Source organism: Streptomyces sp. cg35, assembly GCF_050410835.1.
Taxonomy (GTDB): domain Bacteria; phylum Actinomycetota; class Actinomycetes; order Streptomycetales; family Streptomycetaceae; genus Streptomyces.
Genome location: NZ_CP191268.1, coordinates 223,446 through 276,877, shown reverse-complemented (window position 1 = coordinate 276,877; position 53,432 = coordinate 223,446). Strand labels below are relative to the sequence as shown.

At 70.2% G+C, this 53,432-nt stretch carries 60 protein-coding genes and 2 pseudogenes (2 of these 62 cut by a window edge); 34 read left to right on the top strand and 28 right to left on the bottom strand.

Features of this window, described 5'->3' with window-relative positions:
- Window positions 1–256, bottom strand: partial view of a hypothetical protein gene (locus ACQUQD_RS01425; RefSeq protein WP_428950037.1) — the 5' portion only. Its footprint begins 32 nt before the window's first position; 256 of the gene's 288 nt are visible here — the first part of the coding sequence; its start codon is at window positions 254–256; its stop codon lies beyond the left edge, outside the window.
- Entirely contained in the window at window positions 253–654 is a 402-nt protein-coding gene (locus ACQUQD_RS01420) for a MerR family transcriptional regulator (protein ID WP_428950036.1), read from the bottom strand. The genes ACQUQD_RS01425 and ACQUQD_RS01420 overlap by 4 nt, the downstream gene beginning before the upstream one ends.
- A 523-nt stretch (window positions 655–1,177) precedes the next feature.
- Here ACQUQD_RS01420 and ACQUQD_RS01415 point away from each other — a divergent pair.
- Entirely contained in the window at window positions 1,178–1,861 is a 684-nt protein-coding gene (locus tag ACQUQD_RS01415) for a GOLPH3/VPS74 family protein (RefSeq protein ID WP_428950035.1), read from the top strand.
- A 77-nt stretch (window positions 1,862–1,938) separates the two neighbouring features.
- Here the strand turns inward: ACQUQD_RS01415 and ACQUQD_RS01410 are convergent, their stop codons facing one another.
- Complete coding sequence (locus ACQUQD_RS01410) at window positions 1,939–3,477, bottom strand: alpha/beta hydrolase (protein WP_428950034.1); 1,539 nt, start codon at window positions 3,475–3,477, stop codon at window positions 1,939–1,941.
- A gap of 94 nt (window positions 3,478–3,571) precedes the next feature.
- On the opposite strand from ACQUQD_RS01410, the gene ACQUQD_RS01405 reads away from it, so the two are divergent.
- Window positions 3,572–4,525: a MerR family transcriptional regulator gene (locus ACQUQD_RS01405; RefSeq protein ID WP_428950033.1), complete on the top strand. Its 954-nt coding sequence runs from the start codon at window positions 3,572–3,574 to the stop codon at window positions 4,523–4,525.
- Between the two features lie 31 nt (window positions 4,526–4,556).
- Here the strand turns inward: ACQUQD_RS01405 and ACQUQD_RS01400 are convergent, their stop codons facing one another.
- The 4 genes from ACQUQD_RS01400 to ACQUQD_RS01385 form a co-directional block, all read right to left on the bottom strand.
- Window positions 4,557–4,943: a hypothetical protein gene (locus ACQUQD_RS01400; protein ID WP_428950032.1), complete on the bottom strand. Its 387-nt coding sequence runs from the start codon at window positions 4,941–4,943 to the stop codon at window positions 4,557–4,559.
- Window positions 4,944–4,953: 10 nt separating this feature from the next.
- Window positions 4,954–5,832, bottom strand: a complete 879-nt coding sequence (locus tag ACQUQD_RS01395; RefSeq protein ID WP_428950031.1) for an ATP-grasp domain-containing protein — start codon at window positions 5,830–5,832, stop codon at window positions 4,954–4,956.
- Window positions 5,833–5,943: 111 nt separating this feature from the next.
- Complete coding sequence (locus ACQUQD_RS01390; protein WP_428950030.1) at window positions 5,944–6,372, bottom strand: DinB family protein; 429 nt, start codon at window positions 6,370–6,372, stop codon at window positions 5,944–5,946.
- Window positions 6,373–6,638: 266 nt separating this feature from the next.
- The gene (locus tag ACQUQD_RS01385; protein ID WP_428950029.1) at window positions 6,639–7,469 is read right to left on the bottom strand and encodes a hypothetical protein; all 831 of its coding nucleotides are present in this window, start codon (window positions 7,467–7,469) and stop codon (window positions 6,639–6,641) included.
- A 778-nt stretch (window positions 7,470–8,247) separates the two neighbouring features.
- On the opposite strand from ACQUQD_RS01385, the pseudogene ACQUQD_RS01380 reads away from it, so the two are divergent.
- Window positions 8,248–8,481: pseudogene (locus ACQUQD_RS01380) on the top strand (NADAR family protein); the annotation flags it as partial.
- An 82-nt stretch (window positions 8,482–8,563) separates the two neighbouring features.
- Here the strand turns inward: ACQUQD_RS01380 and ACQUQD_RS01375 are convergent.
- Window positions 8,564–9,157, bottom strand: a complete 594-nt coding sequence (locus ACQUQD_RS01375; protein WP_428950028.1) for a TetR/AcrR family transcriptional regulator — start codon at window positions 9,155–9,157, stop codon at window positions 8,564–8,566.
- Between the two features lie 159 nt (window positions 9,158–9,316).
- Here ACQUQD_RS01375 and ACQUQD_RS01370 point away from each other — a divergent pair, with 159 nt between their 5' ends.
- Window positions 9,317–10,267: an alpha/beta hydrolase family protein gene (locus ACQUQD_RS01370; RefSeq protein WP_428950027.1), complete on the top strand. Its 951-nt coding sequence runs from the start codon at window positions 9,317–9,319 to the stop codon at window positions 10,265–10,267.
- A gap of 151 nt (window positions 10,268–10,418) precedes the next feature.
- On the opposite strand, the gene ACQUQD_RS01365 is transcribed toward ACQUQD_RS01370, so the two are convergent.
- The 4 genes from ACQUQD_RS01365 to ACQUQD_RS01350 form a co-directional block, all read right to left on the bottom strand.
- The gene (locus ACQUQD_RS01365) at window positions 10,419–10,763 is read right to left on the bottom strand and encodes a hypothetical protein (protein ID WP_428950026.1); all 345 of its coding nucleotides are present in this window, start codon (window positions 10,761–10,763) and stop codon (window positions 10,419–10,421) included.
- A 193-nt stretch (window positions 10,764–10,956) separates the two neighbouring features.
- Window positions 10,957–11,580, bottom strand: a complete 624-nt coding sequence (locus ACQUQD_RS01360; RefSeq protein ID WP_428950025.1) for an HAD family hydrolase — start codon at window positions 11,578–11,580, stop codon at window positions 10,957–10,959.
- A 33-nt stretch (window positions 11,581–11,613) separates the two neighbouring features.
- Window positions 11,614–12,612 carry an LLM class flavin-dependent oxidoreductase gene (locus ACQUQD_RS01355; RefSeq protein ID WP_428950024.1) on the bottom strand — a complete coding sequence of 333 codons (999 nt, stop codon included), beginning with the start codon at window positions 12,610–12,612 and terminating at the stop codon, window positions 11,614–11,616.
- Window positions 12,613–12,715: 103 nt separating this feature from the next.
- Window positions 12,716–13,915, bottom strand: coding sequence for an MFS transporter (locus ACQUQD_RS01350; protein ID WP_428950023.1), 1,200 nt, complete (start codon window positions 13,913–13,915; stop codon window positions 12,716–12,718).
- A gap of 89 nt (window positions 13,916–14,004) precedes the next feature.
- Here ACQUQD_RS01350 and ACQUQD_RS01345 point away from each other — a divergent pair, with 89 nt between their 5' ends.
- From ACQUQD_RS01345 to ACQUQD_RS01325, 5 genes are all read left to right on the top strand, one after another.
- Entirely contained in the window at window positions 14,005–14,766 is a 762-nt protein-coding gene (locus ACQUQD_RS01345; protein WP_428950022.1) for a DeoR/GlpR family DNA-binding transcription regulator, read from the top strand.
- 165 nt (window positions 14,767–14,931) lie between these two features.
- Window positions 14,932–15,777 (top strand): PP2C family protein-serine/threonine phosphatase, encoded by an 846-nt coding sequence (locus ACQUQD_RS01340; RefSeq protein WP_428950021.1) that lies wholly within the window; start codon window positions 14,932–14,934, stop codon window positions 15,775–15,777.
- A 173-nt stretch (window positions 15,778–15,950) separates the two neighbouring features.
- Window positions 15,951–16,952 carry an MASE1 domain-containing protein gene (locus ACQUQD_RS01335; protein WP_428957420.1) on the top strand — a complete coding sequence of 334 codons (1,002 nt, stop codon included), beginning with the start codon at window positions 15,951–15,953 and terminating at the stop codon, window positions 16,950–16,952.
- A 230-nt stretch (window positions 16,953–17,182) separates the two neighbouring features.
- On the top strand, window positions 17,183–18,778 hold the full coding sequence (locus ACQUQD_RS01330; protein WP_428950020.1) for a DUF4041 domain-containing protein: 1,596 nt from the start codon (window positions 17,183–17,185) through the stop codon (window positions 18,776–18,778).
- A gap of 139 nt (window positions 18,779–18,917) precedes the next feature.
- On the top strand, window positions 18,918–19,496 hold the full coding sequence (locus tag ACQUQD_RS01325; RefSeq protein WP_428950019.1) for a hypothetical protein: 579 nt from the start codon (window positions 18,918–18,920) through the stop codon (window positions 19,494–19,496).
- 67 nt (window positions 19,497–19,563) lie between these two features.
- Here the strand turns inward: ACQUQD_RS01325 and ACQUQD_RS01320 are convergent, their stop codons facing one another.
- Window positions 19,564–20,046 (bottom strand): MarR family winged helix-turn-helix transcriptional regulator, encoded by a 483-nt coding sequence (locus ACQUQD_RS01320; RefSeq protein WP_428950018.1) that lies wholly within the window; start codon window positions 20,044–20,046, stop codon window positions 19,564–19,566.
- 111 nt (window positions 20,047–20,157) lie between these two features.
- On the opposite strand from ACQUQD_RS01320, the gene ACQUQD_RS01315 reads away from it, so the two are divergent.
- Window positions 20,158–20,907 (top strand): dienelactone hydrolase family protein, encoded by a 750-nt coding sequence (locus ACQUQD_RS01315; RefSeq protein WP_428957419.1) that lies wholly within the window; start codon window positions 20,158–20,160, stop codon window positions 20,905–20,907.
- Window positions 20,908–21,017: 110 nt separating this feature from the next.
- On the opposite strand, the gene ACQUQD_RS01310 is transcribed toward ACQUQD_RS01315, so the two are convergent.
- Both ACQUQD_RS01310 and ACQUQD_RS01305 read right to left on the bottom strand, forming a co-directional pair.
- Complete coding sequence (locus ACQUQD_RS01310) at window positions 21,018–22,166, bottom strand: RNA polymerase sigma factor (RefSeq protein ID WP_428957418.1); 1,149 nt, start codon at window positions 22,164–22,166, stop codon at window positions 21,018–21,020.
- Between the two features lie 16 nt (window positions 22,167–22,182).
- Complete coding sequence (locus ACQUQD_RS01305) at window positions 22,183–22,590, bottom strand: YciI family protein (RefSeq protein WP_428950017.1); 408 nt, start codon at window positions 22,588–22,590, stop codon at window positions 22,183–22,185.
- Between the two features lie 406 nt (window positions 22,591–22,996).
- On the opposite strand from ACQUQD_RS01305, the gene ACQUQD_RS01300 reads away from it, so the two are divergent.
- On the top strand, window positions 22,997–23,650 hold the full coding sequence (locus ACQUQD_RS01300; RefSeq protein ID WP_428950016.1) for a DUF4232 domain-containing protein: 654 nt from the start codon (window positions 22,997–22,999) through the stop codon (window positions 23,648–23,650).
- Window positions 23,651–23,677: 27 nt separating this feature from the next.
- Here ACQUQD_RS01300 and ACQUQD_RS01295 read toward each other — a convergent pair whose 3' ends face one another.
- Window positions 23,678–24,400 (bottom strand): TetR/AcrR family transcriptional regulator, encoded by a 723-nt coding sequence (locus tag ACQUQD_RS01295; RefSeq protein WP_428957417.1) that lies wholly within the window; start codon window positions 24,398–24,400, stop codon window positions 23,678–23,680.
- A 133-nt stretch (window positions 24,401–24,533) separates the two neighbouring features.
- On the opposite strand from ACQUQD_RS01295, the gene ACQUQD_RS01290 reads away from it, so the two are divergent.
- Both ACQUQD_RS01290 and ACQUQD_RS01285 read left to right on the top strand, forming a co-directional pair.
- Window positions 24,534–25,496, top strand: coding sequence for an NAD(P)-dependent alcohol dehydrogenase (locus ACQUQD_RS01290; RefSeq protein ID WP_428950015.1), 963 nt, complete (start codon window positions 24,534–24,536; stop codon window positions 25,494–25,496).
- The gene (locus ACQUQD_RS01285; RefSeq protein WP_428950014.1) at window positions 25,477–25,692 is read left to right on the top strand and encodes a S1 RNA-binding domain-containing protein; all 216 of its coding nucleotides are present in this window, start codon (window positions 25,477–25,479) and stop codon (window positions 25,690–25,692) included. Before ACQUQD_RS01290 ends, ACQUQD_RS01285 begins: the two co-directional genes overlap by 20 nt.
- Here ACQUQD_RS01285 and ACQUQD_RS01280 read toward each other — a convergent pair.
- Entirely contained in the window at window positions 25,664–26,623 is a 960-nt protein-coding gene (locus ACQUQD_RS01280; protein WP_428950013.1) for a DUF4232 domain-containing protein, read from the bottom strand. The genes ACQUQD_RS01285 and ACQUQD_RS01280 overlap by 29 nt on opposite strands.
- A 266-nt stretch (window positions 26,624–26,889) precedes the next feature.
- On the opposite strand from ACQUQD_RS01280, the gene ACQUQD_RS01275 reads away from it, so the two are divergent.
- The 5 genes from ACQUQD_RS01275 to ACQUQD_RS01255 all read left to right on the top strand — a co-directional run bounded on the left by ACQUQD_RS01275 (window position 26,890) and on the right by ACQUQD_RS01255 (window position 30,107).
- Window positions 26,890–27,396, top strand: coding sequence for an Asp23/Gls24 family envelope stress response protein (locus ACQUQD_RS01275; protein WP_428950012.1), 507 nt, complete (start codon window positions 26,890–26,892; stop codon window positions 27,394–27,396).
- A 114-nt stretch (window positions 27,397–27,510) separates the two neighbouring features.
- Complete coding sequence (locus ACQUQD_RS01270) at window positions 27,511–27,663, top strand: hypothetical protein (protein WP_428957785.1); 153 nt, start codon at window positions 27,511–27,513, stop codon at window positions 27,661–27,663.
- Entirely contained in the window at window positions 27,660–28,631 is a 972-nt protein-coding gene (locus ACQUQD_RS01265) for a DUF6286 domain-containing Asp23/Gls24 family envelope stress response protein (RefSeq protein WP_428950011.1), read from the top strand. The genes ACQUQD_RS01270 and ACQUQD_RS01265 overlap by 4 nt, the downstream gene beginning before the upstream one ends.
- Window positions 28,628–29,212 (top strand): hypothetical protein, encoded by a 585-nt coding sequence (locus ACQUQD_RS01260; RefSeq protein ID WP_428950010.1) that lies wholly within the window; start codon window positions 28,628–28,630, stop codon window positions 29,210–29,212. The genes ACQUQD_RS01265 and ACQUQD_RS01260 overlap by 4 nt, the downstream gene beginning before the upstream one ends.
- Window positions 29,202–30,107 (top strand): YihY/virulence factor BrkB family protein, encoded by a 906-nt coding sequence (locus tag ACQUQD_RS01255; RefSeq protein WP_428950009.1) that lies wholly within the window; start codon window positions 29,202–29,204, stop codon window positions 30,105–30,107. The genes ACQUQD_RS01260 and ACQUQD_RS01255 overlap by 11 nt, the downstream gene beginning before the upstream one ends.
- Before the next feature lie 242 nt (window positions 30,108–30,349).
- Here ACQUQD_RS01255 and ACQUQD_RS01250 read toward each other — a convergent pair whose 3' ends face one another.
- Window positions 30,350–30,823: a hypothetical protein gene (locus ACQUQD_RS01250; protein WP_428950008.1), complete on the bottom strand. Its 474-nt coding sequence runs from the start codon at window positions 30,821–30,823 to the stop codon at window positions 30,350–30,352.
- A 333-nt stretch (window positions 30,824–31,156) separates the two neighbouring features.
- Here ACQUQD_RS01250 and ACQUQD_RS01245 point away from each other — a divergent pair, with 333 nt between their 5' ends.
- Together ACQUQD_RS01245 and ACQUQD_RS01240 are read left to right on the top strand one after the other, a co-directional pair.
- A complete protein-coding gene (locus ACQUQD_RS01245) occupies window positions 31,157–31,699 on the top strand; it encodes a peptidoglycan-binding domain-containing protein (RefSeq protein ID WP_428950007.1) in 543 nt (180 codons plus the stop codon).
- A gap of 170 nt (window positions 31,700–31,869) precedes the next feature.
- Window positions 31,870–32,499 (top strand): hypothetical protein, encoded by a 630-nt coding sequence (locus ACQUQD_RS01240; RefSeq protein WP_428950006.1) that lies wholly within the window; start codon window positions 31,870–31,872, stop codon window positions 32,497–32,499.
- Window positions 32,500–32,616: 117 nt separating this feature from the next.
- Here the strand turns inward: ACQUQD_RS01240 and ACQUQD_RS01235 are convergent, their stop codons facing one another.
- Window positions 32,617–33,009 (bottom strand): hypothetical protein, encoded by a 393-nt coding sequence (locus ACQUQD_RS01235; protein ID WP_428950005.1) that lies wholly within the window; start codon window positions 33,007–33,009, stop codon window positions 32,617–32,619.
- 275 nt (window positions 33,010–33,284) lie between these two features.
- Entirely contained in the window at window positions 33,285–33,695 is a 411-nt protein-coding gene (locus ACQUQD_RS01230) for a hypothetical protein (protein ID WP_428957416.1), read from the bottom strand.
- 318 nt (window positions 33,696–34,013) lie between these two features.
- Between ACQUQD_RS01230 and sigJ the strand changes: the two genes are divergently transcribed.
- Entirely contained in the window at window positions 34,014–34,889 is an 876-nt protein-coding gene (gene sigJ, locus ACQUQD_RS01225) for an RNA polymerase sigma factor SigJ (protein ID WP_428950004.1), read from the top strand.
- A gap of 84 nt (window positions 34,890–34,973) precedes the next feature.
- Here the strand turns inward: sigJ and ACQUQD_RS01220 are convergent, their stop codons facing one another.
- Window positions 34,974–35,624: a TetR family transcriptional regulator gene (locus tag ACQUQD_RS01220; RefSeq protein WP_428950003.1), complete on the bottom strand. Its 651-nt coding sequence runs from the start codon at window positions 35,622–35,624 to the stop codon at window positions 34,974–34,976.
- A gap of 125 nt (window positions 35,625–35,749) precedes the next feature.
- Here ACQUQD_RS01220 and ACQUQD_RS01215 point away from each other — a divergent pair, with 125 nt between their 5' ends.
- Both ACQUQD_RS01215 and ACQUQD_RS01210 read left to right on the top strand, forming a co-directional pair.
- A complete protein-coding gene (locus ACQUQD_RS01215) occupies window positions 35,750–36,616 on the top strand; it encodes a carboxymuconolactone decarboxylase family protein (RefSeq protein ID WP_428950002.1) in 867 nt (288 codons plus the stop codon).
- 314 nt (window positions 36,617–36,930) lie between these two features.
- Entirely contained in the window at window positions 36,931–37,797 is an 867-nt protein-coding gene (locus ACQUQD_RS01210) for a GNAT family N-acetyltransferase (protein ID WP_428950001.1), read from the top strand.
- A 53-nt stretch (window positions 37,798–37,850) separates the two neighbouring features.
- Here the strand turns inward: ACQUQD_RS01210 and ACQUQD_RS01205 are convergent, their stop codons facing one another.
- The gene (locus tag ACQUQD_RS01205; protein ID WP_428950000.1) at window positions 37,851–39,173 is read right to left on the bottom strand and encodes an MFS transporter; all 1,323 of its coding nucleotides are present in this window, start codon (window positions 39,171–39,173) and stop codon (window positions 37,851–37,853) included.
- A 71-nt stretch (window positions 39,174–39,244) separates the two neighbouring features.
- Between ACQUQD_RS01205 and ACQUQD_RS01200 the strand changes: the two genes are divergently transcribed.
- Together ACQUQD_RS01200 and ACQUQD_RS01195 are read left to right on the top strand one after the other, a co-directional pair.
- A complete protein-coding gene (locus ACQUQD_RS01200) occupies window positions 39,245–40,234 on the top strand; it encodes a GlxA family transcriptional regulator (protein ID WP_428949999.1) in 990 nt (329 codons plus the stop codon).
- Between the two features lie 326 nt (window positions 40,235–40,560).
- Window positions 40,561–41,208 (top strand): dihydrofolate reductase family protein, encoded by a 648-nt coding sequence (locus ACQUQD_RS01195; protein WP_428949998.1) that lies wholly within the window; start codon window positions 40,561–40,563, stop codon window positions 41,206–41,208.
- Window positions 41,209–41,473: 265 nt separating this feature from the next.
- Here the strand turns inward: ACQUQD_RS01195 and ACQUQD_RS01190 are convergent, their stop codons facing one another.
- Complete coding sequence (locus tag ACQUQD_RS01190; RefSeq protein WP_428949997.1) at window positions 41,474–42,481, bottom strand: ArsR/SmtB family transcription factor; 1,008 nt, start codon at window positions 42,479–42,481, stop codon at window positions 41,474–41,476.
- Window positions 42,482–42,548: 67 nt separating this feature from the next.
- On the opposite strand from ACQUQD_RS01190, the gene ACQUQD_RS01185 reads away from it, so the two are divergent.
- The 7 genes from ACQUQD_RS01185 (at window position 42,549) to ACQUQD_RS01155 (ending at window position 47,498) form a co-directional block, all read left to right on the top strand.
- Complete coding sequence (locus ACQUQD_RS01185) at window positions 42,549–43,772, top strand: MFS transporter (protein WP_428949996.1); 1,224 nt, start codon at window positions 42,549–42,551, stop codon at window positions 43,770–43,772.
- On the top strand, window positions 43,769–44,095 hold the full coding sequence (locus ACQUQD_RS01180) for a hypothetical protein (RefSeq protein ID WP_428949995.1): 327 nt from the start codon (window positions 43,769–43,771) through the stop codon (window positions 44,093–44,095). The genes ACQUQD_RS01185 and ACQUQD_RS01180 overlap by 4 nt, the downstream gene beginning before the upstream one ends.
- The gene (locus ACQUQD_RS01175) at window positions 44,089–44,346 is read left to right on the top strand and encodes a hypothetical protein (RefSeq protein WP_428949994.1); all 258 of its coding nucleotides are present in this window, start codon (window positions 44,089–44,091) and stop codon (window positions 44,344–44,346) included. The genes ACQUQD_RS01180 and ACQUQD_RS01175 overlap by 7 nt, the downstream gene beginning before the upstream one ends.
- Before the next feature lie 272 nt (window positions 44,347–44,618).
- Window positions 44,619–45,344 (top strand): VOC family protein, encoded by a 726-nt coding sequence (locus ACQUQD_RS01170; protein ID WP_428949993.1) that lies wholly within the window; start codon window positions 44,619–44,621, stop codon window positions 45,342–45,344.
- Window positions 45,345–45,832: 488 nt separating this feature from the next.
- Window positions 45,833–46,528 carry a helix-turn-helix transcriptional regulator gene (locus tag ACQUQD_RS01165; protein ID WP_428949992.1) on the top strand — a complete coding sequence of 232 codons (696 nt, stop codon included), beginning with the start codon at window positions 45,833–45,835 and terminating at the stop codon, window positions 46,526–46,528.
- Window positions 46,529–46,560: 32 nt separating this feature from the next.
- The gene (locus tag ACQUQD_RS01160; RefSeq protein ID WP_428949991.1) at window positions 46,561–47,085 is read left to right on the top strand and encodes a DUF3291 domain-containing protein; all 525 of its coding nucleotides are present in this window, start codon (window positions 46,561–46,563) and stop codon (window positions 47,083–47,085) included.
- A 74-nt stretch (window positions 47,086–47,159) separates the two neighbouring features.
- Window positions 47,160–47,498 carry a hypothetical protein gene (locus ACQUQD_RS01155; RefSeq protein ID WP_428949990.1) on the top strand — a complete coding sequence of 113 codons (339 nt, stop codon included), beginning with the start codon at window positions 47,160–47,162 and terminating at the stop codon, window positions 47,496–47,498.
- On the opposite strand, the gene ACQUQD_RS01150 is transcribed toward ACQUQD_RS01155, so the two are convergent.
- Complete coding sequence (locus tag ACQUQD_RS01150) at window positions 47,457–49,256, bottom strand: glycoside hydrolase family 3 protein (protein ID WP_428949989.1); 1,800 nt, start codon at window positions 49,254–49,256, stop codon at window positions 47,457–47,459. The genes ACQUQD_RS01155 and ACQUQD_RS01150 overlap by 42 nt on opposite strands.
- Before the next feature lie 213 nt (window positions 49,257–49,469).
- On the opposite strand from ACQUQD_RS01150, the gene ACQUQD_RS01145 reads away from it, so the two are divergent.
- Window positions 49,470–50,138 (top strand): DNA alkylation repair protein, encoded by a 669-nt coding sequence (locus ACQUQD_RS01145; protein WP_428949988.1) that lies wholly within the window; start codon window positions 49,470–49,472, stop codon window positions 50,136–50,138.
- A 5-nt stretch (window positions 50,139–50,143) separates the two neighbouring features.
- Here the strand turns inward: ACQUQD_RS01145 and ACQUQD_RS01140 are convergent.
- From ACQUQD_RS01140 to ACQUQD_RS01130, 3 genes and pseudogenes are all read right to left on the bottom strand, one after another.
- Window positions 50,144–50,498, bottom strand: a pseudogene (locus ACQUQD_RS01140) (hypothetical protein); the annotation flags it as partial.
- Between the two features lie 26 nt (window positions 50,499–50,524).
- A complete protein-coding gene (locus ACQUQD_RS01135; RefSeq protein ID WP_428949987.1) occupies window positions 50,525–51,631 on the bottom strand; it encodes a hypothetical protein in 1,107 nt (368 codons plus the stop codon).
- A 316-nt stretch (window positions 51,632–51,947) separates the two neighbouring features.
- Window positions 51,948–52,409 (bottom strand): pyridoxamine 5'-phosphate oxidase family protein, encoded by a 462-nt coding sequence (locus tag ACQUQD_RS01130; RefSeq protein WP_428949986.1) that lies wholly within the window; start codon window positions 52,407–52,409, stop codon window positions 51,948–51,950.
- 248 nt (window positions 52,410–52,657) lie between these two features.
- Between ACQUQD_RS01130 and ACQUQD_RS01125 the strand changes: the two genes are divergently transcribed.
- On the top strand, window positions 52,658–53,020 hold the full coding sequence (locus ACQUQD_RS01125) for an AQJ64_40280 family protein (protein ID WP_428949985.1): 363 nt from the start codon (window positions 52,658–52,660) through the stop codon (window positions 53,018–53,020).
- A 49-nt stretch (window positions 53,021–53,069) separates the two neighbouring features.
- Here the strand turns inward: ACQUQD_RS01125 and ACQUQD_RS01120 are convergent, their stop codons facing one another.
- Window positions 53,070–53,432, bottom strand: the 3' portion of a protein-coding gene (locus ACQUQD_RS01120; RefSeq protein WP_428949984.1) for an SMI1/KNR4 family protein. Its footprint extends 39 nt past the window's final position; the window shows 363 of its 402 coding nt (coding positions 40–402); the start codon falls outside the window, past its right edge; its stop codon occupies window positions 53,070–53,072.

Below are 53,432 nucleotides of genomic sequence, written 5' to 3'. Positions count from 1 at the left end.
TCAGGGCCGTCCCGATCGTCTTCCTCGCGTACGTCTCGCCGCGAGGGGTGTCGACGTGGGCTGTGGCCAGGTCCGGGTGCTCGGCGAACAGTTTCCGGGTGCCGGGCAGCATGCGCGCGGCGAGATCCTGACGGATCCGCTCGTCCGAGTCGGTGCCCAGCAGCGCGAACTCCCTGTCCACCTCGTCGTCCGAGTGGTCCCGCATCACGTCGGCGTAGGCCTGTCGCGGGGCGGGCCCGACGACGCGCGTCATCACGGTGCACAAGGAGCGGTCGGCAGCAGACATGGCGACCGGGCGCCCGGTGCCGGCTCGCCGGGCAGGTCGGCCGGCAGTGACTGGCGCAGGATCAGGGCGAGTTCGGCACGGGCCCGCTGGAGGCGCTCGATGATGGCCGCGAGTTCGGCGTCGAGCGTGTGCAGCGCTTCCACCGGATGCTCGTCGCCTTCGCCCATGGCGGCGATCTGCGCCAGCGAGAACCCGATGTCGGTCAGCCGCTTGATGCGCAGCAGGCGGAGCAGGTGCGCGACGCCGTACTGCTTGTAGCCGTTGCTGCGCCGCTCGGGCTCGGACAGCAGCCCGACCTCGTGGTAGTGCCGGACCACCCGCAGGCTGACGTCGGCGAGCTCGGCGATCTCTCGGGTGCTCCAGGCCATGGTTCCAGCGCACACCATGCCGTAGCGGCACGGTCAAGCCCGTCGGATGCGGGCGGGCATGGAGGGCGGCGCGCGTCATGCGCTTCTTGACTGTGCCGCGACGGCACAGTGTGCGGTGGGCGGTGACAGCTCCCGCCGGGCGCCTCGCCCGTCATGGAAAGGACCCGCACCATGGACCGGCTCACCGATGGCGACCGGGCGCGCGCCCAGCAGATGCTCGCCCTGTACCGGGCGTGCCACGTTCCTCGCAGCCACCCGCCGTGACGCCTTCGACCCCGCCCGCCACGCCGCCGGGCTGTCGATGGCCTTCAGGCACGCGATCGGGGGCGCGGACCTGCCGATCACGAGGATGGAGTCTGTGAGCCGGACCGGCTCCATGGGCGGGCGTTCACCGGCCGTGCGGGGCAGGCTGGGACACGAGGGCCCCTGTTCCTGACACCGCACACCGCCATCCGAACCCCTACACACAAACCGAACCACCCGATGACACCGGCCGGAAAGGCTGACCATGCAGAGGCTGACCATGCAGAGGCAGACCAAGCAGAACGAGCCGCTCCTCGTCGAGGACCTGTTGCTACTGATGATGGACGACAAGTCGGGCACCATCGCAGGAGAGGGCACGCTCTACTACACCCTGGGCGGCGCCGTGCTCGTCGAGCTCGGTCTCAAAGGGCGTGTCAGGGTCGACGAGAACGATGCCGGGCTGAACGGCCTGAAGGTGCACGCCGTCGCCGGTGCGCCGCTCATCGACCCGTTGCTCCAAAGCGCCGACGGCAAGGTCGCCGAACGGCTGCGCGGTGTCCAGACCCTTCTCATCGAGATCGGCACCGGGCTGCGCGGGACCGTGCTGGACCGGCTCGTCGAGCGAGGCATGCTGCGCCAGGAGAAGAAGGAGCGGCTGGGTGTCTTCTCCTCGACGTCGACGACGATCGTGGACACCGAGTACAAGAAGGCCCTGGTCGAGAAGGTGCGGGCGGTCCTGGTGGACAACGCGGAGCCCGACGCCCGTACCGCAGCACTGGTCGGGCTGCTCTCCGCGAGCGGCACCCTGCCCAGCCTGCACCGCTCCATCCCCTGGTCGGGCAAGGTCTACCGGCGCGCCAAGGAGCTGGAGCAGGTCAGCTGGGGCGCCGAAGCGGTGAACAGCGCCGTCATGCGGACCATGGCCGCGATCTCCGCGGGAAGCGCCGCGGCTGTCACCAGCTGAGCCCCTGAACACCCGCGGCTGTCGGACGTCATGCGCGACCCCGGTCTGCGACTGCCCCGCTGTCCGACTCCGGCCGGTCAGTCGGTGGCCCCGGTGAGGAGGCAGTGGAGGACGTGCGTCATCGCGCGGTGCACGGCATCACGCGCCTCCTCGGTGTGATCGAGGTCCTCGAAGCCGTGGCGTGCCCGGGGCACGTCGATCACCTCGACCTTCTTGTCATGGGCGGCCGCCGCCTGCAGGAACTCGTCCACCGTCGCCGCGATCACGGGCTGCTCCAGCTCCGGACGGAGAACGACAAGGGGGAGCGCGGCGGCGGCCGGGACCGCCAGGGCCGGACGGAAACGGCCGACGGGCACACCCCAGTTCGGCAGCGGCGCCATGATCGGGTAGCAGGCGACGAGACAACGCAGCCAGGCCGGAGGCCCGTCCAGCCACTCGGCGGTCAGGGGCCCGCTCCCGGACAGGAACCACAGCGCGATCCGCTCCGCGTCGACACGGGGATCGGCCCGCAGGGCCGCCACTCCCTCGGCCAGGTCCGTCGCGGCCACGGCGTAGTCCGTCACGTCGTGCAGGCGGTGGTCCAGGGTGGCGCCCACCACTCCGCGCGAGGCCGCGTAGCGGCCGTAGCCGGTGAGCACCGGCCAGTCGCGGGGCGTCGGCTGCATCCCGCGCGGCACGGGCCCGCCGTGCACGAACAGCACCGCCGGCAGCGGCTCGTCCGCCGGCTCGCGGGGGAGATACAGGTCGAGATCGCCGTGCCGTTCGCGGGCAAGGGCCGGCACGTCGAGGAGGAAGGAGCGCGGCTCCTCGGCCGGCCGGGTCTCCCCGTCCTGCGGGGTGCCGAGGCGTTCACCCTCACCGGCCGCCGCCTTGACGAGCGTCTCGGCGAAGTCGTCGGGACAGGACAGCATCGGCCAGTGTCCGGTGGGCAGTTCGAAGAAGGTCACATCCGGGTGCACCAGCGCTTGAAGGGCCGGATTGCCGAGACGGACCAGTGTCCGGACCGACTCGATGCTCGCGCCGTTGAAGTGGCACAGGACACCGGTGGTGGGGATGGCGGCCGCCTCACCCGTCAACTTCAACGGCTGGACCAAGGTGCCCAGAGGCTGCGGCGAGGACAGGGCGGTGAGCCGCTCCAGTTCGGCGGCGGGAACGCCCCGGGTGCTGCCCCAGAGCTGCCAGTCATCGGGCGCGGGCACCGGCAACGTATCGCCCTGAGCGCTGCCGGAGGCCAGTTGCGCGCGCAGGGACTGGTCCGGCACGGCCGACAGGGCCGGCATGCCGTCGCCCGGCACGGCGGCATCCACGTAGACGATGCGGTCGATCCGCTCCGCACGGCAGTCCGCCGCGCCCAGTGCCGGGTACACGCCGTAGTCGTGTCCGACGAGCACGATGTCGCGCCCTGTACCCGCCCCGGCGCCGTCGATGGCCGCGACGACCCGCTCGATATGTGTGCCGAGGACGACTCCGTCACCGGGACCGCCGTGACCGGTACCGTCGGCGTCCGTGAGGTCGACCGCGTGCACTTCGGCACCCGTCGCCGCCAGACGCCGGGTCACCCCCGCCCACACCTCGGCGCCGTTGAAGAACCCTGGAACCAGAACGAAAACGCTCATGCCCTCTCCCTGCTCGATGTGCCCCGAAACCGACGGGACCGGCTTTCGGGCTCGCTCGCGGGTAGGTTAGAAACTCCCCTTGAGGGAGGTTCAAGTGCTGTTTCCGGACGACGGGTCGTGGAGCATCGGCGAGCTTGCCGAGCGCGCGGCCACCACGGTCAAGACGGTCCGCTTCTACTCCGAGCGCGGACTGCTCCCTGAGCGCCCGCGCAGCAGCGGTGGGCACCGCCGCTACGGCCCCGACGCGTTGGAACAACTGCGCCTGATCCGCTCGTTGCGCGGCCTCGGACTCGCACTCCCGCAAGTGCGCCGGGTGCTGGACGAGGCGGCGGACGACGGTGCCGGGACGGCGTTCGAGGACGCGGTCGCCGCCCAACTGAGCACGCTCGGCTCCCAGCTCAGCGCGCTGCGCTGGCAGGAGGCCGCACTCCACCTCGTCCACACCTGCCCGCCCGAGGAACGTGCCGAGCGGCTACGGCTGATCGGCGCCGTGAGCACCCCGCCGAGCACGCAGGCGATGGCCAGGTTCTGGCGCGCCTGGCTGCCCGTGCGCATGCCCGCCAAAGCGATGGCCGCGTTCCTCGACGCCACCGTCCCCCCGATCCCGGAGACGCCCCACCCGCACCATGTCCTCGCCTTCGCCCGCCTCCACGCCTTCGTGTCCCGCCCGTGCACACCGGACCGGCCCACGCAGCCCGCGGCCCACCAGCACGCGAGCCCGCGCGACATGGCCATCCTCTACGCGGGGTTGGCGGAGGCCTACGACCTGGCCCGCCCTGAGCTGCGCGCCGAGCGGTCCCCGCGAGCAGGCCAGGCGCTCGACGGATTCGTGGACACCTACGCACGCGTCCAGGGCGGGCGCGACACCCCCGGCTTCCGCCGGCAACTGGCGCGGCAGCTCTCCAACGACCCACGGATCGACCACTACTGGGAGCTGGTGACCCAGGTGATCACCCCGGTGGGACGCCGCCCGGAACCGACACCGGGATCGGCCCACGACTGGCTGCTGGAGGCACTGCGCACGCAGGTCGCGGAGAGGGCCGCTTGAAGAGGCGGGGATGTGTTGGTGCCGCCGCGCCTCAGATGTCCCTAACGCTCTGGATGATGCGGGTGATGATGGTCGCGGCCTGCGGCGGGTGCTCCTCCAGCCAGGTGCCGAGGTGCTCTCGGACGGCTGTCTCCATGCAGGAACGTACAGAAGTGTTGCTCAGTCCACCCCGTGTGGCCCCATGAAACTCCGGGCTGTCCACCTTCACCGAGACGACCGCTGTCAGACCTTCGCTGACGGAAGCGGAGCTGAGATCGGCGTCGGCTGTCGACAGCAGGCGCATCCTCCGCGCACAGGCGTTGATCGCAGCGGTCACCCCGCGCCGGAAACCCTCCAGGTGCGTGCCGCCCTGAGGAGTGGATCGGTTGTTGGCGAAGCTCCGGACGTGCTCCTGTCGGGCCTCTGCGGACGGAAGCAAGCCGCCAGCGTCAGCTCCGCTGCGACGTCAACAAAGGCTCCAGAAGCAGCCGTTGAGCCACGGTCGCGGGCAAGTCGCTGACCTGACCGTCCCCGACCTCCACGACGCGCCACACGCCGTCGGAGCGCAGGGCCAGATCCGTGGTGACGAAACGGCAGCCGAGGGCGCGCACCAGCGGTGCCACGTGGTCGAGTTGCGGCACCAGCCGCGAGGCCCCGTCCCCGTACGCGTCCGGATGCGCGGTTGTCAGAGCCGGGCTGCCGTCGATCCACCACACCCGGACTTCGTCGCCGGTGAACTCCTCGAAGGTGCGCAGGACGATCCCTCCGGCGAGGAACTCCTCCTGCAGCTCGACGAAGTTCCGCACCACGGCGGCCAGTTGCTCCGTGTCGGCGGCGTCGGGTACGAAACAGGCCTCGTCCCACTCGTGCTTGCGGGACTTGACGTAGTCCTTGACGACGACGGGCCCAGAGCCAAGGGACGCGGCGAGCTCGGCGAGGCGCGCGGCCGGAAGGGCCTGTCCTGGCTGTGCCGGGAGCCAGACGCTGCGGGGCGTCACGGCAGCGAACGTCTTGTACCAGCCGGGCAGTTCATGAGCCCTGCGGTACTGCAGTGCGTCGGTCGCCAGGGTGGTGCCGCGCTCGGCCAGCGCGTCTTCCAGTTCGGCGTAGCGACTGCTCGGCAGCATCCAGCCCCGGTACCAGAGCGGGCCGACACCGCGTGGCACCCTGGCCACGGCCTCGCCGGCGCCTCCCTGCATCAGGGCGTCATGATCGATGAGTGCGACGTCACGGCCCAGGACCTCGGCCGCTTCGACCGCGGCCGCGAAGTGCGGGTCGGGCAGACGCGCCCGGAGCGGGTCGCGGCACGTCAACAAGGCAGCCGTCATGGGCGCAGCTTAGAGGCCGTCCCCATGGGCGAAGATGCCGGCCTGGTCGACCCGGTCGGCCTTGATGCGCCTGCCGTTCGTGGGTCACCTGAGATCGGGCGAGGCAGTGCGTCACCTGCCGACGGCACCGTCACTCCGCTCACGCAGGATGTCGGCGTGACCCGCATGGCGAGCCGTCTCCTCGATCATGTGCACCAGCACCCACCGCATCGATTGCACCATGTCCGCTGCGCCTGCCGCCCGAGCACTCGGCTGGTTCAAGTCGGCACAGCGCTCGATGATCTCGTTGGACCGTTCGATGGCACTGCGATAGCCAGTGAGGAGACTGTCCGCGCTGTCCCCCTCGGAGAGGTTCATGCTGAAGTCCGGATGCTCGATATCGGCCCCTTCGAAGGCCCAGGCGAACCAGTAGAGCTCTGCTGCCGTCAGGTGCTTGACCAGGCCGAAAACACTGGTGCCAGAGGGCACTCCGGGCGCTCGTCCGTGTCCGTCGTCAAGGCCCTGCGCCTTCGCGGCCACCGCTTCACGGACGTAGTTCAAGAACGCGGGCAATGTCGATTTCTCGTCGGAGTCACCGTCAGGAGGGCCTACGTCGCGGTGTTGTTGAGTCTCTGGCACCGAGGGCACACCAGCTTGATCCACTTTCGAAGCACACCCCCGCGGCGGGCACTAACCCGTCGCCCCGTCGCCCCGTCGTCTAGCCATGGCCATCGCGTGAAGTGGCGCGGAGACGGACGCGTCACGGCGCCGGTACAAGGCCCACAAGGGCGGAGGACAGGCCGGCCGGGCCCCGCCGGTCGTCGGAATCAGTGCTCGTCGGGTGCGGATTCCTCAGCCGCATCGATCGCCATATCCGCATCCTCGCCCAGGTCGAAGACGCTCTCACGCAGTGCCTGGATCACGCCGTCGAGCTCGGCCACGCCGTGCATCAGCCGCTGGTGTGCGGGCCCCTCGCCGATCATCGCGGCCGTGCCGTGCAGGCTCAGCCCGGCGTCGAAGATTCGCCGCACCACGCTCTGGCGCAGATCAGCTGCGATACGGTCCCGTTCCCGGGCCAGGGACAGCTCGCGAACCTCGGCCTGCAACGCCGCGTTGGTCACCTGGGAGCCGCTGATTCGGTCCCGCAGTCCATGAGCGGCCACCGCGATCAGTACGCTGAGCGCGCTCCAGAGCAGCAGCCGCCTGCCGACCACGGCTCCGGGCGTCGCCTGAGCGACCGACGACACCGCCTGGACCGTCACCACCGCCACCACCACGCACGCCGACTCCCACCGGTGGTGGAACAGCACCGACCAGATCAGCGGGACCAGCAGTACGAGTCCCACGCCGGAGGCCACGCCCGATGCGAGGATCAGTTCCAGGACGGAACCGGTGTAGAGCAGCGGCACCAGAACCGGCGTCCACGCCGGAAGCCGCTGCCACGGCAGGAAGAAGGCGCCGACGCACACAAGCAGGAGCCCGACGCTGACCCAGTACTCCAGCCAGGACTGCATGTCGATGTCCGGCACCAGGACGCTGACCGTGGCCACGACGGCGACGAGCGCGAACGGACCGGCCCGCAAGGCCAGTCCGGGCTGTTGGAACTGCCGGCCGACGGAGTCGCCGTCGGTTTCGTTCAGTGCCTTCCAGGGATCCATCGGTGACTTCACAGCACACCCCCGTCGGGTCGGAGCACTCGAAGCCCCCACCACAGGGCAAGTACGGCCGTGCGCATCGTATCGACGTACATCGATGTCATACAGGGAGGCAGCTGCGAAACCGCTACGCGCTGGCCTGGGCCGTTGACCGGTACGACAGCGCGCTACGGCACTGCGCCGACCACGCCCGGCCGGACTTTTGAAGCGGGCGTTCCAAGCGGTAGGAGCCGTCAGCCGTTGTGCGCGGGCCGCCGCCGTGACCCGGGGAGCAGTTCAACGCGCCGGGTTGTGGGGCACGTCAGGTGTTCGGAGTGCCTGGCGGCGGGGGAGTGGGTGCGGCCCAGGGGCGGGCGGCCCGGCGCGGCGCGTCCCGAGGCGGAACGGCGGGCGGCGGAGGCATGGGAGGCGGCAGGTCCACCACCGGCAGCACCGGACCGGACCACCTGCCCGCAGCCGGGCCACCGTCCTCTCGGCGCGACGCCGCGCGACCGGGCCGTCGTCACGCGCGAACACCAGGCGGAACCCCGTATGGGGAAGCCGCTCCGCGGTCGCCGGCCCGTACCCGAACGGGTACCCCACCAGCTCGACGCGTTCCCGCCCCGCGGCAGCGACGACATCGGGCTGCACCACGACAGAACCCTTACACCCCCCCCCGAGCCTCGCTCGGCTACTACAACTACCGCTACCGCTTACTACAACTACCGCTACGACGAATGAGACTGAGACTCGTCCTCGACGGACACTGCGCCACAATCACCGGATGATCGGCAAACGCAGAACTGAACACTCCCGGACCGCCGTCATGACGCGTCTGCTGCGCGCCAAGTACGAGCAGCACCCACAGCTCGCCGAGATCCTGCTGGCCACCGACGACGCCGCCTTCATCTACGACGACATCGACTCGGCTTTCTGGGGCGACAACGCTGGCCGAGGGCGCAACTGGACGGGGCGTCTCCGCGAACTCGTCCGCTCCGAACTGCACCTGCGGCGAGCCGAGATCCCGGGGTTCTGACCTGACCAGGCCGGACCTAAGCAGGTAGGCGACCAGCGTGACGCTCTCTCACGCGCCCGCCCCCCCCCTGCCTCGTGCACCGTCATACGTCGCGAGGCCGCCTGAGCCCCTGCAGCAACAGCTCGATCATGCGCCGCGGGCTGTAACGGGGATCGGTCTCGCGCCCGATGCACAGGTTCCCGATGCTGCGCATCACCTCGAAGGGCTCGTAGCCGTCCCGGATCTCACCGGCCTCGACGGCCGCGTCCAGCAACTGACCGCACACCGGGACGAGACGGTCCAGGAAATGCGTGTGCAGGGCGGCGAAGCGGCTGCTGTCGGACTGCAGCGCGTCAGCCAGGCCGTGCTTGGTGACCAGGAAGTCGACGAACTGGTCCACCCACCGCTGCAGCGCCTCGAAGGGGCTGGCGCAGTCGGCCAGGAGCACCGGCCCGGCCTGCGCGCATTCCTCGATCTGGTGGTTGTACACCGCGGTGACGAGGTCGGCGCGGGTGGGGAAGTGGCGGTAGATGGTGCCCATCCCGACACCCGCCTTGGCGGCGATCTGCCGGATCGGGGCGTCGACTCCCGACGTGACGAACACGTCGGCGGCCGCCGCGAGCAAGATCTTCTGGTTGCGCTGCGCGTCCGACCGTTTGCCGCGCGCCCCTGCCTGCGCGGGTTCGGGGGGCGTCATCCCCGACTCCTTCCTGCCACGGGTTGACAAAGCGGAACGCTGCTCCGAATATGAAATGGAACGTCGCTCCGCTTGAATGGTACGCCACGCGGAGCCTGCCGTCCTCTTGCCGCTCCTGCTCTGTGCGCGGCAGCGCCAACACACGGAAGGGGCACCTTCATGTCCTCCGCCACCTTCGACCCCGACGCCCCGGTCCTGTCTTACAGCCCGGTGACTTTCCAGATCCCCGGTCGTCCCGTCAGCCTCCAGGTCCGGGTGACCGCGCCCGCCGCCGGCGGCAACCTGCCGGTGATCCTCCTCTCGCACGGGCACGGAGCATCCAACAATCTGTCCTCGCTCAACGGGTACGCACCGCTGGTCAACCAGTGGGCCGCGGCGGGATTCGTGGTCATCCAGCCCACGCACCTCAGCTCACGGACCCTAGCCGCGAAGCTCTCCGACGCCCCCGGCGCACCCTTCTTCTGGCAGTCCCGTGCGACGGACATGAGCCACATCCTCGACCACCTCGGCGAGATCGAGAACGAGGTCCCCCAACTGGCCGGTCGCCTCCACCGCGACAACGTGGCGGTCTCGGGACACTCCCTGGGCGGCTTCACTGCCGGCCTGCTCCTCGGCGCCACGGTCACGGACCCGGACACCGGTGAGGTGGTGAGCTTCCTGGAGCCCCGCATCAAGCAGGGCGTGCTCCTCGCGGCCCCCGGCCGAGGCGGAGAGGACGTCCTGACCGGATGGATGGCGGCGCAGGTGCCGTTCTTCCACGGCATCGACTTCTCCACCATGACAACGCCCGCGCTCGTCGTGGCCGGCGACAAGGACGACTCCCAGCACTTCACCTCGGTCGGCCCCGACTGGCACGCCGACCCCTACCGACTCGCACCCGCACCGAAGGCCCTGCTCACCGTCTTCGGAGCCGAGCACCTCCTCGGCGGAATCTCCGGCTACGACGCCCAGGAGACCAGCGACGAGAACCCGGAGCGGGTGGCAGCCGTGGCCCGCCTCAGCGCGGCCTACCTGCACAGCCAGTTCCGGCCCGGAAGCCTGACGTGGGAGGCCGCGTGCGCGGAACTGGCCGCCGGCACCGCACCGTTGGCCGGTGTCGAGTCCAAGTAGCGCAACTCCAGCGGGCCAGGGCGCTGTTCCAAGAGTGACGCCACGCCTCTCAGGTGCCGCGCAACCGGATGCTTCGGCTCTGATCCGGCAACTCGAAGGCGAGTTGGAGCCGGTTCCGTCGGAACGGGTTCCCCTATCCGCACTATTCGCCCTATCCGTCCCTTCCCTCCTCCTGCGCCGGCTCGCCGCGGCCGATGGGCATCGACCACGTCATCGTCGAGGGTGCGCTGACGGAGACCGTGCCGTTCTTCTCCGCGCCGGAGACGTCCAGTTGGTTGTACGTGGTGCGGACTTCGCCATCGACGCAGGCGAACGAGAACGTGGACCGCAAGGGCTCCAGGTCCACCTTCATCTCGCCCTTCCCCTTGCACCGCACCGCGACGACAAGGGCGTTCCCCCTCTCGCCACCTGGGAAGGCGAAGATGCGGCCTCCGCGTGTCTCGCCTTGGCGCGCGGCGAGCGTCTCTCCCGGCTCCAGCTCCGGCGCGACCTTCACGGGGATCTGTTCAGAGCTCGTGGGAACGGGGGAGCTCGACGTCTTCGACGCGGCGTGGACGGTCGCCCTCTTCGCGGCTGCGTGATCGTCGGCGTGATCGGTCGTGCAGGCTCCTGCCAGCGGCAATACGGCCGCAGTCAAAATACTCCCGGAACTACTCCTACGCCTCGTGCGGCGGTCGAATCCGTGGCGGTCACGTGGTGCCGGTCGGCAGCCAGTTGTCGACGACGGCTGCCAGCTCCTCCCGTCCCGTGAAGACATGTCCCTCCATGCCGATGGCCCGCGCCGCGCCCACGTTCTCCTCGCGGTCGTCGATGAAGAGGAAGTCCGCGGGTGCGGCCTGCAGGGCGGTGACGCAGTGGTGGAACGCTGCCGGGTCCGGCTTCGCCGCACCGATCTTTCCGGAGAAGGCGACGTGGTCCAGTTCGTGCAGCCAGGGCTGCGCGGTGAGGAAGACATCCGCATGGTCCGACGGGATGTTGGACAACAGGGCGACCTCGGCCACGTCCCGTAGCGAGCGCACGTAGGCGACCATGCGGTCGTCGACGCGTGACCAGCTGTCGATGTCGGTGAGCCGCAACTCCTCGATCGTGTCGGCGTCGTGGGGGAGCGACAGCGTTCGCAGTACGGCCGTCCAGTACGCGGACGCGGAATGCCGGCCGGCGTCGTAGGGCGGGCGGCAGGCCCAGTAGGCCTCGGTGAAGGTGCGCGTCGGTGCGTGGCAGCGGGCGGCCATCTTCTGCAGGGCGCCCGGGCGCTGGTGGCGGGCGATGACCCCGAAAAGGTCGAAGAGGACGATGTGTCGGTCGGTGGGCATGGCGGCAGGTGCCTCCGTGTCTAAGGGGTCGGCTCAGGAGTGGGGGTCCAGGACGCGCGCGAGCGAGTCGAGGCACGCCGGGGCGTCCGGGCCGGTCGGGGCGAGGACGACGCTGGTCGCGCCTGCCGCGTGGCGGGCCCTGATCGCTTCGCGTGCCTGGCCGGGCGTACCTGCGATGCTCAGCTGTCGGACCCAGGCGGCGGGCATGGTTCGCGCGAACTGCCGGGCGTCGGCGCAGGCGGCGCGGTGCTCGCGCAGCTCAGCGGCGAACGGCAAGGGGGCGATGTGCGCGGCCCAGTCCGGCTCACCGATGACGCTCAGGGCGTCCCGGACGCGCGCGACGGCTGCGTCCTCGTCCTCGTCGACGGCGGCGGCGTCGTAGGTGACGACGTGAGGGGTGCCCGCGTCGGACGGGCTGCCCAGATTCCGTAGCGAGGCGGCGACGTAGGCGGGGGCCGCGGGCTCGGCGAGGAGCAGCCCGTCGGCCACCTGGCCCGCGGCGGCCTGTGACTTGGGGCGGCGCACGCCGAGGACGACCGGAGGCGCGACGTCGGGTGTCTCGGTGAGGACGACGCCCTCGCAGCGCACGTAACGGCCGCCTGCCGGACCGGGCTCGCCGCGCAGGAGCAGGCGCAGCGCGGTCGTGTACTCCTTGATCAGCGTCAGGGGGCTGTCGGGCCAGGCTCCGGCCTGCCGCATCCAGTCGGGCATTCCGTGGCCGATGCCGGCGATCAGCCGGCCCGGAAAGAGCTGGGCGAGGGTGGCCAGTTCCATCGCGGCGAAGCAGACGTTGCGGGCACCGGCGGGCATGATGCCGATTCCGACGGTGATGCCGGTGGTGCCGGCGAGGATGGGGCCGGCCTGGGCGATGCCGCCACGCCAGCCCAGGTCCTCCACCACCCAGATCTGGTCGAACCCCAGCTCTTCTGCTCGCCGGGCGAACGGCAGCACCTCCCTCACGGGCAGGTCGCGGGGGAGCAGGACACCGACACGGCCACGCGTGGGAGCGGTGTCTGTCTCGGGCAGGGGCATCGAGGGCTCCTCGTGTCGGGCGGTGATTTCTGGCGTACGGCCCGGTCGGCCGGGGCGGGGAGCCTGCGCGGCACGGGGGTCAGGGTCCGTGCCGCACAGGCGGTCAGAGGCTGCTCGGTGCCGGCTCGCGCGTGCGGTCGGATCCGGTGCGCAGGATCCCGGCCGCCGCGGCAGCGACCGCACACAGCAGGATCAGCAGTACGAAGGTGTGGTTCAGGGCAACGAGATGGGTCAGCCAGCCGATGACGGCGGGGCCGGCCAGCATGCCGACATAGCCGAGGCCGGCGACGCGCGAGACGTTGGCACCGGCAGCGGCGGGGTCCGCATGCCCCGCCGCGCTGAACAGTTGAGGCACGCAGCCGGACAGCCCCAGACCGAACAGCGCCCACCCCAGGAACGCGGCCCATGCCCACGGGGCGATGGTCACGAGCGCGATGCCGACCGCGGCCACGGCCGAGCCGTGACGCAGGACGGCCACCGGCCCGAACCGGGCCGCGAGCCGGTCGGCGAGCAGCCTGCCGATCGTCATCGTCGCCGCGAAGGTGCCGTACGCGAAGGCGGCGGTGCTCGCGGGCGTGCCCAGGACGTCCTTCATGTGCAGGGCGCTCCAGTCGTTGGCGGCGCCCTCGCACAGCATGATCATGAGCGCCAGGGCGGCGAGAACCCAGATGCGTCCCGGGGTACCGCCTCGCTCCGTCGCCGGTGCCCGCTCACCCTCGGCCGAGCCGGAGTCGGCAGAGGGCGGCGCCGAAGGCAGCAGGGCGCGGCTCGCCGCCAGTGCGGTCACGATGCCCAGGGCTCCCATGGCGCCCATGCCCGCGGCCGGGCTCAGTCCGGCGCTCGCGGCAGCCGCACCGACCAGCGCGGCGATGACGCCGCCGACCGAGAACGTGGCGTGGAACGCCGACATGACGGGCCGGCCGTAGGCCTTCTCCACATGTACGGCGTGGGCGTTCATGCTCACGTCCAGGCAGCCGTTGCAGAACCCGAAGACCAGCAGAGCGCCGGTCAGCGTCCAGGCGTCCCGGGAGAGGCCCGGCAGCACCAGGGTCGCGCCGCACAGGACACCGGAGGCCGGAACCACGACGCGCGCGCCGAGCCGGTCGGTCAGCCGCCCGGCGACCTGCATGCCGATGAAGGCTCCCAGGCCCAGCAGCACCAACAGGCCTCCCAGCGTCGCGTGGCTGACGCCCACGCGCTCCTCGATGGCGGGGATGTGCACCACCCAGGCGCCCATGAGGGTGCCGCAGAGGATGAAGTAGACGAAGGTCGCCACACGGGCGGATCGCAGCGAATGTTCCATGCGGGAACCGTAACGAACAGATGTGGTGTTCGTAAACTGTCACTTCGAACACTTTGCATGTTCGTTCAAGGGTGGTGTTCAATCGCGGTATGAGCAACGCAGACCGGCACGGGCTGATCGCGCAGGCCGTCAAGGAGTCGGGCAGTGTCACGGTCCAGGAACTCGCCGAACTCACCGGTGCCTCGGAGATGACCATCCGGCGCGACCTCGACGCACTGGCCGCGCAGGGCGTCCTCGAACGGGTCCGCGGCGGGGCGCGCACGCTGCTGCTCAGGGGCGAGGAGCCGCCGTTCGCGCTGCGCTCCCGCGAGGCCGTCGATGCCAAGCGGCGGATCGCGGCCGAGGTGGCCTCGCTCATCGCCGACGGCGAGACCGTCCTGCTGGACAGCGGCACCACCTGCCTGGAGGTCGCCCGCCTGCTGAGAGGGCGGCCGGTCACCGTGATGCCGTTGTCCCTGCAGGCGATCCACTCGCTCAGCGACCCTCCGGGCACGGCCGCGCTGATGGTGCCCGGCGGACGGCCCCGCGCCGCGGAAGGTGCTCTGACCGGCCCTCTCGCGCTCGCCTCCCTGGCCGCGCTGCGCTTCGACACCGCTGTCATCGGCTGCTGCGGCCTGAGCGCGGCCGAGGGCCTGACCGCGTACGACCTCGACGACGCGGCCGTGAAGAAGGCGAGCATCGCCTCCGCGCGCCGCGTCATCGTCGCCGCCGACGGCACCAAGCTCGGCCACACCGCCTACGCCTACGTCGGGCCCTCGGCGGACCTGCACACCCTCGTCACCGACACCGGGGCACCCGCCGGCGAGGTGAGCGCGCTCGAAGGCGCCGGAACCGTCGTCAGGGCCGTCTGACAAGGCCGGTACGCGATCGCGGCGCCCTGTCGCAGGGCCTGACAAGGTGCGATCGCCGTCACCTGCGGGCACAGTGGACGACAAATTGCGCCGATGCCGCGCGCAGTGGATGACCGGAAGACCGACGGACCGACGCGAGGGGTTCTCGTGGAACCGGAGTGACAGATGTTCCGCACCGGGGAGGCCGACGACGGCGAGGAGCTGCTTGCCAGGCTCGGGGCGCTGACGGCCCGGGCACGGGAGCTGGCGGAGATGCAGCGTTCCCGGGTCGAGCTGGCGGTGGCGCTGCAGCGCGGCATGCTGCCCCGGGACCTTCCCAGCCCTCCCGGCGTCCGCCTGGCCGTGGGTTACATGCCGGCCACCCACGGGCTCAACGTCGGGGGCGACTGGTACGACGCCTTCACGCTGCCCGAGGGACGCATCGGCCTGTCCATCGGCGACGTACAGGGACACAACATCAAGGCGGCCGCATTCATGGGGCAGGTCCGCGTGGCGCTGCGTGCGCTGGCCTCCGTGACCGGAGACCCGGGCGAGCTCCTCGGCCGTACCAACGACCTCTTGATCTCCCTGGGCGCCGACCTGTTCGCCACGTGCACCTTTCTGCGCCTGGATCCGGCCACCGGCCTCCTCGAGTGCGCGAGAGCCGGGCACATTCCCCACATCTGGGCCACCGCCGACGGCCGCTCCGGTGTCGCCGAAGGCGAGGGCGGTCCGCCGCTCGGCGTCCTCAGCGGCGCCGAGTACCCCGTCGCCCAGTACCGGCTCACCACCGGTGGAGTCTTCGTCCTGCTGACCGACGGAGTGGTGGAGGGCCCGTCCTTGAGCCTCGACGACGGCCTGCGCCAGGTGATGCGGCTCGCCGAGGTCACCGTCGTCGCCGGCCTGGGCATCGACGCCCTCGCCAACGGCGTGATGAAGCTGGCCGAGACGGTGGGGCATGAGGACGACGCCGCGGTCCTCGTCGTAGGCCACGACAGCGGTCCCTCGTGGCGGCGCCGACCGGACGCTTGAGGGGGCCGGGAGGCCGTCCCGCGCGGGGCGGCTGCGGCGGACGTGACGCACGTTGCTGCTGGTCCCTGAGATAGCGCCCGATCCGGACCCGGACAGGGGCGCTCGTATGGCCGAGAAGGTGCGGCCGGTGTCTGATTGCTGCTGTGTTGGTGACTCGGCGGTTCCGGCTGCCCATGGAGGCGGCCCTGAGCACGCTGGCCGTGGCCGCCTGCTATTACGTGGTCGGGCGCCTCGGTCTGCTGGGACGACTCGTCGTCGAAGGCGTGGTCGTCACACCCGTCTGGCCGCCCACCGGCGTGGCTGTCGCCGCGCTGCTGGTCTTCGGCGTGCGGGTGTGGCCCGGGATCGCCTTCGGCTCCTTCTTCGTCATCATGTCCCTCACCACTCCCCAGGCCACCACGCTCGTCACCGTGGCGGGCAACACCGTCGCGCCGCTCTGCGCCTACCTCCTGCTGCGCCGCGTCGGTTTCCGGCCCGACGTCTCACGGCTGCGGGACGGGCTCGCCCTCGTCTTCCTCGGCGGACTCGGAGCCATGCTGATCAGCTCCACGACGGGGGTCGGGTTACAGCTGTGGACCGGGGAACTGGACAGCGGAGACTTCTGGTCCGTGTGGCTGGCCTGGTGGGTGGGTGACGCGATGGGCGTCCTGCTCGTCACCCCGCTCCTGCTCCTGCTCGCGGGACTGACCGGCCCCTTCCGGGCCGGGCGCTGGAAAGAGGCCGTGTGCCTGGCCCTCGCGACCTCGGTGCTCGTCCCGCTGGCCGTGTTCAGCCCGATGAGCTTGCTCTACCTCATCTTTCCCCTGCTGATCTGGGCCGCGCTGCGCTTCCAACTGGCCGGAAGCATGCTCTGCGCGCTGTTCGCGTCCGTGCTGACCACGTTCGAGGCGAACGAGCAGCGTGGCGCGTTCCTCCACCTGTCGGCCATCGAGGTCATGGCCAAGCTCCAGGCGTTCAACGGCGCCGCCGCTCTCACCGCCCTGCTGCTGTCCGCCATGGTGACCGAACAGCGCGCCACCCGACGTTCCGTGCAGCGTGCCTGTCAGGAACTGGCAGAGGTCCTCGATCACCTCGCCGCGGGCGATACGATGCCGGGCCAACCCACCAAACCCGCCCCCGGCATCGACGCCGACGAGGGCATCCCGCCGGCGACGGGCAGCCACCGGGACAGATGAGCGGGCGGCCCCGACCGGCTCTCCGGCCGTCGGCCCAAAGGTTCACAGGTCCCTGGTCTCTGGCCTCTGGTCCATGCACCCGTAGGCCCCGTTCGGGAGGGGCCGATAGGCCGCGGTGGGGCTGACGAGTCTGGCGAGAAACTGATGTACGTAAGTTGTGGATGAGATGTAATGAAGAGGTGTGAGCAGTGTGCTCACGCCTTTGCTGCTCACGCAGGAGTCGCACCACCATGGCTTACCGGTTCAATCCGCCGCCCACCTGGCCCGTACCGCCTCAGGGCTGGGTGCCCCCGGCGGGCTGGCAGCCCGATCCGTCCTGGCCCGTACCCCCGGGCTGGCAACTGTGGATCCCGGAGCAGGCCCAGGCGACCCCCGCTCCCGTCCCGGCCGCATCCCCTTACGGCACGACAGACACCGGTGCGTCGAACGCCGGCGGCCTGTTCGGCCGTCGCCGCAAGCAGGCCGAGGCGGACGCCGCGCGCCTTTCGGACGAGGTGGCCCGCGCCGACGCCCGGGCCGGTCAACTGGAAGAGGACAACCGGCACCTGACGCAGCAGCTGGCCGGCCTGCTGGGCGCCGACAGCGCGCAACTCGTCGCCGAGCAGCAGCGCTTGCAGCGCGCGCACGACGAGAAGGTCCAGGAAATGGCCCGGATCGACGCCCTGCTGGACGCCAAGGCCGAGCACGCCGCCGAGCGGGCAGCCCAGTCGCTGATCGACGTGCGTCGCCAGGCCGACACCCTGGCCCAGCAGGCACGTCAGGCCGAGCAGCAGGTCGCCGCCGCACAGCATGCGCTGGTGCAGACCGAAGAGACCCGGATGCTGCAAGAGGCCGGCATCTACACCTATCGGCACCCGCTGGCCGACGCGCTCGCCTACAAAGCCCGCCTCGACGATCTCAAGTCCCGCTACCAGCAGCTCGCACGGAACGACCGTGCCGTCCTGGGCAACCAGAACTGGATGGTCGACGGTTCGGCGGCCAAGGGCCGCAAGATGGTCCGGGACTTCTCCAAGCTCATGCTCCGCGCCTACAACGCCGAGGCGGACAACGCGGTGCGCGGCATGAAGCCCCACCGCCTCGGCTCCCTCGTCGACCGGCTGACCAAGACCCGGGACACCATCGCCCGGCTCGGCACCACCATGCAGATCCAGATCAGCGACGACTACCACCGGCTGCGCGTACAAGAACTCGAACTCACCGCCGACTACCTGGCCAAGAAGGAAGCCGAGAAGGAAGAACAGCGCGAACTGCGCGAGCGTCAGCGCGAGGAGGAGCGTCTCCAGCGGGAGATCGAGCGCGAGCGCCAGCGCCTCGACAAGGAACGCCGCCACTACGAGAGCGCTCTGCGGCGGCTGCGCGCGGGCACCGCCGACGCGGCTGCTATCGCGGAACTCGAAGGCAAACTCGCCGAACTGGACGCCGACATGGCGGCAGTCGACGCCCGGGAAGCCAACATCCGGGCCGGCTACGTCTACGTCATCTCCAACATCGGAGCCTTCGGCGAACGCATGATCAAGATCGGCATGACCCGTCGCCTGGACCCCATGGACCGCGTGAACGAACTGGGCGACGCCTCCGTGCCGTTCCGCTTCGACGTCCACGCCCTCGTCTTCAGCGAGGACGCTGTCGGCCTGGAACGCCACCTGCACCAAGAATTCGAGGCCCAGCGCGTCAACCGGGTCAATCTGCGCCGCGAGTTCTTCTACGCCACCCCGGCCGAGGTGCGCGACGCGCTGGCCCGACTGGCCGGACAGCATCTCCTGGAATTCCAGGACACCCCGGATGCGCCGGAATGGCGGGCGAGCCAGTCACCAGCGAGGAATTGAGGTTCGGCGTCACTTCTCGGTCTCCGGAGCGACCCCGCCGCTGAGGTTCGGCCGCGCCCCGGCCTCCGTCGTCACCCGTGGCGATGAACGCCGAGCGCGCCGCCCTCACGCGCACTGCCCCGACGGGCACAGTGAGCGGATGCGCCGCCCACTCCTGTTCGCCCTGCTTGCCGCAGCCGTGCTCGCGACCGGATGCACCACCGTGGGCCCGGACGACGCCAACCCGCCCCGGCGGGTCGGCCGGTTCGCGCCCGAGCAGGGAGGAGAGCCCGCCCCCGTGCGACCCGTCACGTCATGGACCCCGCGCCAACCGGCAGCCCGCGAGGCCCTCGCGGACACGTCCACGGGCAAGTCGAAGGAGCAGCGTCAGCAACATCAGAAGAAGTCGAAGAAGTCCGACAAGCCGAAGAAGTCGAAGCGCGCGGCGAAGTTCCACGAACCCGCAGCACGGCCGGATCGGCACGTGGCCGAGCACTCCGTACGCCGTCCGGCTGCCCGGCACCGCACTGCGCCGACCGCGCCTCGCAGGCACCGGCCCGCCGCCCGGCCGCCGGTGCGCCATCAGACCCCCGAGCACCGTCCGGCCCCGCCGCGCCACCACCAGGCCCCGCGACCGCAGCCCCGTTCCACCTACGACCTGCGCACCGTGTGTCAGTGGGGCGATCAGATCGGCATGGACCCGTCGTTGTCGACCGCCTGTCATCAGCGGAGCCGGTGAGGGCAGGCGGCCGTCACGAGGGCCTGCGTCAGTCGTGCCTTCAAGGTCGCGTAGCGGCTACGAGGAGTCAGGAAGCGCCGGTGTGGTGGTCCAGCAAGCGGGAGAGCAACCGCACGAACTGGTCACGTTCGGCGGGGCTCAGCGGCGCGAGCAGTTCGTCGTGAAGGTCGTCCAGGACTCCGTCGAGACGGCGTAGGCGACGACGGCCCGGGCCGGAGATCGTGATGATGTTGCGGCGCTGGTCGTCGGGGTCCGGCGCCCGCTCGACGAGGTCGCGCTCGGCCAGTTCGTTGAGCACGCCGACCATGTCACTGCGGTAGATACCGGTGCGACGACTCAACGTCGCCTGGCTGCAAGGACCGAAATCCTGCAATGAGGCGAGCACGGCGTAGTGCCACTTGCGGGCGTCCACCCGGGCCAGCCCTTCGTTGACCAGCCGGTCCGACCGCGTGGTCAACTGCGACAGCAGCCGACTCGCCCGTCGACGCAGCCTGTCGGGCGCCTTGGGGGCGTCGTCCTCGGGCATCTCCGTAGCTTCGGCTCTGCTCATGACGCTCATCCTACGCATTGTGTTAGTGGGACTAACGCTGTACGGTCGCTCGCGCCGATCAGCGTTAGTCCCACTAACGCTGATCCGCGAACTACAGGAAGGAAGCCCGCCATTCCCAGCGAGACATTGCTGATTCCCACCCCTGACGGTCAGGCCGACGCCTACGCCGCCTTCCCCGACGACGGCGAGCGGCACCCGGGGGTGCTGCTGTACACGGACGCCTTCGGCATGCGTCCCGAGCTCACGGAGCGAGCCCGCGAACTGGCCGGGCACGGCTACTACGTGCTCGTCCCCAACCTCTACTACCGGCACGGCCCGGCACCGGTGGTCGAGCTTCCCGAGCACATCGGAGAAGACGTCCGGCCTGCGGTCATCGGCCGGTTGATGCCCCTGGTCCAGGAGCACACCACCGAACGCATCCTGCGCGACGCCACTGCCTACCTCGATTTCCTCACCACCCGGCCCGAGGCCGGCGCAGGACCGGTCGCCACGGTCGGCTACTGCATCGGTGGCGCCCTGGCGCTGCGCACGGCGACGGCCCACCCCGACCGGGTCGCCGCCGTCGCCGGTTTCCACCCCGGCTTCCTGGTCACCGACGCGCCCGACAGCCCGCACCGCTTCATCCCAGAGCTGACCGCCGAGGTCCATCTCGGCCTGTCGGGGAACGACATGTCGTCCGAGGCCATGAGCGAACTCGACCGGGCCCTGGAGGCCGCAGGCGTGCGCTTCACCGCCGAGACCTACCCCGGCACCGTCCACGGCTTCACGATGTCCGACACCGACGCGTTCAGCGCCTCCGGGACGAAGCGCCACTGGGACGAGTTGCTCGGCCTGCTGGACCGAAGCCTGGCCGACAGCTGAGGCCGGGGGGCTCGCCGCCTCGCAGATCTCGTTGGCCGCGACCATCACCATCACCGTCACTGTCGTCGACCAAGGCCGCAGGGACGTTCGCTCCGCCGCGAAGTGGGCCGTCAGCGAGACCTGCCTGCGTTCAGCCGGGCGGCTTGCCGCGTCAGATAGTCGCGTTCGGCGAGGTTGGGAGCCTTGTGGGCGGCGTCGGCGTACAGCCGGGCCGCCTTCACCAAGTCGCCGTCGCGTTCGTGGAGATACGCCGCCACCGCGACGTAGCGGGGGAGCGAGTCGTCGTCCAGAGCCGCGAGTGCCGCGAGCCCGGCGCGCGGTCCGTCCGCCTCGCCCACGGCGACCGCCCGGTTGAGCCGGACGACCGGGCTGTCGGTCAGCCGGGCCAGCTCGTCGTACCACTCGACGATCTGCACCCAGTCGGTCTCCTCGGCGGTGGGCGCATCCGCGTGCAGGGCGGCGATGGCCGCCTGCGCCTGGAACTCGCCGAGCCGGTCGCGAGCGAGAGCGGCCTGAAGGATCGCAACGCCCTCGGCGATCGCGGTCGTGTCCCACCGGCCGCGATCCTGTTCGGCGAGCGGCACCAGGCTGCCGTCCGACGCTGTCCGTCCGGGGCGCCGGGCGTGGTGGAGCAGCATGAGCGCGAGCAGCCCCGCCACCTCGGGGTGGTCGATCGCCGCGGCGAGCTGCCGGGTGAGGCGGATGGCCTCGGCGGCGAGGTCGACATCTCCGGAGTAGCCCTCGTTGAAGACCAGGTAGAGGACGCGCAGCACGGTGGCGACATCGCCGGCCTGATCGAACCGCACGCCGGAGACAGTGCGTTTGGCCCGGCTGATGCGCTGCGCCATGGTCGCTTCCGGCACCAGGTAGGCCTGGGCGATCTGACGGGTGGTGAGGCCGCCGACGGCGCGCAGGGTGAGCGCGACCGCGGAGGCCGGGGTCAGTGACGGGTGGGCGCACAGGAAGTACAGCTGCAGTGTGTCGTCCACGTCGGACGCGGGCCCGGGCGCCGGCTCCTCGTCCACCAGGTCCTCACGCCGCCGACGGGTCGTATCGGCGCGGGCCGCGTCGAGGAACCGGCGCCAGGCCACGGTGATCAGCCAGCCCTTCGCGTCCCGCGGCGGGTCGTCCGGCCAGACCCGGACCGCCTCGACGAGCGCGTCCTGCACTGCGTCCTCGGCCGCCGCGAAGTCTGCTCCGCGGCGGACGAGGACAGCGAGCACGCTCGGGGTGAGGCTCCGGAGCAGGGCCTCGTCCATCTGAGTCACCCGGAGGTCACTCCGCGGTGGTGGAGTGCGCGCCCAGGAACGGGCGGACCTCCAGCCACTCGTGGATGGGCTTCCCGCCCGCGCCGGGGGCGGCCGACAGCTCGCCCGCCAGCTCGACGGCGCGCTCGTAGCTGTCCACGTCGATCATCATCCAGCCGGCGATGAGGTCCTTGGTCTCGGCGAACGGCCCGTCGGTGACCGGCGGGCGTCCCTCACCGTCGTACCGGACCCAGGCACCCTCGGGGGCGAGTGCCTGACTGTCGACGAACTCGCCGCTCTTCTCGAGCCGGGCCGCGAAGTCGTTCATGTACTGCACGTGAGCCGAGATCTCCTCCGGCGTCCACTGGTCCATGGGTGCGTCGTTGACCGAAGCCGGGGCGCCGCGGTAGTGCTTCAGCAGCAAGTACTTGGCCATGGTGTTCTCCTCGGTTCTGGTGCGACCCATTGTGGTCGCGCTCACCCCGGGGACGGAGCCGGACGCGGGTTCTCGACATCATCGGCGGAACTTTTCTGGAATTTCTGGCCCGATGGCCCGATGGCCCGATGACGGGGCTCGGAGCCGCCTCGGCCGGGCGCGAACTCGGCCACGACCGCGCAACGGCGGATGCGGGCGGCGGTGACGCGATGGTTGGTTCGAGTGGAATCCCCCCGGACTGTCCTGCTTCCCTGATCTTCCGTAACGGCCCGTCGACCCGCCTGTCACAGGGGCGTCTTGATCGAACTCCGGGCGCAACGGCTCACCGGAAAGTACGTGTCCTATGAAACGACAGCGCCCCGCTCGGGCCGAACGAGCGAGGCGACATCGCTTCCCAGGAGTACCGATGCGCGTCAAGAAGATCTCCGCACTCGCCCTCGTCGTCACCGCCGCCGGTCTGTCGCTGAGCGCTTGCGGCGGCAATGAGGGTGCGAGTGCGGCCACCGACACCAGCGCGTCCGCCACCGCCGACAGCTCCGCCGGCAGCCAGGACGTGACCTCGGATTCTTCTTCGGGTTCCTCCGCAGACTCCGGTTCGGACGGCAAGGTCACCGCCCGGACCCAGTCCAAGACGTCGGGATCGATGTGCAAGACCGACGACCTCGCCTTCAGCGCGGGTTCCACAGGAGTCAAGAACGAGATCGTCGTCAACCTGAAGAACGGCGGCTCGGCCACGTGCAGCATGCACGGCTTCCCCGGTGTCCAACTGGTGGGCCCCGACGGGCTGGGTGACACCGGGCCGGACGCCGCCCGCACCGACGCCTCGGCGTCCACCGTCACCATCGCGCCCCGAGAGGAGAGGCGCTTCCTGCTCCGGTACATCCCGGACACCAGCGGTTCCGGCAAGACGTACACCAGGCTCTCCGTGACCCCGCCGAACGAGACCGTCTCGGAGATCGTGAACCTCGACGGCCTGAACATCACCGTCCCCGCCTCCAGCGGGCACGCTCCCGACGTGTACGTCGACCCGATCGGCTACCACACGGGCTCCGGCAAGTGAGCCCGGCCGCGACGGGCCCGGCGCGGGTCACGGACTGCGGCGAGACCGGCTGGCAGCCACCGGCGGATGAGGGGGATGCGGCCGACGGGCCGTAGCGGTGCTGGGCAGCGCGGACAGAGCCAGTTCGCTGGCTGCGGGGAGTGCCGTGTGGCGAGGCGTCGCACGGAAGGCGTCAAGAAGGTAGGCCACCAGACGCCTTGACGCCGCGTCGTCCTCGGGGAGGGCGGTCACCAGGCCACCGTGCGCGACCAGCGCGACGATCAGGTCGGACGGGGCGAAATCGGGGCGCAGGGCCCCGGCGGCCTGAGCTCTGCGGATGAGACCGGTGAGGTGGCGCTCCGCCGCAGTCCTCGCCTCGGAGTGCTTCTGGGCCTGGCCCGGAAACGCGGCGAGGAATGCCTCCGGGAAACCCCGCTCCTCACGCTGCAGCCGGCAGAGTTCCTCCACCAGCAGGCTGAAGCCCCGCCAGGGATCCGCATCGGCGACCGCCCGGGTGAGGACGCCCGCGCACGCCGTCATCTGCTCGGCGAAAGCCTCCTGGACCAGGTCGTCGCGGGTCGGGAAGTGACGGTAGAGCGTGGCGACCCCGACTCCGGCACGACGGGCGACGGCCGACATGGCCGCGTCGATGCCCCGCTCGGCGAACACCTCGCGGGCGGCCGTGAGGATCCTGCGCCGGTTTCGACGCGCGTCCAGCCGCAGCCCCTGACCGCCCTGCGGAGCGTCGCTCGCCGAGGCGTCGCCCTCGATCCGAGAGGAATGCGCGGTCACTGTCTCTCACCTCCGCCGTAACCGGACGATGTCGTCCGTTTGTCACCCTACGCTGCGCAAACAGCCGCCGGGGTGGGCCCGCCGGCTGGGCAGAGCAAGGGAGGCGGGAGCGATGGAGCCGACGATGAAGGCGGTGCTGTACGACCGGTACGGAGGCCCGGACGTCTTGCGTGTGGGTGACATCACCCGCCCGGCGCCGGGCCCCGGCGAGGTACTGGTCCGGGTACGCGCGTTCAGCGTGAACGGCGGTGAGCTGGCAGCCCGATCGGGCCGGGTGCGCTTCGTCACCGGACGCAGGTTCCCGCAGCGGACGGGGCTCGACTTCACGGGCGAGATCGCCGCGCTCGGCGCGGGGGTGACGGGCGTCGCGCCGGGCGACCGCGTGTGGGGCGTCATGGGCCGGACCTCTGGATTCGGCAGTGCCGCGGAGTACGTGGTCGTACGACCCGAGCGCCTCGGACTGGTTCCCGATGACCTGGACCTGGTGGAGGCCGCGGCGCTCCCGGTGGGCACCACCGCCGTCACCGCGCTTCGGGACAAGGGAGCGCTGCAGCCCGGCGAGCGCCTGCTCGTCCGGGGCGCCGCCGGCGGCGTAGGAAATGTCGCGGTCCAACTGGCCAAGGCGCGGGGCGCTCATGTCACCGCCCTGGCGCGGGAGACCAACCTCGACTTCGTCCGCTCCCTCGGCGCCGACGACGTCGTGGACCATCACCGGGTTCAGCCGAGGGAGTTGGGGCGCTTCGACATGGTGCTCGACACCGCGGGCACCGACCTTTCGGCCTACCGCAGATTGCTGAAGCCCGGTGGCCGCATGGTCACGATCGCCTTCGACCTCAGCCGCCCCATCGCCTCCCTCGGTTTCATCGCCGCGAGCACGGTGTACGGACGCGGCCGGGTGCGTTTCTTCAGCGGCAACCCCAAGCGGGCGTTGTTCGACATTTTGGCGCGGCACGTGACCTCGGGTGAGCTGCGGCCTTACGTGGACCGGGTGTTCTCGCTCGACGAGGTGGCGGACGCTCACCGGGCCTTGGAGGCGGGCGGGGTGCGCGGCAAGTATGTGGTGCGAGTCGATTAGAGCCCGCACCCATGTGACGGCCGTCGAGGGACTGGTCCCCCTACAGGAGTTCGCTTCGGCGCCCGTGGGATCGCCGTCGGATGCGGTGCGGGTCGGGGACGCGATGTCCGTCGTCGTCACCTCGGTCGGCCGAGCGGAACGGCGACTGTTCCTCGCCGGCCCGCGTGCTAGCGCTCCGCCTTCGCCCAAGGATTGACGCCCAGCTTTCCAGTGGTTCCCAGGTCGAGGTTCGGGGTCACCGTCACCGGGTCGGCTCCGGCCTTCGCCCGGACCCGTACGTAGGGCACGTTCACCGGAGTACCGGACTGGGTGGTGTTGCGCCACACCAGGCCGGCGGTCGCCGACTCGCCGGGCTTGAGCGTGACGGACTGGGGCGGTCCGTCGGGCCCGGTGCCGGTGGAGATCTCGCCGCTGCCGTCGAGGATCCTGATGCCGTCGACGGGCTCGAAGTCGGTGTCCAGGAGCTCCAGTTGGGGGTAGCCCTCGACGGTGTAGTCGCGCGTGCCGCAGTTGTCGAGGTGCAGGCCCACGACGCGCAGCCCCATGGCCGCGTCGCCCTGGTCGGCGCTGACGCGGATCCCGGAGGCCGGGCAGGTGCCCGGCTCGGCCGGTGCCTCGTCCGAGGGGACCTTCGTCACGGTGAGGACCTTGGCCCCCGTCACCCGCGGCGCGACGGACGGCAGTGCCTCGGCGCGGACCGTGCCGCGCACGGTCCGCCCGGGACCGACATCCCGCACGGTCGCGGTCTGGCTGGTCACGGCCCCGCCGTCGCCGCTCAAGAAGCTGATGACGACCGTATAAGTCAGGCTCTTCGCGCCCTTGTTGGTGACCTCGTAGGCGGCAGTGGCCGTCGGGCCCGTGGAGAGACTGTCGGCGGTGACAGAGGTGCTGCGGGAGGGAGTGGGGGAGGCCGACGGGAGGGTCAGCGAGGTGATCCGTACGCCGTCCTTGCCCGGATCGTCGACCTGCGTGCGCGACGGTGTCGCGTCCGCTTCGGCGCCGCTGTGGCCGGCGCCGCCAGGGCGCTCCGTCCCGCAGGCGGTGAGCAGCAATGCGCTCGCGGCGAGAGCTGACAAGAAGGGGGCGGTCGCGGCGAGGGCCGGGCGGAGCGGCGTGGGTCTCGGCATCCGGTCATCCCATCATGGCGTCACCTGTGCGTGTGATGAGGGCCATCGACGAACGCCGCACCGCCGGTCAGCGCCCCCACAAGATCGCGTGGGCAGGCCCCGGATCGGGGTAGACGGCCCATAGAGGCCCGTCGGGGAACTCGTCTCCAAGTGCGTGGCGGGGCTCGGTGGCGGGTGCCGGGAAAGTTTCTGGATCTGGTGCGTCACAACTGTCCACGGGCGGGGTCCAAGCACACAGAACGTCAATACAGCAAGGAGATGTGGACATGGCGACGCAGCAGGTTGCGGCTCCTCAGCAGAAGACTCTTACGCCGAAGGTGGCCAAGCTTTCCGAGGCCACGACCGAGGTGGGCACGGGACGTTCGGGAGTGGACGAGCCGGCGTCCACGCGGGGCAAGACGGCGATCGCCGATGTGGTCGTGGTCAAGATCGCGGGTATGGCCGCGCGGGAGATCCCGGGTGTCCACGCGATGGGCGGCGGCCTGTCGCGCACGATCGGCGCCGTGCGCGAGCGCATTCCGGGCGGGCGGGCCAACGTGGGCCGCGGCGTGAAGGTCGAGGTGGGCGAGCGGCAGACCGCCATCGACATCGACCTGGTCGTAGAGTACGGCGTGCCGATCATGGACGTGACCTCGGACGTGCGGGAGAACGTCGTCCTCGCGGTCGAGCGGATCAGCGGTCTGGAGGTCGTGGAGGTCAACGTCACCGTCAACGACGTCCACCTGCCGGGCGACGACGACGCCCCCGCCACCGTCGACTCCCGCGTCGAGTAGACGTCACCAGGGCAGCCGCGCCCGACGCGGACACGATCAGCAGCCGCCCCGTCGCGGGGGCACACGAGTGGAGGCACGCGGGTGAGCAGGGCGTTTCAAGGAATGCTGGCGGGAATGGCGCTGGCTTTCGCCGGCTACTTCGGGGGATTCGGAGCGTTCCTGCTCGTCGCCGCTCTCGGCGCCATCGGCTACGCGGTCGGCTACTGGCTGGACGGCGGCGGACGGATCGAGGACGTCCCGAACATGTTCTCGCGGAGCCGGCGGTGACCGCCCCCGCCCCCGCGCTGCGGGGCACCACCGTCCTGTCCGACAGAGCCGTGCGCAAGGTCGCCCAGGGCGCTGCCCGGGAGGCCGTCACCGTGGCCGCGCGTGACGTGAGCGCTTCGGCCACGGTCGCGGGACGACGGGCATCCGTCGGCGTGCAGGTCGCTCTGCCGTATCCCACGCACCTGTCGACCGACGCGCGCAGGGTGCAGGAACACGTGACCTCCCGCACGCGCGCCCTCACGGGTCTGCAGGTCCCCACGGTCCGCGTGGTCGTGTCCCGTCTGGCGCCGGACGCCGCGCCGCCGTCGCCGCCCGCCGACGCCGAGGCCGTTGCCGGGCCGGCGGTTCGGCCGCCGCGCCGCTGGTGGTCCCAGCGCCGTCGGCCGATGGGCGTGCTGTCGGGACTGGCCGCGGCGGCCGCGGTCGTGTGCACGGTCGACGTCTTCCGTGTGCATGCAGCCGGTGCACAGCCCTGGGCATGGCGACGCTCCGCCGTGACCTGGCTGGCCGGTCACGGTCCCGGTGATCCCACCGTCACGCTCGCCGGAGTCGGCGCCGCGCTGGTCGGCGCATGGCTGCTCTTCATGGTCGTCACGCCTGGCCGACGCCGTCAGTTGACACTCGGCACCGCGGGGGAGGGATGGAGCGCCGCGATCGACCGACCGGCCGTCGCCGCACTGCTCCGCGACGCGGTGGCCGATGTACCCGGAACGCAGGACATCAAGGTCCGCTGCGGCCGACGGACCGTCAAGGTACGCGGTGAAGTCGCCTTCGGGGACTGCGCATCGGCCCGGGCCGAGGCCCGTCGGACCGCCACCGACGTACTGGATTCCTGTGGTCTACGACGCCCCTTGCGACTGCGCCTGGTCCTCCGCCCCGCCGACACGTGGCAAGCACCTGCAGCAGACGCCGGGCAGAACCCCGAACCGCACCACGCAACACTGACGACCGGCGAGGGGGACGCATGATGTCGCGACCACGCACCACCGCCAACCGGCTGACCCTGGGCACCGTCGCACTCATCGTGCTGTGCGCGGGCGTGTGGCTGGCCTCCTTCGACGAGCGATGGGCCGCACACCTGCCTGCGGGCCGGCCGGCACCGCCCGCGGACAGTGTCCTGCTCGATCGTGACGGTCTGGCCGAACTGCGCACCCACGCCTGGTGGACGCCGACCGTCATGGCGGTCGGCATCCTGGCTGCCGTCGCTCTGATCGTCTGTTTCCTGTCCCAAGTGACCGTCCGGCGCCCCGCTCGCCTGACCCTGGCCGCTCCGGGCAGCCATGTTCGAGGCTCCGGCCTGGAAGACGCGATCCGCCTGCGGACACAGTCGGTCGACGGAGTGGCCCGCTGCCACGTGCGCATCGCCCGCCGCCGACGCCGCCTGCACGTACAGCAACATGTCTGGCTGGAGCCCGGCATCACACCCAGCAGCGTGCTCGGCGCGCTCAACACCGTTGTCGATGAGGCCCGGACCGCGGCCGCACCCCGTCCCGTCACCGTCCAAGTCCGCCTGCGCGGCACACACCACCGCACACCTCATGTCCACTGAACCCACCCAGCTGCCCACCCGGGCATCCGCCGTCGAACGCATCGCGCCCGCACCGCGCGACCTGCGGCACGCCCTGTTCCGTACACCGGTGTCGCTGTGGAACGACGACATCACCGACTACGCCGCTGCCCTCACCTACTACGCGACCCTGGCCGTCCTGCCGGGGCTGCTGGTGATGGTGGCGACGTTCGGCCTCGTCAGCCCCGACACCGCGCAGTCCCTGATCGAGCATGTGACCGCGTACGCGCCCGGACAGGCGGGCAACCAACTCCACGAACTGCTCACCCGCATGATCCGGGAGAACGCCGGCGCCTGGACCATCATCGGCACCGGCCTGGTCAGCGCGGTCTGGTCGGCCTGCAGCTACCTGGCCGTCTTCCGGCGTGCCCTGCACCGTATGCACCGCACCGCCGACCGGCGCACCCCCCTGTCGAGGGCCCACCACACCATCCTGACCGCGTTCGCCCTGCTGGCCCTTCTCGTCCTGACCGCTCTGGTGCTCGTGCTCAGTCGGCCGGTCGCCGAAGGCGTCGGCCGGGCTCTGCACCTGGACGCGACCGTGGCCATCGCCTGGTCGGTCGCCCGCTGGCCGCTGCTGCTCGCCCTGATCGTCCTGCTGGTGTCCACGGTGTTCCGCAACGGGCCCGCGGCGGCCCGCGTACAACACCGCAGTCTGCCGGGCGGCATCCTGGCCGCGGTGCTGTGGCTGATCGTGACGGGCGGTTTCGCGCTCTACACATCCATGATCAGCACGTACAGCCGCCTGTACGGTTCCGTCGCCGGCATCGTGGTGTTCCTGATCTGGCTGTGGCTGTCCAACCTGGCGCTGCTCACCGGCGCCCAGTTCTCGGCCGAACTCGCCGCATCCGAAGAGACACCCCAGAGCCCTGAATGAGCGATCCCGGCGTCCCGCCCCACCACCGCCTGCGGCGCACCTCTTCGCCCCGCTGGTTACTGGACCGGGCCCGTCGCGCCGGACCGGAGGCCGACACCGACCGCGACCTCGCCACTCGGCTCCGGATCAGCGCCGCCCGTACTCCTTGACGATCTTGCCCGGCTCCTGCGTACGGCCACCGCCCAACTGGCGGCGGCCGTACGCGAACACCCGGCCCGCACCCGGACACGTAATCGGGCAGCTCACATCAACTCCGGCTGGGCGGCCGCCTCGTCGGCCACGATCTTCAGCGCCGTGTCCCGCTGCTCGACCAACGGGACGAGCTGCTCCCTGACACGCGCGGACGGCGAGATCACCCGCACCTGCCGGCCCGTGGACACCTTGCGCAGGAAACACAGGAACGCCGCCTGCACATGGGTGACGGGAGACAGGTCGAAGGCCACAGGAGCCTCATGGTTCAGCGCCTCGACCCGCTTCGTCACTTCCACGGCGGCGCGCGCGTCCGCTCGGCCGGCGAGACCGATCACCCACACCTGACCGACCTGAGCCGAACGCGTCACTCTCGGGCGCCGGTGCGTCGGCGCCTGATCGGACCAGGTCATCCCGGCGGCCAACGGAATCCCGCGCCTGCTCGGAGTGACGTCGAGGGTCTCGCCGAAGCACCCCAGCGCGCGCCCCGGCCGCCGACGAGGAAGCTCACCGTGCACATCAGCCATCGCGAACATCTCCCGTACTCGTCGTCTCCTGTGCCGCTCGCACGACGCATCACGCGTACGGCACCGTCACTTGGTTAGACCCGGTACCCGGGGTTGCGTGACGCAGTCGACCTCTGCCCGGATACGGACGTGCAGGCGCAGCAGGCTCGGAGACCCGCACCAGAGCTGCCCCGGTGCCGCCCCGTGCGATGTGCCGGGAGGCGGTGGTCCTCTGATTGTGGGTCTGTTCGAAATCTGCCGGGTGACGGGTGCAGCGGGGCAGTGGCCGGGCTGTGGGGATCTAGGGTCCGGGGTGTGAAGTCCCCGCTCAACGAAGACGCCGTACCCAGACGTATGAAGCGACGCGTCCCGCCCGGCGCCAGGGCCGCTGCCGTCGTGGTGGGCCTCGCGGGCCTGACCGCGTTGGTGGCCGCAGGCCTCTGGACGACAGTTGTCCCAGGACAGAAGGAGACCGGGCAGACGACGGGCGCCGGCGCCGGGCCTGCCATTACGCCGGCCTGGCAGAACGCCTCGCCGCCGGCCACTGAGCCGCAGGATCCCTCCTCCCGCCGCGGGCCGTCTTCGTCGCCGGCCGGTTCCGGCTCCCAGCGGGCCCCCGCGCCGGGGGCGTCCTCGCCGACGGCCGCTGACGACGGTGGGACCGCCCATGACGATCACCGGCCACTGCGTGCGGGCAGTCGCGGAAGCGGTGTGGTCGACGTGCAGGAGAGGCTGCGACAGATGCGGCTGTACGAAGGCCCGGTCGACGGTTACTACAGCGTGGACGTCGCCTCGGCCGTGGCGCGCTTCCAGCAGGCCCGGGACATCGACGAGACGCTGGGTGTCTACGGTCCGCGCACACAGGCCGCGGTGGAGGCGGCGACGCCAGGCGTCTAAGAGGGAGGGGACCTAAGCCCTGACCCGGGCAGGGGCATAAGGCCTCTGCCTCGCCCGATCACCGCTTCGTGCGATTTCTGTGACATTTCATACGGATTGCCTTGATGTGCAGCTCCTACGTTCAGTGACGTCGCACCAACCACCGAACAGGAAGCAAAGGGGGCCATCCCATGCAGACCTCTCGAATCGTCCGTACCAGCCTTGTCTCCGCCATCGTCGGAATCGGGGCCGTCACGGCTCTGGCCTCCACGGCAGGCGCCGCCACCGGGCATGCCCAAGCGCCTGCCGTCGACGTGACCCTGCCGTCGCCCACCCTGGACCAGCCGCAGGACATCGACCTGAGCGACGGCACCGTGGCGCACATCAGCCACCTCTCCGACGGGCACTGGCAGGCCTGGATCACCCAGCACGGCACCCGCATCGCCGCCCTCGACGCGAAGCACCCCAGTAAGAAGACCCACGGCTTCACGTACGTCCTGAACCAGGCCAACGGCTTCGTGGGCGTCATCCACCCGGGCGGCTGGCACAGCGAGCAGGACGTCGCCCCCGAGCACCAGGCACACAAGCAGCACCGCGGCGAGCGGAACAAGGATTGCGGCCGGCACGCCAAGGCCGCGCAGGGCGCCGAGCGGGACTACAAGGCGCTGAAGAAGGACCTGCTGCGCGTCGTGCGCAACGGCGGGCATCTGGACAGGTCCCAGGAACAGGCGCTCAAGGACGCCCAGTACAAGGCGCAGCACGCGGCGGGCCACGACCGGCATTGCGGCGCGGTCAACTCCGGTGCGGGTGCGGGCAAGTAGCCCGTAGCCGCCGAACACCGGCGCTCAAACACGACACGTCCCGCCTCGGCCGCGCATGGAGGAACGCGGCTGAAGCGGGACGTGCTGATCGTGCCCGCGAGGGAACCCGGGTGCGGGTCAGAGGATGCGCTCCTCGGCGTCGTACTGGTCGACGGGCTCGTTGGTGCAGGTGCTGACCGGGCCGCCGAGGACGTTGCCGCCGACGCCCTGGGGGTCGGCAACGGCGCAACGCAGGTCGACGTTGACGAACGAGGAGCCGTAGGTGTTGGCGATGCCGCCCGGGTCTCCGGCGATGGCGACGTCGCCGTTGTCGGTGGCGAACTGCGAGGTGCCGGTGCCCGACATGGTCTCGCCGTAGGCGGCGCGCGAGGCCTGGTTCATGTCGTGCGCGCTGGTCATCGAGTCCGCCTGCGGGGCGGCCTCGGCGGCGGAGGCGACACCGGCGGCGCCGACGGTGGCAGCAGCGGCGGCGGACGCCAGAGCGGCTCCGGCCATCACCTTGCGAATCATGACAACTCCCGTCTGAAGGAAACGCTCTCGAAGGAAGAGCTCTCGCCGGAAGAATCGGCTCTCACCAGCGACGACCCGTGTCTGCGCCCGCTGATTTCGGCGGGGTCCACTCCTACGTGCGGCAAGCAGCCGAATCGTGTGCCGATTGGTCCTCTCGAGTGAGGCAGTCGGAGCGGCGAACCGAGAGCGAAGGCCCCACGCCGCGTGCCACCGGATCCGGCCCGAGCCGGTGTGTCAGGGGTCGCTGCGGCACGGATGAGGCCGACGGCCGTGTCTCACGCGGTGACGGTGGCCCGGACCCCGCTTCGTGTCAGGACCCGGCCCAGGTCGAGCACGCTCAGGCCGAACATGAGGATCCCCAGGGGGACATGCAGGCTGAGTACGTGAGCGATGCCGAGGACCACCTGGAGAGACGCGAGGAGCAGGAACCCGGTCGCGTACAGGACGGGGCGGGGCGAGGCGCCACCCGGACGCCAGGCGAGGACCGCGGCGAGCACGTACAGCATCGACATGCCGTACATGACACGGGCGCCGACGCTGTGCATGAGGTCGCCGTGCTGAGCGGACAACAGCAGTCCCGCGCTGACTGCCTGCAGGAAGATGGCCACGGTCTGCAGGGCGATCGAGGCACGTACGAATGCGGAGAACCTGGTGCCGGGCTGCTGTGCCTCCGACTGTGCGGGCATGGTGCGTACGGGCATGACGCCCCTTCCTTGCTGCTGCTCGGGCGTTGTCCGGGGCTGACACCGCGGACTGTCAGCTGTCCGACGACGCAGCCGCAGCAAACGTGAGGCGCAACAAAACCTCTGGTGTGTGAGCTGCGTCTCAGCGATCATGTGGAGGGGCGCTGTACGCATGGGGGAGTCACAGGCATGTCCGATAGTTCAGCAACGGGTATTTCTGCTGCGAGTGGTGGGCCAGTGAGCGGTTCCGCGACGAGTGGTTCCGCGGCGAGTGGTTCTGCGACGGGTTCGATTCAGGTGGCGGGGGAGCGCCGCCAACTCATGAACCTCACTTATCGGTTCCTCGGATCGCTGGCCGAGGCCGAGGACGCCGTCCAGGAGACCTACGCGCGCTGGTACGCCCTGTCCCGGCAGGAGCAAGAGGCCATCGCATCACCGGGTGCCTGGCTGACGCGAGTGGCCGCCCGCATCTGCCTGGACGTGCTCGGCTCGGCTCGGGCGCGGCGTGAGCGCTACGTCGGTGAATGGGTGCCGGAACCCGTGCCCGACACCCGTGAATGGGGCTCGGGCATCGACCCGGCCGAACAGGTCACCCTGGACGAATCGGTCGACATGGCCCTCCTCGTCGTCCTCGAGACGATGACCCCGGCCGAACGCATCGCCTTCGTCCTGCACGACGTCTTCCGCTACCCCTACGCCGAGGTCGCCACCGTTCTCGGCCGCACCCCGGAAGCCTGCCGCCAACTGGCCTCGTCCGCCCGCCGTAGGGCCCGCACCGCGCGCGCTGCCCAGGCCCCCACCGCCCAACAGACCGCCGTCGTCCACGACTTCCGGCGCGCCTGGGACACCAAGGACATCGCCGCCCTGATCGCGCTGCTCGCTCCGGACGCCACCCTCATCGCCGACGGCGGTGGCCTGGTCGGCGCGGCCCTGCGCCCGATCACCGGAGCGGGCGACATCGTTCGCTACCTGACCGGAATCGGCGACCGGGCTCCGGCCATGAATCTGCTGCAGCGAACGGTCAACGGACGTGCCGGCCTGGTGGCCCAGACGCGGACGAACTCCGTCACCGTGACGGTGGCCGCGTTCAACGTCGGGAGCGACGGCCGCGTCACGCACATCTGGGCCGTACGCAACCCGGAGAAGCTGCAGAGGTGGAGCAACGACGCCGTCGACCGGGGGAGCCTCATCCAGTGACGGGGCGCGGGACCTGCTCAATGTCGGGGCCCGCACTTGCACGATGCCGCCGCAGTCGCCCGGAGCCGGTCCGCGCAGACCGCTTCAGGCACTCGCCTCCGGTTCGGAACTGGCAGGGCCCTGTTGCTCGCTGTGAGGCTGAACCGAGCCGCTTGTCCCGGTCGTGAGGCGGCGCGTCATGGCGATGAGGTCGGCGCGGAGTGCGTCGGGGGAGTTGTCGGCTCCGGCCCGGGTCATGCGGGCGAGCTGGGGCATGGTGAGCCACCAGGTCGCCAGGGCGAAGACGGCACCGAAGAGCCGGCCGGGCGGGAAGTCGGTCGTGGCGGTGCCCGCCTGCTGCAGGAGGGCGATGGAGGCGGCCTTGTCGGCGTAGTGGGCCGAGCGTTCGTCCTCGGACACCGGCGGGGTGGTGCCGTCCTGCAGTGCTTCCCAGGAGAGCAACCGCAGCAGGTGCGGGTGGGCGCGGTGATAGTCGAACAGGCGCCCTGCGAGTTCCCCGAGGTCGCCGTCCGGACCGGGCATGGGCACCGCAGCGGCCGCCTGGGCCAGCTCTGCTTCCAGTACGGCGTTGAAGAGGGACTTCTTGTTCCCGAAGTACTGGTAGATCCGTTCCTTGTTGACGCCTGCCGCCGAAGCGACGCGGTCGACGCGGGCGCCTTGCGGTCCGTGCTCGGCGAATTCGGTCACGGCCGCCTCGAGCAGCAGCCGTTTTGTACGTGCGGTGTCCCAGGCCATGAGGCAAGTCTAGCCATTCTCCAACTGAAGGGTTGGACATGGGTGGCCGTCCGTGCCAGACTCCAACTCGACAGTTGGAAAACGTGACCGCCCTCGCTCTCGCACAGGAACAGGAGCAGCACCTCTTGACCACACCTCACCTCTCCGACGAATCCTCGACCGGCCCCACGCGACTGGAGCGCGGTCTCGCCCTGCTCGACACCGTGGGAGCAGGCGCCCCGACCCCACTGGAGACCCTCGACGACATCGCGCCCGACCTCGCCCGCTACGCCGTCGAGTTCGCGTACGGAGATCTCTACTCCCGCCCTCACCTCACCCTGCGCGACCGGCAGTTCGTCACCATCGCCGCGCTCGCTGCCCTCGGCACAGCGGAGCCGCAGCTGCGCTTCCACATCGCGGGCGCCCTCAACGTGGGCTGCACACGACGCGAGATCACCGAGGTGCTCATCCACACACTCGTCTACGCAGGAGTGCCGGCGGCGCTCAACGCGGTAACCGCCGCACGTGCCGTCTTCGACTCACACCCTGGGTACCTCCAGGAATCCCAGGCGTCCGAAGCAACCGACAGCAACAGCGCCGAAGACAGTCACAGCGACATCGACGACCGCTACACGCGAGGACTTGCCGCCCTCTCCGCCGTCGACGGCCACGCAGGCGAAGCAGTCGTTACGTCCCTCGCCGACATCGCCCCTGACCTGGGCCGCTACATCATCGAGTTCGTCTTCGGCGACATCTACGCCCGCCACGGCATCGACCTGCGTACCCGAGAGCTGGCATCCGTGGCCATGTGCACCGCGCTGGGCACCGCCGCGCCCCAACTCCGGGTGCATCTGCACGGACTGCTCAACACCGGGGGCACCCGGGACGACGCCGTCGAGACCATCACGCACCTCGCCGCCTACGCGGGCTTTCCCGCGGCCCTGAACGGCATCACCGCCCTGCGCCAGGTCCTGCAAGAACGCGAGACGCCCGCGAACTCGGGGCGCGGCTGAGGAGCCGATCGTGCGGGGCGGTGTCGTTGAGAGTGCGCGCGGCATTGGGCCGGAAGGGTTCGCTGGTCGTTGCCGTTGCCCCTGCTGATCGTGTCCGGTTGGGCCCCTACAGCGCTTGGGAGAAGCGGTTCTCAGCGCGCACGGTGTCGCGTGGCGAAGAAGATGAGCCCGATCGGTGCCAACGCGACCAGACGGCAGATCTCCGCGACGAGCCATGGGGCATGAAGAGCACGGGGCAACCACACCACGCAGCGACCGGCCATCGGCCGTAAATCGAGTGCGGACTGTCGGTGCGGTGAGGTGTGATCGGGGGCATGTCGATTGCGATGAGCGAGCCGGGAGTTGACGGGCTGGGCGAGATTGTCGGCGTGCTGCGGGAGTGGCAGCACGACAGGGCGCCGATGCACCTGCACCCGGGCGACCTGGGCTGGTTCTGGCGGTTCGGGGCGCAGGCGACGGCCGCCGCGGTGCGGACGTGGAGCCGGGGCGGACGGATTGTTGCCGTCGGGTTGCTGGACGAGCCGGAATTGCTGCGCCTGACGATGGCCCCGGATGCTCGCCGGGACGAGGAGCTGGCGCGTCGGCTGGTCGACGACGTGAGCGCTCCGGAGCGCGGCGTACTGAAGGAGCGGAAGGGGTACGTCGACGCACCGACGGGCGCGCTGGTCCGAGAACTGCTGCTCGAGAGCGGATGGACCGCTGACGAGCCGTGGACGCCGCTGAGCTGTGACCTCACCCAGCCGGTGCGGGATCCGGGCGTGCGAGTCGAGGTGGCCGGACCGGAGCAGGCACAGGTGCGGACCGCCGTACATCGGGCAGCGTTCGACAGGCCGACGTTCACGGACGAGCGCTGGCAGGCGATGGCGGCCGGACCGGCGTACGCCGACGCCCGGTGTCTGATCGCGTACGACGACGCGGGCAACGCGGTGGCGGCGGTGACCGTGTGGTCGGCCGGTCGTGGCAGGCCCGGGTTGCTCGAACCGATGGGCGTGCACCCGGATCATCGAGGTCACGGCCACGGCAAGGCGATCACCCTCGCCGCGGTGGCCGCACTCCAGGAGCTGGGATCGTCGAGCGCGATCGTCGCGACGCCGAGCCGCAACGTCGCAGCCCTCGCCACCTACAAGTCGGCCGGATTCCAGCCGCTCCCCGACGTCCGGGACCTGGCCCGGGACGCGTAGCCGACACCGACTCCGGCAGGCGGGAGCTCCGGCGACATCGTGAGACAGTCCGTTCACTGTCCGTCCGGGGCCCCCGGCCCGTCGATCTCCGAGGGAGCGGCGCGGCGCAAAGTGCGGATCGCCGGGATCGCGAACAGCGCCGCGCAGCCCGCCAGGCAGGCGCCGGCCGACACCAGCAGGAGCCGCTCGGGGGAGGCCAGCGCGGTCGCGGGCCCGGCCAAAATCTGGCCGAGCGCGATTCCGGACACCGAGCCCGCCAGCTCGTAGGCGCTGACCCTGTTGAGTACAGCGGGCGGCGTGTGGGTCTGCACGCTCGTCGCCCACATCACCGACCAGAACGCCAAGGCGCCGCCGCCGAGGGCGTGACCCGCCAGCAGCAGCGGCAGGTCGGAGCCCAGCGCCACGCAGAGCGGCAGCACGGCGTACAGCACCATCGCCACCGCGCCGGCTGCCAGCGGCCGGGCCGGACGCAGCCGCAGTGCCAGCAGGCCGCCGAGCACCGTGCCGGCTCCGAGGAAGGAGACGGCCAGGCCATAGGAGTTCGGGCCGAGCCGGTCGCCGACCAGCGCCGAGCTGAGCGGTACCAGCGGCCCGAAGAGCAGCACGCCGTAGCCCATCCAGATGAGGATCACCGCCCACATCCAGGTGCGTGAGCGGAACTCCTGCCACCCCTGTCGCAGCTCGCGCCGCAGCGAACTGCCGGTGCGGGGCGAGGAGCCGATGCCGACCGAGGTGTCGGCGGACGCGTCGGCCGGTGCGAGCCGGATGAGCGCCAGGCACAAGGCGCTGAGCAGGAACGTACCGGCGTCGATGGCGTACACGGTCCCGGCACTGGTGGCCGTGATCAGCAGTCCCGCGAGGGCCGGGCCGATCAAGTGGGCGAGGGCGTCGGCCACCTTGAGCGTGGCGTTGGCCCGCTGCGGTTCGCGGGCGACCAGCGGAACCATCCCGTTCACCCCGGGCAGGAACATCGCGACGGCCGCCCCGGCCAGTGCCGCCATGGTGATCAGCAGCCAGAACGGCGGCGGTCCGGCGAAGAACGCCGCAGCCAGCACACCTTGGGTGAGCACCCGGGCGAGGTCCGCCAGAACCATCATCCGGCGCGCTCCGAACCGGTCGGCGAACACCCCGCCGAACAGGACCAGGAGGACGAACGTCCCGGTCCAGGTACCGAGGACGAGGCCGGCCCCGGAGATCCCGTACAGCGCGCCGACCGCGAGCGCGGCCGCCACCGGCATCATCGCGTCGCCGACCAGTGAGATGGTGCGGGCGGTGAAGTAGAGCGCGAAGCGCCGCTCCCACAAGGGACGTTGAGTGGTCGGCGGATCGAGCACGGTGGGCTGGGCGGTCTGGTCATGCGTCTGCGCGGTGGTCACAGCACTGATGTTGGACTGGACCAATCGGTCACCCCAGTGTCTCGAACGACACGGTGAGGTACTTTCCCGCCATGACGCCCGGCTCACTGCCCCATTCCACGGCACCGCACCGCGTCGTGGCGCTGCTGCAACCCCCTCAGGCGACCTTCCCGCTGGCCTGCGCGAGCGCGGTGTTCGGCGACCACGGACCGGCGATCCCTCAGCGCTACGCCTTCGAAGTCTGCACGGAGTCCCCCGGCACCGTACGCACCGACGTCGGCTACGACATGCTGGTCACGGCAGGCCTGGACGCGCTGGAGCGCGCGGACACCGTGCTCGTCCCCGGCTGGCGGCAACCGCCCGGTACCGACGTGCCGTCGGCGGTCGTCGCGGCGGTCCGCCGGGCGCACCGGCGCGGCGCCCGGATCGTCGGCATCTGCTCGGGCGCGTTCGTGCTCGCCGCCGCCGGACTGCTGGACGGCCGACGCGCCGCCACCCACTGGGCCCAGGCCCCCGAACTGGCAGACCGGTTCCCGAAAGTCCAGGTCGATCCCGCGGTGCTCTACGTGGACCACGGCGACGTCGCCACCAGCGCCGGATCGGCGGCCGGAGTGGACCTCTGCCTGCACCTGGTCAGCGCCGACCAGGGGTCTGCGTACGCGCTCCGGATCGCCCGGCAACTGGTGATGCCGCCACACCGCGAGGGCTGCCAGCTGCAGTACGCCGAACTGCCCACCTCCGGACCGGTCGCCGACTCGCTGGCCCCGCTGCTGGACTGGCTGGCCGGGCGACTGGACCAGCCGGTCAGCGTCGCCGAGATGGCGGCTCGCGCCCAGGTCTCGTCCCGCACACTGACTCGCCGCTTCACCGAACAACTCGGCATCAGCCCCGGACGGTGGCTGCTGGACCGGCGCATCGCCGCCACCCGGGCGCTCCTCGAGGAGACCGACCTGCCCGTGGAGACCATCGCGCACCGCGTCGGTCTCTCCTCGGCCGTCAACCTGCGCCGCCGCTTCCACGAGGCCCTTCGCACCACTCCCGCCGCGTACCGTCGCGCCTTCCGCGCGGAGAAGGCCGGGTAGGACACGGCTCGGTGGACAGGACCACAGGTCCTCGCCGTGCCGCCCAGTGCTCTGACCGCGGAGGTTCGCCGGGCTGGCGGTTGGCACGGTTGGAACGGTTGGATGGGCGGTGACGTCCGTTGCGACGCGTGTGAGTGGTGGCGACGGCCACCCAGGCCACCTCGATGCCGTCCGCGTCCACGACGGGCACACCGCCAGCGTGGCCGCTTCCTGACGTGCCTTGGAAAAAGTTGCGGGCTGCTGTCGATCCGGCCACGCCCCGTTCGACGTGAGGATGTGCGGCGCCCCGCCACACGATGACGCGACAGGACCTGAGAAGGAAACACGTGGAACAACTGCTGAGAGTCATGAACTTCACCGTCTCGAGTGACGGAATCGGTGCCGGTGAGGACCAGAGCCTCGAGAGTCCGTTCGGCCACGCCGTGGACCCGGCGAGGCTGTTCGCCTGGGCCGGTGCCACGGCGAGCTGGCCCATGCGCACGGATCCCGGGGGGAGCCGGGGCCTCGACGACTACTTCACGCGGGACTTCGCACGGAACATCGGTGCCGAGATCATGGGCCGCAACAAGTTCGGGCCCCAGCGCGGGCCCTGGCAGGACCATGAGTGGCGCGGCTGGTGGGGAGAGGAGCCTCCGTTCCACACACCGGTGTTCGTCCTGACCCACCACACGCGTCCGTCGTTCACGCTCTCCGACACCACGTTCCACTTCGTCGACAGCGACCCGGCCACGGTCCTCGAACAGGCGCGGGAAGCGGCGCAGGGCAAGGACGTCCGGCTCGGCGGCGGGGTCACCACCATCCGGCAGTTCCTCGATGCCGACCTCGTCGACACCATGCATGTGGCGGTCTCGCCGGTGAAGCTCGGGTCCGGACTGCGCCTGTGGGAATCCGCCGATGAGCTGCTCGACCGGTTCCACCTGGAGATCGTGCCCAGCCCGAGCGGCATGACGCACCACCTGTTCTGGCGAAGGTGACACGAGGGCCCACTCGAGTTCAGGCTGCGACTGCGAGAGGGGCGTCCGCCTCAGCGGATGTCCCTCTCGCCGCGGATGCGGGCACGTTCCTTGCGTTGGGCGGCGAGGCTGTCGGGTCGGGCGGATGATGGCCGCCTGAATGACGAAGTCCTCGTCGTCAGGGCTGAGCAGACGGCGACGGCCTCCCGCCCACTGAGGGGCCGGACAGGCCCTAGCCCTGCCGGACGGCAGATACGTGTGCCGCCGTCCGTTGCATCGTCCGCGACTACGCGAAGGCCCGTTGCGGCTCCCGACCACCGTCATCGGATCCCGACGCATCCATGAGTACTTCACCGGCCGCCGTCCGCACATACAACACCGACCGTCCAGCCCGCCGTCGCTGAACGAGCCCCGCGTCCAGCAGCACCCGCAGGTGCCGGCCCACCGACCCCAGCCCCTGCCCGGTCACGGCGACGAGTTGCGTCGTGCTCATGGGAGTTCCGACCAACGCCAGCAGCCGGGCCCGCGCGGTGCCGATGAGCGCGCCGAGACCGGCCGGGACGGGGCGGCGGTCGTGGTCCTCGGAGAGCACCCCGAGGCACGGGTAGACGACGGCGTACCGCTCTCGTCCCTCCCACGACACCCAACCGGTCCTCGGTGTCACCGGCATGAACAGCAGCTCGGCCCCGGCGGCGATCTCCCGCGGCGGATACGTGTTCAGGTTGACCTGGAACCTGCTCTCCCCGAGCCACCGAGTCATCCCCGGCTGCAACGAATCCAGCACGGCTGCCCAACCGCCCTGGTTCACCCTGGCGGTCCGCGCGACCATGTCGGCCTCCAGGACACGTCGTCGGCGGTCCCAGTCCGGCCGTACGGTCTCCTCCCAGACGTACGTCAGGAGCGCGGTCGCCCGCTCGGGCAGGTCGTTGCGCTCCAAGGCGGCGGGCAGCGAATCCTTGAGGCACACGCGGAGGTTGGCCCGAGCCTCCTCGGCCCCGGTCTCCCGCACCCGCGCCACGGTCTCCCCGAAGGTCTCCCCGACACACGAGGTGGGGCAGAAGAAGTCGGCGATCCACGAGGTGCCGATGGCCACCCGCACGAGATGCGCGACCACCGGATCGGCTTCGAGGCGCGCGCGATAGCCGGGCAGGTGGGCGCGCAGCCAGGCATCCTCGCCCGGATGGGCGCCCGTCTCCGTGTGCAGCAGCCTCAGGCTCGCGAACGTCTCGGCGAAGGGCGAGAGGACGAAGCGGCTGCGGGCGAGAGTGTCGGTGCCGATCTGCCACAAGCCCATGAGTACGACCTTTCGCGTGTCGGCGAAACGGTACACACGTCTCCGGACCGCTCCGAGACTGCGGCACATGCGCAGCTACCGCTCCCTGTTCCGGACCCCGGAGTTCACCCCGTTCCTGCTGTCCTTCACCGCCTTCGCTGCGGCCCAGACGGTCGGCGGGCTGGCCCTGGGCACGCTGGTCTTCAAGGCCACGGGCTCCCCGCTCCTGTCGGCGTTGAGCATGTTCGGCCCGCAACTGGCGCAGTTGCTGGGCGGCGCGTTCCTGCTCTCGGGCTCGGACCGGCTGCCGCCACGCGCGGTGCTGTCCGGCCTCGGGCTCGCCTTCGCGGCCGGAACGGCGCTGCTGGCGCTGGACGGCCTGCCCGTCTGGGCGGTCTTCGCCGTCGTCCTGTCGCAGGGGCTGGTCGCGTCACTGAGCGGGGGAGTACGTGGGGGACTGCTGAACGAGATCCTGTCCAAGGACGGCTACGTGCTGGGCCGATCCGTCTACAACATGCTCTGGGGCCTGACACAGATGGCCGGATTCGCGACGGGCGGCGCCCTGCTGACACTCCTGTCCCCACAGACCTGTCTCCTCCTCGCCGCGGCCCTGTACGTGATGTCGGCCCTCGTCACGCGCCTCGGCCTCACGGCCCGCCCGCCCCGCTCCACAGGCCGGCCATCCGCCGCGGCGAGCTGGCGCACCAATGCCCTGCTGTGGTCCTCACGTCCGCGCCGCCTGGCGTACCTCGGCCTCTGGATCCCCAACGGACTCATCGTCGGCAGTGACTCGCTCTACGTCTCCTACGCCCCCGCGGCAGCCGGCACGCTGTACGCGTTCGGGGCGCTGGGCATGTTCGTGGGCGACCTCGCGGTGGGCCGCCTGGTGCCGCCCGCGGTACGCCGCCGTCTCGCGACGCCGCTGCGCCTGCTGCTGGCGGCTCCCTACCTGTTCTTCGTGCTGCGGCCCGGCGTGGCACTGTCCGCTGTGGCCGTCACCGTCGCCTCTGTCGGATTCGCAGCGAGCCTGGTGCTGCAGGAACGCCTGCTGTCCCTCACCCCCGACGACCTCACGGGCCAGGCCCTCGGCCTGCACGCCACTGGCATGGCAGCTCTGCAGGGCATCGGCGCCGTCCTCGCGGGCACGCTGGCCCAACTGGCCTCTCCGGCAACGGCGATGACCCTGATGGCGGCCGGGTCGGTCACCGTGACACTGTTCCTCGCGGCGCTGGGCAGGCGCGAGGAACGACAGTCGGCAGCTGTGCCAGATAGGGGCTCCGACGTCGTGCCGGAGACGGCGGCCACGGAGTGAGCCTTGGTCCGGATCCGTTCCACAGTTCCGCACCTGTCGAACTGACCGCGTGTGGACCGGGCGGCGACACCACGGCGAAGGACGCCTCTTCGAGCAGCTCCCCGCCCACGCGGCTCACCCTGGGGCAGCCCGGGCCCGCGCAGGAGATCACCAAGTACAAGAAGACCTCGAAGTTCCTGGTCACGCCGACGAAGGTGATCGAGGGCACGGCCGCAGACCTCAAGGAACTCGACGACCAGAGCAAGTACGAAGGGCAGAAGGTCGCCTGGGTCTACGTGAAGGCGAAGAACGTCGGCACCAACGCCATCAAGTCCCCATGGTGATGAGCGACGTCGGCGCCGAGGCCAACGGCAGACCCGCTACGAAGCTCCTGCTCCTGATGGGCGACCTCAGCAGCAGGCCCAAGGACTGCGTCGGCAACGACGGCACCACCCGGCTGGACGGCGAAGACATCTGGAAGCCGAGAGACCAGCGCACCGTGTGCCAGCCGTACCTGCTGCCGACAGACGCGAAGATCACCGCGGTCACGTACTCGCAAGGTTCTTACAACGAGCCCTTGAAGTGGTCTGTCTGAGGAAGGACGAGGATCCTCCTGATCCTCGCGGAGCGGTGAGCAGCAGAGCCGGCGCGTAAGCAGGGCTGCTGCTGCTCGTTCGCGAAAACGTGACGCCGCGACTCCGCGACTCCCGATGGAAGCGATGGAAGCGACGGAAACGCCGGAAGCGACGGAGACTGCGGAAGCGACGGAAACTCGGATGCGGGTGTCGAAGGGCCACCCCTAGGCTGCGCCTCGGGGAGGGCGATGCGTGCCGCGTCGGCCGTCAGCGGATCGGAGATGCGCGGGGTATGACCAGTCAACTGTTCGCGATCTGCTTCAATGCGACCCGGCCATCGGACCTGGCACGGTTCTGGTCCGGAATCCTGGGCTGGCAGTTGGCCGACGATCCGGACGGCGATGACGTCGCGGTCCTGCCTCCGAGCGCCGCCGGTTTCCGCATCCGGTTCCTGCTGAGTCAGGAACCGAAGACCGCCCAGAACCGGGCGCATTTCGACCTGACGAGCGCTACCCCGGAGGACCAGCAGCAGACGGTGGCCAGGGCATTGGCATCCGGCGGGCAGCACATCGACGTCGGTCAACTCCCGGAAGAGGGGCATGTGGTGCTCGCCGATCCGGACGGCAACGAGTTCTGCGTCATCGCGGCGGGCAACAAGTTCCTCGCCGACACCGGTGTCGTCGGAGCGCTTGCCTGCGACGGTACGCAGAAGGTCGGCTACTTCTGGAGCGAGGCGCTGCGGTGGCCCCTGGTCTGGGACCAGGACGAGGAGACTGCGATCCAGTCGCCGAGCGGCGGTACGAAGATCACGTGGGGTGGTCCGCCGGTGGCACCGAAGGCGGGCACGAACCGGCTGTACCTGGAGCTGGCGATCCCCGCCGACGCCGACTGGAACGCAGAGGTCGACCGCCTGATCTCGCTCGGCGCGACCCGCACCGACACCGGCGAAGGCGACAGTGGTCAGCTGCTGATGCTCGACCCCGACGGCAACGAGTTCGCGGTACAGAAGCCCCGGTAGCGGCCTTGGCGCCCGACGGACCGAGCCTTCGTGGGGAGCGTCAGCGCTCGCGGCTCTTCGACCACCATCAGCCGCCCGCCGTCCGTTCGCTCCCTGAACCGGGGGCCGGCAGAGTACGACGCTCGAACTCGTCGTCGATGCGAGTAGTCGGTCGGCCCGGATCCGCGCGGGAAACGCCACGTATCTCCTGAACCACAACATGTTTGCGTGACGGCCATCGCCCGGCGCGGACCGCGAGCCAAGCATGGCCGGCCCACTCTGAGGTCGCCCTTGCAGGCCCCCGTTCCCGCTCGACCGGACAAGGCCCTCTGGCGGCAAGGCAGTTGAACCAGGAACAATGAGCGGCGCCGGCTCCGCCGTCCCATCCCCGTGACGGCGGAGTCCGGTCCTGCGCCGGCGCGCTCTTTCGCGGCATGCTCATGGAGAAGGGGGCCAGGGCCCCGCCCCGCTCTTCTATCTCCAACCTGGATTGTTTCTAGAATGTCCGGATGGAGGACATCGACGCGATCGCGGCACTGCATGATCCGGTGCGGCGTCGCCTGTACGAGTACGTGGCGGCGCAGGGCCGCGAGGTCGGCCGCAACGAGGCCGCCGAGGCGGCCGGGGTGACACGCACGCTCGCAGCGCATCACCTGGACAAGCTGACCGAGGCCGGGTTGCTGGAGAGCGGCAGCCGTCGCCTGACCGGCCGCTCGGGCCCCGGGGCGGGCCGCCCCGCCAAGGTGTACACGCGGGTGCGGACCGAGCGGGCGGTGTCGCTGCCCGCCCGCGACTACCGCACCGCCGCCGAACTGCTCGCCGAGGCCGCCGAAGAGGCCGGCCTGGACGCCGGTCTCTGCGCCGCCGCCCGCCGCCGGGGCGAGGCCCTGCGTGGCTCGGCTGCGCCCTGTGCCGATCTCGAGCAGGCCATGAAGATCCTGGCTGCCCGCGGCTACGAACCGCACGCCGAAGACGCCGAGAACTCCCAGGGGGAGGGTGAGCCCGGGGAAGCGGCGCGCGTCATCCGTATGCGCAACTGCCCCTTCCATGCCGTCGCCGAACGCTTCCCGCCGCTCGTGTGCGGCATGAATCTCGCGCTGCTGGAAGGGCTGCTCGGTGCGGGCGGCCCCGTAGGCACCCGGATGGACGCGCGGCCGGGGGAGTGCTGCGTCGTGATCGAAGCTTCTAAAAACAAAACTCGTTGACATAGAAAAGCGGGCCATGCTGGGATGAGGCCATGACCGCACCCACGCCTGCCGCCCACCTCGCCCAGCTGAATGTCTCCACGCTCCGTCATCCGCTCGACGACCCACGCAGCGCACACTTCGTAGAGATGCTGGACCCGGTCAACGCCGCGGCCGACGACGCGCCCGGATTCGTCTGGAGACTCGTGGGGGAGGGGGCGGCGGACGCCACCGGCCTCCGTCCGGCGGGCGAGAACGTCATCATCAATCTGTCCGTGTGGGAGACCCAGGAGGCGCTCTGGGACTTCGCCTACCGCAGCGGGCACTTGGAGGTCATGCGGCGGCGTCGCGAATGGTTCGAGCGGCATGTCGAGGCGCACCTGGTGCTTTGGTGGGTTCCCGCCGGTCACATCCCGACCGTCGGTGAAGCCTTGGAACGCCTGGCGGACCTACGGGCGAACGGGCCGTCGCCACGCGCCTTCACCTTTGCCTCCGCCCACACCGCCGCCGAGTCCGCTCAGCAGCGTGAGGTCATGCCACCGTCCCGGTCCGGCGAATCTGCCGCGGCGACGAAGTAGAAGAAGCAGTCCGTTCGGCGCCGAGACAAGCGAAGGCGCCGTCGCGGTCAGTCGTTCCTGAGACCATGGCGGGCATGACCGAGCCCGCTGCCGACGCGCGCCCCGAAGTCCAGATCTTCGAAGTGGAACATCTCGGACCCGGCCGACTCGCGCTCATCGTGCGCTGCTTGGCGACCACGCGGCTCGGTGATCGCTTCCGATGCCTCGACCGCCAAGGCCGAACCGTCGACCTGACCGTGACCGAGATCCGACGCTACCCACCGTTCACGGTCACCGAAGTCGCCCCACCGCACGCGGCACGCCTCGTCCTCACTGCCCCAGGTGCGGCCGAACTCGACCTCAGAGCATGGGACATCCTGCGAGGTGCCGACCTAATAGCGCAGCCCATGCCCGATCGGGAACAGGGTCTGTGACGGGTCACCGGCCACCGGGATCGACACCGGCAGTCGCCCACTCGGGCCGTGCTCGCCGACGATGACCTGAACAGCGTGGTCGAGGGCGTCCGCGCCATTGCCGTACGTCGCCAGATACACCGGCGCGTCGGGGAAGCGGTTGATGTCGTACGGAGTGCGGACGCCGACCACGACCACGCGCGTCTTCGCCGCCAGCAACGCGCGCACCAGACCCACTTGCGCGACACCCGCGTCCTTCCCGCCACCGACCGTCAGGCCGCTGGTGGCCACAACCACCAGATCGGCGGCGGCAGCAGCGGCGACGACCTCGTCGATCCTGCCCCGGTCGGGGGTGGCACCCGCGTCCAGCGACGTGACCGCATGCCCGCGCGACGTGAACGAGGCCGCCAGGCGCGACACGGCGACGGAGTCGGACCCGGTGACAAGGACACCGCGAGCGCCGGTACGGATGGGGAGCGCACCGTTGTCGTTCTTGACCAGTGTGGTGCTGCGCGCGGTGATCGCGACGACGTCGGAGCGGAACTCCGGACGGCCCACGACGCGTTCGGCCCGGTCCTCAAAGCCGTCGCCGAGCACGTCGGTGAAGAGTCCGCGGCGGATCTTGTGGCTCAGGATGCGGACCACCGAGGCGTCGAGCCGTGACGCGGAAATCCTGCCGGACCGCACGGCGTCGACCACCGCGGCGTGAGCCAGCGGCAGGTCGGGGGAGAGGACCAGCATGTCGACCCCCGCGGCAAGTGCGGTGACAGCGGCCTTGTCCGGAGGGAACTGCTTGCTGGCTCCCTGTATGTCGAGCGCGTCGGTCACGATCAGACCGTCGAATCCCAACTCCTCGCGCAGCAGACCGGTGACGACGGCGTGCGACATCGTGGCGGGAACCAAGGTGGGATCGAGTGCGGGGACGCTGATGTGCGCCGTCATGATCAGGTCGACACCCGCTGCGACCGCCGCACGGAACGGCGGCAGATCGATCGCGTCGAGCTGCGACCGGCTGTGAGTGATGCGGGGCAGTCCGAAGTGGCTGTCGGTGTCCGTGTCGCCGTGACCGGGGAAGTGCTTCGCGGTGACGGCCACGCCGCCGCGGTGCAGCCCCTTGATCGCGGCCTGGACGAACGTCGACACGGCCTGCGGGGAGGCACCGAAGGACCGTACGCCGATCACGGGGTTGGCGGGGTTGACGTTCACGTCCGCCACCGGAGCGTGATCGGCGGTGATGCCGCAGGCGTGCAGCTCGGCACCGGTGATCTCGTAGGAGCGGCGGGCGTCCGACGGGGACCAGGTGGCCCCCAGCGCCATGTTGCCCGGCTGCGGAGTGGCAGGCGGAGTGGGCATCCGGGAGACCGCGCCGCCCTCCTGGTCCACCGAGATGATCAGCGGCAGTCCCGTAGCACTCCGGGACGCCCTCTGCAGACCGTCGGAGAGCCGGGCGATCTGCCGCGGAGAGGCGAGATTGTCGTCCCCGCGCGCCGAGAAGTAGATCACTCCGCCCGGTGCGTACTTGCGGAGAACCTCTGCCGGAGTGGCCACCCCGTAGCGCCTGCGGTTGAGGGCCGCGGCGGCCTCGCTCACGCGGAAGGCGTCCTGGCCCGCCACCTCGATCATGAAGAGCTGGCCGACCTTCTCCTCCAGCGTCATCCGATCCACCAGCGACCGCGCCGTGGCCCGATCGGAGGCGGCCGAGGCCGCGTTCGGCATGGCGGCGCTCCACATCCATGCGGCACCGGCCATGCCGGCCAACGCCTGTCTACGGGATGTCATCCAAGATCCTGGGGGCTGCGTCGGGATGGTACTGCTCCTTTGTGTGATTTTGTCGCACTTTACTGAGGCAGGCCGTCGATGAAGTGGTCCGCCGCGCTGTCATACGTGTCGTGCGCGCCGCACCGGCGCAGGGTGTCCAGCACATCGGTGTGCCTCACGAAGGGCGGAAGCCCGTCGTAGGGTGAACCTGCACGTGAGAGGCAGGAGGCAGGGATGGCCGAGACGACAGTGGCCGAGGTGTTGGCCGAGCTGGCCGGACTCGATGACCCGAAAGCACGAGCCGTGAACGAGAAACACGGCGACGACCACGCCGTGAACCTCAGCAAACTGCGCGCGCTCGCGAAGCGCCTCAAGACACAGCAGGAGCTGGCGTCCGGTCTCTGGGCGACGGGGGACAGCGCGGCGCGGCTCCTCGCGATCCTCGTCTGCCGCCCCAAGGCCTTCGGGCGTGATGAGCTGGACACCATGCTGCGTGAGGCGCGCACGCCCAAGGTGCACGACTGGCTCGTGAGTTACGTGGTGAAGAAGAACCCGCACTGCGAAGAGCTGCGCCAGGCCTGGTTCGCCGATCCTGACCCCGTGGTGGCGAGCGCCGGCTGGGCGCTGACCACCGAACGCGTGGCGAAGAAGCCCGAGGGCCTCGACCTCTCGGGCCTGCTCGATGTCATCGAAGCGGAGATGGAGGACGCCCCGGACCGACTCCAGTGGGCGATGAACCACTGCCTGGCCCAGATCGGCATCGAGCACCCCGCGCACCGCGCCCGAGCGCTCGCCATCGGTGAGCGCCTGGAGGTGCTCAAGGACTATCCGACGTCCCCGGGCTGCACGTCACCGTACGCACCCATCTGGATCAACGAGATGGTGCGCCGACAAGCCGGTTGAGACGGCAGGGCCCGTCCCAGCCCCAGACGCCTCGACTCCGCCCGCACGCCGAGCTCCTCGACCTCACCCACGGCGATGGCTCGCCCCCGCCGACGGACAGAACACAGAGCGACGCCGACCCAGGCTGAAGACAGGCCGAAAGCCGGTGGTGAGCAGCAACGCCGTTGACTCCTCTTCCGAGGCCATGGCGTTCGCGCCGAACACGGCAGTCCGAGCGGTGCCATGCTGCTGCACGAGCCGCCGGACCCGGCTCTCGGCCCAGGCGAACATGGCAGAGCCGAGCCCCAGCCCGCGATGTGCAGGTCCTCGTGGCCCCGATACGGCCGGAAGCCGTAGCCCTCGCGGATCGCGCCCACCCCAGATCCCTCCGTCACGTCGGGCGCCCCTCACAAAGGCTGCCGACCCAGCACCGTCACGTAGGCGCCGTAACTGATCGACACCACGGCCAGGGCGCCGGCCACCACGATGGCCTGCGTCCGTCTGGTCCGCCAGGTCTGCTCCAGCGCCCGGGCCAGCGGGATCAGCAAGGGGAACGCGGGCAGCAGGAAGCGGGGTTTGGATCCGAACGGGCCCGACACCAGCACGGCCAGCGCCACCATGGCGGCCGCGTACGCAAGGAACACGAGAGGTGCCCGGTCCACGCACAGCAGCAGGAACAGCAGCAGGCCCGCCGCGACGATCACCAGCGCCATGGCGTACCCGACCCGGCCGCCGTGCAGCAGCAGCTTCTTCAAGAAGCCCAGGGTCTGGACGCCGAAGTCGAAGCGGGTCTGCCAGGTGCTCTGCACTCGGGTGTAGCCATGCCACAGGTCACCGTTCTGCGCTCCTACCCACAGCACGTACCCCGCCCAGCCGGCCGGCGCCAGCAGCGCGCCGATCCACGGTCTGGCGGACACCGGCCCGCGACGGCGTACGACCTTCTCCGCGGCCGCGACGACGACGGCCGCCGCGACCGCGATTCCGGTGGGCCGGGACAGTCCGGCAAGCGCCGCGAGCACACCGGCGGTCAGCCACCGGTCCGTCAGCACGGCATACAGGGCCCAGGCGGCGAGTGCGGCGAACAGGGCCTCCGTGTAGGCGAGGGTCAGGACGACGCTGTGCGGGAGCATCCCCCACAGGGCGACAAGGACCGTGGCGACCGCGCTCCCGTAGACCCGGTGCGCGCAGGCATAGATGCCGTACGCGGCTGCCAGCGCCGCGCTCCAGGCGATCAGCAGCGCGGCCTGTTCCACCGTGAGGGGCAACGCGTGCGTCACGGCTCTGATGAGCATCGGGTAGAGCGGGAAGAAGGCCCAGTCGGTCTGCGTCAGGCCCGAGGCGGCCTCACGCGAGAGGTGCCCGTAGCCGAACTCGGCGATATGCAGGTACCACTTGGAGTCCCAGGAGCGGCTCAGACTCCTGACCGGGGGACGGCCGGCCAGATGATTCACCGAGATCACGGCGGCGATGCCCGCCAGACGGAGCGCCGCGAACACCGACAGCGCACGCAGCACACCCGATGGACGCCCCCACCACGAACGTCTGGTGACGGGAGAACGGAGCTGCCCGGATCGTGCCGCCTTGCTCGGCTGTTGCGCGGAGGTGTTGCCCACGGCGGTGAGTCTTGTGCGTCGCACGTTCCGGCACAGCGAGAAATCAGGCTATATCCGTCTTCATTACGCTAGATCTTGGAGTGTGGCGCGTATTGGCTGAAGTCGACCGGCGGTGGCGTGGACCTCCGGAAGTGAACATGGCCCCCGCGAACCCCAACCGTCCTCCATGCAGATGCAGATGGTGTTCCGAGAGAGGCGCGTCGGCGAGAGACGGCCGCTATTCCAGCCACAACCCGTCGCGCATGATGACTCTCCCGCGCAGTTCTGGCTCGCCGCGCCAAGCGCGCACAGTCGTCGGAACCACACGTACATACACGAAGGAACCTTCGTCCGTGCGCGGATCCCACCCGAACTTGTCGGCGAACGCCTTTGCTGTTCCTTCGGGCACCTCCTGGTCCGGGAAGCATTCCGCCTCACCCTGAAGGAGCACCACGTCGAAGGTGTCCGGTAGCGACAGGCGCACGCGCGGTTCTTTGCGGACGTTTCGCGCAGTCGCGGACGTGGCGCTGGTGCACATCCACACTGCTCGCCCATCCCACGAGAACCACAGCGGTACCTGGTGCGGCCCGTGATCAGGGTGAGCCGTCGACACCCATACATCCCGCTCGGTAACGAGCCGCTCCAACGTGTCGCGCACACGCTCCGCCGTCTGGCGACGAGCAATTCCCGTGGTCTCCATGAGGACCGACCCTAACCAGGCAGGCGCGAAGCGCGCCTGAGGCGCAGGACCTACTACCAGCGACCGATGCCCCCCTCAGCTCGTGACTCGGGACGGGCGACTTCGGCGCTCAGCGCGGCCAGCTGAATTGCTCAGTCACGCTTGGCTCCGGTGACATCTGGATGCCGAGATAATGGCCCGCGACGAGCTATCAGCAGGAGAGGGAGACAGCTTTGGGGACTCACGAACAACGCGAGGCAGAGGCCGAAATGACCACCGCTGTGGCATGGGTCGACGCACGCGACCGACTGCCCGGTGACGGCATGCCTGTCGCCGCAGCAATCACGGGCCGGTATCCAGCCGAGAGTTCAGACACAGCCGGTGAGGAATTCTGGCTGGTCATGCCGATGTACTTCACCACGCGGCACCGGAGCGCGGACGGTACAGAACACCGCGACTGCTTTGTCGACTCCGACGACCTCGTCCGGTTTCCCTATGGCCGTTCCGGCGCCGAACCGGTCACACACTGGGCCGCACTGCCCACTCTGCCCGGCACGACAGTGCATTACGTACGTGGAGCCGAAGTTCAGCCGGCATTGCGGAATGTGCGGGACAAGCGGCCCTCGGCGTGACGGATGACCGCCGCCGGGCCTGCCGCACTCCGAAGACCGCTCGGCCGAGCTACCGGTGCCAGTCGCCGGTTTCCCGCAGTGCCTGATCGATGTATTGGCCGAGACCGTATGAAGCCAAGGATCGGCTGTCCGTCTCGTGATCCCAGACGAAGATCTCGTCGCGTTGCGGTGTCCGGACGAAGGCGAACTGGTCGCCGCCGTTGTCGCCGAAGAACATCAGCGGTTCGAACGGCATGTACAGCTCGGCGAAGTCCGGAGCGGCGCGGAATTCCGCGTTGTCCTTCGCGATCCGCTCGGCGGTCCAGACGACGTCGAGACCGTAGCGTCCTCGCACACCGTTGCACTCGCGCAAGAGAGCGGCCAACTGCTCGGGAATTGGCTGCCCGAGGGCGTTCTCGACCGCCGTCAAAGC

Bases quoted from the DNA above. Each gene is read 5' to 3' on its own strand.
- ACQUQD_RS01420 (WP_428950036.1), bottom strand. From the start codon at position 654: ATGGCCTGGAGCACCCGAGAGATCGCCGAGCTCGCCGACGTCAGCCTG.
- ACQUQD_RS01415 (WP_428950035.1), top strand. From the start codon at position 1,178: ATGCAGAGGCAGACCAAGCAGAACGAGCCGCTCCTCGTCGAGGACCTG.
- ACQUQD_RS01410 (WP_428950034.1), bottom strand. From the start codon at position 3,477: ATGAGCGTTTTCGTTCTGGTTCCAGGGTTCTTCAACGGCGCCGAGGTG.
- ACQUQD_RS01395 (WP_428950031.1), bottom strand. From the start codon at position 5,832: ATGACGGCTGCCTTGTTGACGTGCCGCGACCCGCTCCGGGCGCGTCTG.
- ACQUQD_RS01385 (WP_428950029.1), bottom strand. From the start codon at position 7,469: ATGGATCCCTGGAAGGCACTGAACGAAACCGACGGCGACTCCGTCGGC.
- ACQUQD_RS01375 (WP_428950028.1), bottom strand. From the start codon at position 9,157: ATGACGCCCCCCGAACCCGCGCAGGCAGGGGCGCGCGGCAAACGGTCG.
- ACQUQD_RS01370 (WP_428950027.1), top strand. From the start codon at position 9,317: ATGTCCTCCGCCACCTTCGACCCCGACGCCCCGGTCCTGTCTTACAGC.
- ACQUQD_RS01360 (WP_428950025.1), bottom strand. From the start codon at position 11,580: ATGCCCACCGACCGACACATCGTCCTCTTCGACCTTTTCGGGGTCATC.
- ACQUQD_RS01355 (WP_428950024.1), bottom strand. From the start codon at position 12,612: ATGCCCCTGCCCGAGACAGACACCGCTCCCACGCGTGGCCGTGTCGGT.
- ACQUQD_RS01350 (WP_428950023.1), bottom strand. From the start codon at position 13,915: ATGGAACATTCGCTGCGATCCGCCCGTGTGGCGACCTTCGTCTACTTC.
- ACQUQD_RS01345 (WP_428950022.1), top strand. From the start codon at position 14,005: ATGAGCAACGCAGACCGGCACGGGCTGATCGCGCAGGCCGTCAAGGAG.
- ACQUQD_RS01340 (WP_428950021.1), top strand. From the start codon at position 14,932: ATGTTCCGCACCGGGGAGGCCGACGACGGCGAGGAGCTGCTTGCCAGG.
- ACQUQD_RS01335 (WP_428957420.1), top strand. From the start codon at position 15,951: ATGGAGGCGGCCCTGAGCACGCTGGCCGTGGCCGCCTGCTATTACGTG.
- ACQUQD_RS01330 (WP_428950020.1), top strand. From the start codon at position 17,183: ATGGCTTACCGGTTCAATCCGCCGCCCACCTGGCCCGTACCGCCTCAG.
- ACQUQD_RS01325 (WP_428950019.1), top strand. From the start codon at position 18,918: ATGCGCCGCCCACTCCTGTTCGCCCTGCTTGCCGCAGCCGTGCTCGCG.
- ACQUQD_RS01320 (WP_428950018.1), bottom strand. From the start codon at position 20,046: ATGAGCAGAGCCGAAGCTACGGAGATGCCCGAGGACGACGCCCCCAAG.
- ACQUQD_RS01310 (WP_428957418.1), bottom strand. From the start codon at position 22,166: ATGGACGAGGCCCTGCTCCGGAGCCTCACCCCGAGCGTGCTCGCTGTC.
- ACQUQD_RS01305 (WP_428950017.1), bottom strand. From the start codon at position 22,590: ATGGCCAAGTACTTGCTGCTGAAGCACTACCGCGGCGCCCCGGCTTCG.
- ACQUQD_RS01300 (WP_428950016.1), top strand. From the start codon at position 22,997: ATGCGCGTCAAGAAGATCTCCGCACTCGCCCTCGTCGTCACCGCCGCC.
- ACQUQD_RS01290 (WP_428950015.1), top strand. From the start codon at position 24,534: ATGGAGCCGACGATGAAGGCGGTGCTGTACGACCGGTACGGAGGCCCG.
- ACQUQD_RS01285 (WP_428950014.1), top strand. From the start codon at position 25,477: ATGTGGTGCGAGTCGATTAGAGCCCGCACCCATGTGACGGCCGTCGAG.
- ACQUQD_RS01280 (WP_428950013.1), bottom strand. From the start codon at position 26,623: ATGCCGAGACCCACGCCGCTCCGCCCGGCCCTCGCCGCGACCGCCCCC.
- ACQUQD_RS01275 (WP_428950012.1), top strand. From the start codon at position 26,890: ATGGCGACGCAGCAGGTTGCGGCTCCTCAGCAGAAGACTCTTACGCCG.
- ACQUQD_RS01270 (WP_428957785.1), top strand. From the start codon at position 27,511: ATGGCGCTGGCTTTCGCCGGCTACTTCGGGGGATTCGGAGCGTTCCTG.
- ACQUQD_RS01260 (WP_428950010.1), top strand. From the start codon at position 28,628: ATGATGTCGCGACCACGCACCACCGCCAACCGGCTGACCCTGGGCACC.
- ACQUQD_RS01255 (WP_428950009.1), top strand. From the start codon at position 29,202: ATGTCCACTGAACCCACCCAGCTGCCCACCCGGGCATCCGCCGTCGAA.
- ACQUQD_RS01250 (WP_428950008.1), bottom strand. From the start codon at position 30,823: ATGGCTGATGTGCACGGTGAGCTTCCTCGTCGGCGGCCGGGGCGCGCG.
- ACQUQD_RS01245 (WP_428950007.1), top strand. From the start codon at position 31,157: ATGAAGCGACGCGTCCCGCCCGGCGCCAGGGCCGCTGCCGTCGTGGTG.
- ACQUQD_RS01240 (WP_428950006.1), top strand. From the start codon at position 31,870: ATGCAGACCTCTCGAATCGTCCGTACCAGCCTTGTCTCCGCCATCGTC.
- ACQUQD_RS01235 (WP_428950005.1), bottom strand. From the start codon at position 33,009: ATGATTCGCAAGGTGATGGCCGGAGCCGCTCTGGCGTCCGCCGCCGCT.
- ACQUQD_RS01230 (WP_428957416.1), bottom strand. From the start codon at position 33,695: ATGCCCGCACAGTCGGAGGCACAGCAGCCCGGCACCAGGTTCTCCGCA.
- sigJ (WP_428950004.1), top strand. From the start codon at position 34,014: ATGAACCTCACTTATCGGTTCCTCGGATCGCTGGCCGAGGCCGAGGAC.
- ACQUQD_RS01220 (WP_428950003.1), bottom strand. From the start codon at position 35,624: ATGGCCTGGGACACCGCACGTACAAAACGGCTGCTGCTCGAGGCGGCC.
- ACQUQD_RS01210 (WP_428950001.1), top strand. From the start codon at position 36,931: ATGTCGATTGCGATGAGCGAGCCGGGAGTTGACGGGCTGGGCGAGATT.
- ACQUQD_RS01200 (WP_428949999.1), top strand. From the start codon at position 39,245: ATGACGCCCGGCTCACTGCCCCATTCCACGGCACCGCACCGCGTCGTG.
- ACQUQD_RS01190 (WP_428949997.1), bottom strand. From the start codon at position 42,481: ATGGGCTTGTGGCAGATCGGCACCGACACTCTCGCCCGCAGCCGCTTC.
- ACQUQD_RS01185 (WP_428949996.1), top strand. From the start codon at position 42,549: ATGCGCAGCTACCGCTCCCTGTTCCGGACCCCGGAGTTCACCCCGTTC.
- ACQUQD_RS01175 (WP_428949994.1), top strand. From the start codon at position 44,089: ATGGTGATGAGCGACGTCGGCGCCGAGGCCAACGGCAGACCCGCTACG.
- ACQUQD_RS01170 (WP_428949993.1), top strand. From the start codon at position 44,619: ATGACCAGTCAACTGTTCGCGATCTGCTTCAATGCGACCCGGCCATCG.
- ACQUQD_RS01165 (WP_428949992.1), top strand. From the start codon at position 45,833: ATGGAGGACATCGACGCGATCGCGGCACTGCATGATCCGGTGCGGCGT.
- ACQUQD_RS01160 (WP_428949991.1), top strand. From the start codon at position 46,561: ATGACCGCACCCACGCCTGCCGCCCACCTCGCCCAGCTGAATGTCTCC.
- ACQUQD_RS01155 (WP_428949990.1), top strand. From the start codon at position 47,160: ATGACCGAGCCCGCTGCCGACGCGCGCCCCGAAGTCCAGATCTTCGAA.
- ACQUQD_RS01150 (WP_428949989.1), bottom strand. From the start codon at position 49,256: ATGACATCCCGTAGACAGGCGTTGGCCGGCATGGCCGGTGCCGCATGG.
- ACQUQD_RS01145 (WP_428949988.1), top strand. From the start codon at position 49,470: ATGGCCGAGACGACAGTGGCCGAGGTGTTGGCCGAGCTGGCCGGACTC.
- ACQUQD_RS01130 (WP_428949986.1), bottom strand. From the start codon at position 52,409: ATGGAGACCACGGGAATTGCTCGTCGCCAGACGGCGGAGCGTGTGCGC.
- ACQUQD_RS01125 (WP_428949985.1), top strand. From the start codon at position 52,658: ATGACCACCGCTGTGGCATGGGTCGACGCACGCGACCGACTGCCCGGT.